This window comes from Candidatus Zixiibacteriota bacterium (genome assembly GCA_040753875.1).
GTDB lineage: Bacteria > Zixibacteria > MSB-5A5 > GN15 > FEB-12 > DATKJY01.
The window spans coordinates 115,344-173,014 of record JBFMDV010000023.1; the positions used below are offsets into that span (position 1 = coordinate 115,344).

Consider the following 57,671-nt stretch of genomic DNA (forward strand, 5'->3'; position numbering starts at 1 on the left):
GTCACCGTCCGCTATGCCGATTCGATGGTCATCAGCACGGTCTGTGCAAACCAGGAACCCAAAGAGGGGCAGGATTTCTTCCCGCTCACGGTCGAGTATCGCGAGAAATCATATGCAGCAGGGAAGATCCCGGGCGGGTTTTTCAAGCGTGAGGGACGACCGTCGGAGAAGGAGATCCTTTCGGCCCGCATTATCGACCGGCCGATCCGTCCGCTCTTTCCGGAGGACTTTCGCGGCGAGACACAGTGCATCAGCTACGTCATTTCGCACGACCAGCAAAACGACACGGACATCCTGGCGCTGATCGGCACGGGCGCCGCTATTGCCGTGTCGGATGTGCCGATTCAGATGACGATAGCCGGCGTTCGCGTGGGGCGTGTCGACGGACAGCTGGTCATAAACCCCACGATTGAGCAGCTTGAGGGGAGCACCCTGTCCATCACCATGGCCGGTTCCGCTGACAGCATTACGATGGTTGAGGGGGGAGCCCGAGAGGTCTCCGAGGAGGACATCGTGCAGGCGATTATGTTCGGTCATGATCATATCAAAATGATCGTGGCGAAGATCGAGGAACTGAAGGCGGCCTGCGGGAAGCCGAAGTTCACATACACGCCGGTGGCGGTTGATGCGACGATGGTGGCGAAGGTGAAGGAACTGGCCGGCAGCAAGTACGACGAGTTCAACCGGATCGCCGACAAAGAAACCCGTCGCAACCAGAAGAAGGAATTCCAGATGAAGGTCCTGACCGATCTGGCGGAAGCGTTTCCGGAGATGGAAGGGAAGATCAAGGGAGTCCTGGAGGAACTCGATTCGGCCTCCATGCGTGAGATGATCCTGCGCGAGAACAAGCGCATCGACGGTCGTGGACCGGACGACATTCGCGAGATCACATGCGATGTGGGTGTTCTGCCGCGCGCACACGGCTCGGCGCTGTTCACCCGCGGTCAGACACAGGCATTGGTGGCGATCACGCTCGGCACCAAGATGGATGAGCAGAAACTCGATGAGCTCGAGGGGGAATCCTCCAAGAGTTACATGCTGCACTACAACTTCCCGCCGTTCTCAACGGGCGAGACCAAGCCGATCCGCGGCACCAGCCGTCGTGAGGTCGGACACGGCGCGCTCGCCGAGCGGGCACTCGTGCCGGTGATCCCGTCCGAGGTCAGTTTCCCATACACCGTGCGCGTGGTATCCGATATTCTCGAATCCAACGGTTCGTCATCGATGGCCACCGTGTGCGGCGGTTCGCTGGCGCTCATGGATGCCGGCGTGCCGATCAAGACCGCGATAGCGGGAATTGCGATGGGACTCATCAAGGAGCAGGAGAAAGTGGTCATTCTGACGGACATTCTCGGCGACGAGGACCATTTCGGCGACATGGATTTCAAAGTGGCCGGCTCGGTTACCGGAGTCACCTCGATCCAGATGGATATCAAGATCGTCGGGCTCGATATCGAGACGATGCGCCGTGCACTGGAGAATGCCCGCAAGGCGCGGTTGTTCATTCTTGGCAAAATGAACGCCACTATCTCCAAACACCGCGACGATATTTCCAACTTTGCACCGCGCATCCTGATCCTCAAGATCAACCCGTCCAAGATCGGCGAGGTGATCGGCCCCGGCGGCAAGATCATTCGTGGCATCATCGAGGAGACCGGCGCCAAGATCGACATCACCGATGACGGCACGGTGCTGATCGCCAGTGTCGATGCGGAGGCCGGCAAGGCAGCCATGGCGCGCGTGCAGGCTATCGTTGAAGAGGCCGAGATAGGCAAGGTGTACAACGGTACGGTCCGCCGCGTGGCGGAATTCGGCGCCTTTGTCGAGATCCTGCCCGGCACCGACGGCCTTGTGCATATATCGGAACTCGATACCGCCCGCGTGCGACGCGTCGAGGATATCTGTAAGGTCGGCGACCGCATGGAGGTCAAAGTGATCAACATCGACGGTGACGGTAAGATCCGTCTCTCCCGCAAGGCCCTGCTGCAAGGGTCCAAGGAAAGGGAGAAGGTCTGACCACCATTCGGAAAGGGCGAAACATAGGGGATACCGGCGTCTTTCGGAAAACCACTCTGGCCAGCGGGCTTCGGGTGGTCACGGAAGCGCTGCCGTCGATACGTTCCGTCTCGCTGGGGGTATGGATCGATATCGGCTCACGAAATGAGAGACCGGAGGAAAACGGTCTCTCTCATTTTATCGAGCACATGTTGTTCAAGGGAACCCGGAAACGGACCGCCCGGGAATTGGCCTCGGCGCTGGAATCACTGGGTGGCTCGCTGAACGGGTTCACCTCGCGCGAGCAGACCTGCTATCACGCCCGGTTCCTGGACCGGCATCTGGACACCGCCATCGACGTGTTGTCGGACCTCACCTGCAACTCGACGTTGACGTCCGTCCACGTCAACCGGGAGAAGCAGGTAGTGCTCGAGGAGATCAAGGAATCGCTCGACAATCCGTCGGACCGGATCCACGACGTCTTCGCGCGAACCTACTGGGGGGAACATCCGCTCGGTCAGCCGATCATGGGTTCGCCGGAGAACATCCGGGGGCTGACCCGAGAGAAAGTGGTCGGTTTTCTCAAGAGAAACTACTGTGCGGGGTCGATCGTGGTCGCGGCGAGTGGCGCCATTTCGCACGACAAACTGGTAGCATTGGTCCGGAAGAAATTTCATTTCCCGAGCTGCCAGGCTGCACCCGCAGAAAGGGCAGGGCGTTCAAAGCTGCATCAGATCACTATCGAACGGACGCCGCAGAAGCAGACGCATTTCTGTCTGGGATTTGGTGCCCCGAGTTACAGTTCGCGGGACAAAATGGCGTTACTGGCTCTCAGCTCGTATCTGGGGGGCGGTATGTCATCAGTGCTATTTCAGAAAATCCGCGAGGACCGCGGGTTGGCCTATTCGGTATACACGTTCACCGATTTTTATCGCGATGCCGGTGTCTTCGGCGCATATCTTGGCACCGACAAGCGGCATTTACGAAAAGCGCTTGAGTTGATACTGGGCGAGCTGCGGCGATTGAAACGGGAGCGGCTGCCCGGGCTTCAGCTGCGGCAGTTGAAATCACAGATGCAGGGGCATCTGATTTTAGGGATGGAATCGACCACCAGCCGGATGAACCGCATCGCCCTGCAGGAGTTGATGATCGGCACGTATCAGTCACTGGGGGAGATGGTGAAGGAGATCGACGACATCAGATCGTCGAAGTTGATGGAGCTGGCGAACGAGATATTCGATGAAACCAAAGCAGCAGCGGCAGTACTTGGACCAGTCGAGGCGCGGGCGCTCCGCGGTCTTATCTGATGGCGGGCCAACTGTACGATCACAAGGGGAGACGTCGGGAGAAACGACGCTTGTTTTCCACAAGAGTGTCTCACGGTTCAGTTATAGTGTAACCAACTTCTCGCCCAGGAGAATCTTCGGCCTGCTCGACCAACTGCATCGGGCAGGTTTTTCTTTTGGCGGGCGGCATTCAGTGCCACACGCTCACAGTCTCGTTGTCTCATTTGACGATGGCTACGGACACCTGATGGACCTTCTGCCGTCGCTTATCGACCAATTCGACATACGACCGCACGTGTTTATGCCAACTGAACTTATTGGGAAGTCAAACAAATGGGATTATTCGCACTTGTTGTTTCCGTGCAAGCATCTGAACCGGGAGGAGATTCGCCGGCTCGACGAATGGGGAGTTGAATTCGGTTCACACGGACACAGACATGTCGATCTTCGCTCACTGGATGACCGGCAGCTGTTTGCTGAGCTGCGTCATTCCAAAGGGATTCTGGAAGACCTTCTGGGCAAAACGGTCACGCGGTTGAGCTATCCTTTCGGGCGAACCGACGCCAGAGTGGCCAGGATCGCACACTCGGTCGGCTTCACGCGCGGATACACCATGAAATTCCCGACGGGATCGGACTCGCATTTGTCCACCGGCCGGATCCCGATCTACGGATACGATACGTCGCTGTCCGTCAGAATGAAGCTGTCCCACGGACCGTGGAGGCAGGTTGAAGCGCTGAAGGTAGCGATCACGAACTATCTTTCCGGCGGAACAATTCTCCTGAATACCCTTCGACGACAGTCCTGACGGGCTTGTGACAGTCGTAGGGGATGTTTTGGAATCTTGCAAAACGGCAGGTGATATACTACTATTCGCGTCACTATGAGAGCGCGAGGATGTCTGTAATGGAACCATCGACCAAAACGAAACGGTACGACTTCAAGCGAATAGAAGAAAAGTGGCAGCAGCGGTGGGAGAAGGAGCAGCTCCATAAGGCCCCGGAATCCCCCGACCATGACAACAAGTTCTACATGCTGGTCATGTTCGCCTATCCGTCAGGGGATATCCATATGGGGCATTTCAGAAACTACATTATCGGTGACGCCGTGGCACGGCGACAGATGATGCTGGGAAAAGCGGTTTTGCACCCGTTCGGCTGGGATGCTTTTGGGCTGCCGGCGGAGCGGGCGGCCATACAACGCGGCATTCACCCGGAAGCATGGACTCTCGAAAACATAGCCGTCTCGCGCAAGACTCTCCAGCAGGTCGGCATCTCGTTCGACTGGTCGCGGGAGGTCAACTCCTGCCTGCCTGATTACTACAAATGGACCCAGTGGATGTTTGTTCAACTCTTCAAGAAGGGGCTGGCATACCGCAAACGCGGTTTTGTCAATTGGTGCCCCGAAGACAAGACGGTCCTGGCCAACGAACAGGTGAAGGACGGCAAATGCGAACGCTGCGGCACGGCCGTGGTCAAGAAGGATCAGATCCAATGGTATTTCAAGATTACCGCGTATGCCGACCGGTTGATCGACGACCTAGACAAACTGCCCGGGTGGCCCGACAACGTCAAGACTATGCAAAAGGAGTGGATCGGTCGCTCATATGGGCTTGAAGTGGACTTCACGATCGAGGGGACTGGGGAGAAGCTGCCGATCTTCACGACGCGGCCAGACACGATATTCGGTGTGACATTCATGGCTATTTCGCCGGAGTCGGAGATTTTGGAGCGGTTGAATCTTGCGCCCGATTACAAGCTAAAGGTGCAGGAGTATCAGCGGCTGGCCGCCGGGCGGAGCGATATCGAGCGCGCCACGGTCACTCTCGATAAGGATGGTGTCTTCACCGGCAAGTATGCCGTTAATCCGTTCAACGGGGAGAGAGTGCAGCTTTGGGTGGCCGACTATGTTCTGGCCGGGTACGGCACCGGGGTGGTCATGGCAGTGCCGGCGCATGACACGAGAGATTTCGCGTTCGCCAAGAAATACGCCATTCCAATTAAAGTGGTAATTCATCCTGACCAGCATACCGTGCTGGATGTCAATAAGATGACAGACGCATTCGTGGACTATGGCCCTATGGTCAACTCGGGCCAGTTCAATGGCCTCTCGGGAGAGGAGGCAATTGCAAAGCTGTCCGACTTTGCCGAGAGAAGCGGTATTGGGCGTCGAAAGGTGAATTACAAGCTGAAAGATTGGTCCATATCGCGCCAGCGCTACTGGGGTTGTCCCATTCCCATCATCCACTGTCCCAAGTGTGGCGAACTGCCGGTGCCCGACAGGGATCTACCGGTGATACTGCCCAGGGTCGAGAATTACATGCCCAAGGGGAGATCCCCACTGGCCGATGTCCCGGAGTTCACAAACGTGACCTGTCCGAGTTGTGGTGGCAAGGCTCAACGAGACCCGGACACCATGGATACCTTTGTCTGCTCGTCATGGTATTTCCTGCGCTACTTAGACCCGTCAAACTCCAACGAGCCGTTCGCCAGGGACAAGGCGAATCGGTGGATGCCGATCGATCTTTATGTGGGGGGAGTGACCCACGCGACCGGACACCTGCTCTATTTCCGGTTCTTTACCAAGTTCCTGAAGGATATCGGGTGGCTGACCTGTGACGAACCGTCGACCCGTTTGTTCAATCATGGCATGGTGATGGATGCTGAGGGGGAGGTCATGTCAAAGTCCAAGGGGAATGTCGTGTCACCGATCGGCTTGATGGCCGAGCGGGGCGTGGATATCACACGCCTGGCGATGTATTTCACGGCACCGTCGGAGAAAGAAGTACTCTGGAGCAACGAAGGGATCACGGGAGTCGAGAAATTCGTTCTCAACCGCATGTACCCCTCGATGTCAAAGTATCGCGGCTCCAACCCCGACTTAAAGCGATACTTTAAGCTCGACACGCTCACTGATAGCGAGCGGAACATCTACGTCAAACTAAACCAGACGGTTAAGAAGGTTTCGGAGAGTATCGACCGGCTTCAGTTTAATACTGCTATTTCCGCCCTGATGGAGTTGGTGCGCGACTACGATGCCGAGCAGATCAACAACGAGGAGCTCAACGATCAGATACTTCTCAAAGCGACGCAGTTGCTGGCACCGATGGCACCGCATCTGGCCGAGGAGCTGTGGGAACTGACCGGCTTCTGCGAGTCAATATTTCGTTCGCGGTGGCCTCAGCATGATCCCGAAGCTGTCGTGGGCGAATCTATTGAGATTGCCGTACAGGTCAACGGGAAGCTCCGTGACGCAATTGTGGTACCGAAGGACGCGACTCAGACGACCATAGAAGAAGCGGCCGAGGCGAGCCCAAAGGTGAAGTCATTCACTGCCGGTAAGCAAATACTCAAGAAGATATATGTGCCTGGGCGGCTACTGAATATCGTTGTGAGAGGGTAGGGTTCCAAGCAGATGAATACTTTGACGGGTCAGGTTATGATTCCGGTTCCGTATGTTAACATAATATATCTTATGGGACACTATCGCCTCGCTCATTGGTCTCTTTGGCCACCAAGCTCGGCCCACCCTCGCGGCCAGTTCACACCTCAACTCCGATCGGTGCGACTTGGTGGGATTATTTAGATCTGCTTGAAGCCCCAGAGGGCCAGCTTGCGGGCCTCGCGGAAGCGCAACTTGCCACCCGGAGCGCCAAGGACGACCAGCGTGAGCTTCTCCCCCGCCGGGTTTGCAACCAGCGTGGCGAGGCAATAGGCGGATTCATCGATATGCCCGGTCTTGCCGGCAAGGACGGTGAATGGCGAGTAGTTGACAAGGCGGTTGGAATTGCCAAGCCGGAGAACCCGCCGTTTGCGATTGAGCACCCGGATCTGGTAATTTTTGTCTGACGTGATTTGCGCGATCTGAGGGTATTTGTAGGCATAGTGCATGATCAACGCGACCTCATGGGCGGTCGACACGTTGCGGGCATCGAGGCCGGTCGGGTCGAAGAACACGGTGTTGCGCAGGCCGAGTCGTTGCGCCTTTTCATTCATGGCGATCACGAAGTTTTCGACCGACCCGGAGACGGCGCGCGCCAGCGCCCGGGTCGAGCGGTTGTCGGAGATCATGAGCGCCGCATGAAGCAGATCATTGAGAGTCAATTCCCAGCCGGCGGCCAGATGCGACCGTGAAGAACGATAGGCATCCTCTTTGGATATAACCTGTGTCTTGGACAGGTCGATCTTCGAGTCCAGCACGACCATCGCAGCTACCAGTTTGCTGATGGAGGCGATTGGATGCACCATATCGGCGTTCTTGGCATACAGCACCTCGCCGTTCTGGTAGTTCACGAGGATGGCGGAGCGCAGAGACAACTTGGGGCCATTGGACCGGACCTTTTCGAAGTCCAAGTCTGCAAACGGCATTTTGGAGGTCGATGGGGCTGTTGGTGCGTTCGATCCGCTGACACCGGACAATTGGCCGGCGGCAAAGAGCGCCGAAATGGCCAGCGCGATGACGACTGTTATCCCGGAGATTAAGCGGCGCATAACGTCAGAGTAATTCCTCTCAATACCTTATCCATTTCACCAGCTCGGGCAGCGTTGGGCGCTTGCCGTACATGAGAACCCCCACGCGGAAGATCTTGCCGGTCACCCAGATCATACCGGCAATCGCCAGCAGTACGAGGATAAAAGCGACAATCGCCTGCAGAATGATGCCAGAAAACAACGAATACTCGGTGAGCCCCGGTGCAAGGATTGCGACTCGTGCCATCATCATGGTCGGAGCGAAAAACGGAAACAAGGAAAGGGCGATGGACACGGTGGAATTGGGCTGTTGGATCAGATAGCCCGACAAAAAGAGCGGCATCATAACAGCTATAATAATGGGGAAATAGAAATTCTGTGCTTCTTTTTCACTGTTGATGATCGAGCCGAGTAACGCGAAGATGGTTGAATAGAGTACATAGCCCGAAGTGAGGAACAGCACGAAACAGACTACGATCACCGGATTTGAGATGATGGCGCCCACCGCCGGGGAGACCGGAATAGCGAAGGCGCCGCTGCCCAGATAGGCCGCCAGTCCCAGCACGACCCATGCCAGAACCGAGGTCATGGTGGCGCCGGCCAGGCCGATGATCTTGCCCATCATGAGCTCGAACGGTGACACCGACGATACGAGCAGCTCCATGATGCGACTGCTCTTTTCGTCCACTACCGAACGCAGCAGCGTGGCGCCGTAGGTGATAATCATGATATAGATGAGCATGATCATAATCAGCAGAGCAAACAGCTTGACTTCACTCGATACCGCCTGTCCACGAGTATCCTGTATAGGCAATTCGACCGATCGGGTGAGGTGGAGGACCGAATCCACCGGCAGGTTGACATTGGACACGGTCAGCCGTTTGGCTGAAAGAAGTTCGGATATGTGCCTCTCGAAACGGTTCACTGTCCGGGGGTTGTCCTCGTTGGTGATGAGAAGGGTGGCCGAGTCGATTACATGGGCCTGAGGCCCGAACACCAGGGCGTACTTAGCCTCTTTCCTGTTGATCACTTCTCTCAGAGAATCGAGGAGATGACCGTATGCGACCGTGTCATCGGGCGCGGATGTCAGGACGCCGGTCACGAGGTACGCCGGCACAGTCCCCTCTTTCAGCGTATACTGCTGGATCGCTTCGATGAACGGACTGGTCAACTGCAGGCCGGAATGGTCGAGGATCACCAGTTTCTCGCTGTCGCTTACTTCAGCTTTCGCGAACAATGCCGGCAGCACCATGAAGGTCACCATGATGACCGGTGTCAGCAGCAGACCTATTAAGAAGGAGCGCTTCTTCACCACTTGTGCATATTCGTACTTGCAAACCGTCCAGAATTTACCCATTTCCCACCCCGACGGACGGACGCGTGTATTCGGAAGGATCGATATTGGCCATCTTTATGAATATGCTGTAGAGCGAGGGCTCAACGAGCGCGAACCGTTTGACGCGAACCTTGCCCACCAGCGCCTGCAGGATATCATCGGGATTGCCACCTGGTGTCAGTTCGAGCTCGTAGTAGTTGTTGAAATCGTTGACTGCTGCGACCATTGGCAGCGTACGGACGAACGACGCATCCCCTTCCACCTCGATCTGGACCGCATTCTTGCCGAACGATGCTTTTACTTCGGACATACGGCCGTCGATCACCTTTTGGCCCTTGGATATCATACAGATGTAATCGCAGAGCTTTTCGGCCTGCTCCATCACGTGGGTTGAAAAGAGGATAGTGGTCCCGGATCGTTTCAGTTCGAGAATGCACTCTTTTAAGAGTTCCATGTTGAGCGGGTCGAGTCCGGAGAACATTTCATCGAGTATCAGCAGTTCCGGTTCATGCATAATGGTCGTGATGAACTGCAGTTTCTGCTGCATGCCCTTGGAGAGTTCCTCGACTTTCTTCTTGCGATAGTCGGGCAGGTTCATCCGGTCGAGCCAGGGGCCGATCTTCGGGACGACTTTCGAGGGCGGATATGCTTTCAACTCCGCCATGTACAGAATAACCTGCTCGACGGTCATTTTCTTATACAAGCCGCGTTCCTCGGGCAGGTACCCCACGCGGTCTTTGAAATGTTCGCGCAACTCCTGATTGTCGAAGTAGATATGGCCGGAATCAGGCGCAGTGATATTCATTACCATGCGGATGGTGGTGGTCTTGCCGGCGCCGTTCGGGCCGATCAGACCGTAAATGACACCCTTGGGCACAGCGAGCGAAAGGGCCTCAACAGCCACCTTGCCGCTGTATTCCTTGCGGACGTTTTCCAGTCGTAGAAACATTATAGCGTTCTCTTTCAACAGGTGAGCAAATGTCGGCGTCGCTTGGCACTGGGTCAACAAAAAACCCGCGCCGCGCATAGCCATCTGTTACGCGTCATTGCCGCAGTTTGTTTCGGCGTCCGCGGCGCTCGCTTTGCGGACGCGTTGCATGCGCACTCGTCCGCATTTCGGGCAGATCCATTTGCGCTGCTTGTGATAGGTTCGGCGGCGTTCTTTCATGCGGTGTTTGCAGCGGGGGCAGATCACGGCGGAGTCACCGCACCAGGTGAAGCACGTCGCCGAGGAGGAACTCCATCCGGCCGATCAGCGTCGACATGCGGGACATGACGGTGTAGCCGAACGTGGCACCGAAGAAGATCATCAGGAAGAAGGTCCCGGATTTGGCGGCAACGCCCAGGACCCCGCCGCGGACACGGGAAAAATAGAAGTAGGCCAGGGTGCAAACCAGGCCCACCAGGACGACAAGGCCGGATATATCGACCGAACCACCGGCTGCGAACAGCGGTGCCACTGATTCCGATACCTGTTTCATCACGCGCGGACCAAGCATGGCCGGTATGGCCACACCGGCGCCCGAGCCGATAAGGACGGCGAGCGGGATTCGCGACAGGTGACTGGTGCGAGGGTGAAAGCGGGCGAACATCAAGAGTCCCAGAGCGAATGGAGCCAACAGGTAAAAGTGGCCGCCATCACTCAACGGCTCAAGCAGGAGGTCCATCACCGAGTTCGTCCACGTGATCACCAGCACGTACCCGACTGAGACGCCCACAAGCAAATATTCGGCCATTTTATAGATGGGGTTGTCACGATAGAGAAATGTCAGGACGGCAACGGTGAGCACCGCAGCTACGAGAGTACCTGTTGTCATACCGTACCTCTCCCCTTCCGCCCAGTTCGGAAGTACAGGACATTACCAATGATCACAAGGACTATGATATAGATGTGCGATGCGGACTGCGCCAGCATGCCGCGCGCGCCTCCGCCACCCACGGCCAGAAGTCGCTCATATTCTGCGGCGCCCCGAAGACCGCCGATCAGCGAATAGAGTTGACCGGAAGAGACGTACGGGTCGAACTGAGTCATCATGACGGCGGTCATTGCCGAGCATATTCTCACACCGAATCGAGCTCCGGCGTATTCGATCCAATACGTGGGCATGTTACCGTCGGTGATAGAGATGACTGCTGCGACCTGTCGATAATCATTGACGCCTTTCATCAGGTCAAGTTGATCGTAGGGAGCGCCAAAGTAATCCTGGGGAAAGGTCTGTGAGAACGATTCGCCCATCGAGAGCATGGTGGCGATATTTTGCGGTTTGAAACCGAGATAGACATAGTCTCTGCCATATGTTCGGTCGAACTCTCTGGCAGTTTGCTCCATGAGCCGATAGCCGATGACAGTACCCTCGGCCATCAGGGCCAAACCGATTAGGCGGTGCCCCTTACGGAAGGCATGTCGAACCACGGCCTGTGCCAGCGGGCGGATCTCCGGCAACGCGGATGCTTCATGGTCAAACGAAACCACGAGCACCGAGCCGGACGGGAGTGAATCGATGTAATCGAACAGCTTGCGTGTCTCCGATGTGACAGGAATGTCGGGGCGAAAGCCTGAGAGCATAGCTACAACGACGACTACAAACAGACCAAGGAAGGACCAGTGGCGAGTGCTCAGACTAATCACCGCGATCCTCCGAGCCAGGTTCGTTCGATACCGAGCAGAACGCGAAGTGAGGTGGTCAATGAGCCGAGACCGATGCCAATCAGGATAGCGCGGCGAGCCGCCATGGAGGGATTGTTGCGCAACCAATCGGCGAGGTCGCTGAGGATGCTCGATGAGAATCCTTCGAGCGATGAACGACTGAGCAGCACGAGGAGGGCGGCGCCCAGCAGGACCGATGCCTGGAACGAGCGGGCGCGAAAGCCGCGAAATGAGGCCGAAGCCACAAAGAACGCCAGGAGGGCGAAAACGGTTGACTGCATTGGCGCCTGGACATTTTCGAACAGCCACATGAAGGGCGAGTCACCGCCGATCCCCCAAATAATGGCAACCGCTGGCATGGCGGCCATGCCGGTGAGTCCGACAACACGGAATGGAATATCGCTCCCCTGCCGGATACCTTTCAGGTGAATCCTGGCAAAACCGACAACGCCGACGAGCAGCGCAAAGGCGGCGATGATCTGCCAGTAATCGAGGGCAGTCTGATTGACGGCTTTGGCCAGGGGATGATTCGAGAAGAACAACAGGAACATGAGAACGCCGCACAGACCGCAGATCAATTGTGGCAGGCGACGATTCATTAGAATTTCCACCAGGTTGCGGAGGGAGCAAGCGCCGCCCAAATGAACGCAATCAGGAGAAAAGCGGCGATAACGACCTTGAGCAAGTCCTGGGCCCGCACCGAGGCCAGGATCGCCGGATCACCGGAGAGATAGCCTGATGCGGCGAACAGCTCTTCACCGATGAGCGTGTAGTCGCACGCGACGATAAAAAATGCGAGCTGGATGGTGGAGTCAGTGCCGGCGACCTGGATCGCACCGACACTGTTGGCGGTTTCCGCAAGAATGAGCGATTCGGCTTCGAAGGTGCCGAGCAGGAACACGGCGGCAGGTTTTCGACGAGCGATGATCCCTTCGACCGCTGCGGCATATCCGAACTGCGATGAACTGACGTAATGAGTATCTTCGTCTCGAAACCGCTCAGGGTAGCCGGCCCGGGCGGCGCTTTCACGAATCACCTCCTGAGCTACCGACATGATCACCGGGTCGTGGGTGGGATACAGCAGGCGACAATCGTAGGTGGCCGTCTTCTCCGCCACCTGGCTCAAGATATTCATTGAAGCGATGGTGGTGGGACGCTGAATATCGCCGCCCCAACCGGGTGTATAGAGAACGGGGCGGGCCATCTCCGTAGCTCGCCCGATCGCCTCTTCGACGGCCTTAAGCCCGCCAATCTCGCGGAAACGTAGATTCGTCTTGTGCCGCGAGCGCCACGTGGTGTACAAAACGACAGCCAAGGAGAGCAGGGCGAAAAGGAGAATAGGAAGCCGACTGGTGTCAAACCAGGCAGTTCCGGGGGTCAGCAGAATTGTCCAGTGGTTTGGCCACATGTGACCCAGAGTAGTTTCGTGGACCGGTGCAATCAACTAAAGATTTTTTGATTGCCCGGCCTCTTCCCTGCTATATATTGGTCCGCTTTAGGAACGATACTATGCAAAAATTACTGATTCTCATTGTAACTGCGGTCCTCACCCAATCTGTCGCGCGAGCAACGACGACTCTGGAGTGGTGGCAGTTCTGGACCGACCCTGATTCGCGCCCGACAATCCAGGCGATAGTCGACGATTTCGAGAAAGCCAATCCCGACATCAAGGTGAATATTACCGATCTCACCTGGGCCAATGGCCAGGAGAAGATTGTGATCGCGTTTGCATCCGGCACCGGCCCTGACGTGGTCGAGCTGGGGAGCGATTGGATCGCGCAGTTTGCGGCCAACGGGCAATTGGCGGATATATCGCAACGGGTCATTGCCGATAGCGGCAATTTCCAGGGCTGGGGGCTGGCCACGTACGACGGAAAGGTGTTTGGCAGGCCGTGGATTCTGGGGACACGCGTCCTGTTTGCGAACGAGGATCTGATGCGGAAGGCCGGCTACGACACTTCCTTTCTGCCGTATAACTGGCCACAATTGGAGCAGGCGGCGATCAATATCCGGCATCTCGGAAAAGACTATTATGGGTGGGGTTCAAATACGGCCGAGAAACATCGCCTGTACAAGAAGTTCCTTCCGTTCTTCTGGTCGAACGGCGCACAGTTTTTCACTGACGACAACAGGTATTCGATTATTTCATCGATGAAAGCAATTGATGCGCTCAAATTCTATAAGAAGCTGCACGATTCGGCCGGGTTTGTGGGGGACCAGAGGAGTATCGAAGATGCCTTTCTTGATGGGAAGATCGGTTTTATCATTTCCGGCGACTGGTTGCTGAAGCGCATCGAAGTCGAGAAGCGGAAGATCGATTTCAAATCGGGGCCGATACCGGGCCCAAAATATCCAGGCAAGTCGTTCCTCGGTGGCGAATTTCTGTCGATCAACCAAGCATCAAAAAACCACGATGCCGCGCTCAAGTTCATTGCCTTTGTCACATCGCCGGAGAATCAACTCCGGTTCTGTAAGGCCAACCGCTCGGCGAATCCCTCCAGTCTACTGGCGCAGCAGGATCCGTATTTCACCGGCAACCCGCATTTGCAGGCGTTCATCAAACAGATTAAGAGCGCCGAGCACCCCCCGGTCGACCCTCATTGGGTGGTGATCGAAGATGAACTGGAGAAGGCGATCGAGGACGCTCTGTTCGGATCCCGGCTCCCGGCACAGGCGCTCCGCAACGCGCAGACGAGAATCACCCAGGCACGCGCAAAGCAATGAGAGCGCATCGCGGGATCGCGCTGGCGCTGGGACTCCCCTGGCTTCTGACATTCGGCCTGTTCTGGGCATTCCCCATGGTGTACTCTCTGTTCATGGGGTTCACCGATCATCAACTGCTCGCGAAGTCGTTTCAATGGGTTGGCCTGGACAATTACCGTGCCCTGTTTCGCGATCCGGATTTCGTGAGCTCGCTCAAGAATACGTTTGTGTTCGTTCTGGGAACCATCCCATTTACCACGGTCCTATCACTGGCCATGGCACTGTTGGTTAATCGTCAGTTCCGGGGACGGGGACTGTTTCGGGCGGGATATTTCCTTCCCTCTATTACGTCACTGGTGGTGATCTCGCTCATCTTTACGAATCTCTATTCGCGGGGCGGCTATGTTGCGCTTCTGGCCCACGTGATCGGATTGACGCCACCGGAGAATGGTTTCTTGTACGATTCGGGGACGGCGCTATATGCCATCATGGCGATGGATGTGTGGATGGCGGTCGGTTACTACATGCTGATCTTTCTGGCCGGACTGAAAGCCATACCCGAAGAGCTGTATGAGGCGGCCGAAATCAACGGCGCCTCCCCCCTGCGGCAGTTCGTTTCGATTACACTGCCGATGTTACGACCGGTAACACTGTTTATAGTCGTTATCAATTCCATTAAGTCGTTTCAGATTTTCACAGAAATGTTCGTGATGACCAAAGGGAAATTCGATACTGCCACGACCGTCTACTTCATTTATGATACGGGCCTGACCACGCAGTTCAAGTTCGGGTATGCGTCGGCCGCAGCCTACGCGCTGTTTGCGATCATCGGTCTTTTTTCGCTGGCGCAGTTCATTCTGTTTCGACGCCGACAGGAGTACTCATGGTAAGACCTGTCTCACTCCCGGCGAATGCTCTCCGGTATTCATTGCTGGGCGGTCTATTGGTCGTCATGGTGTTTCCGCTGGTCTGGATGTTTCGGGTGGCGTTCCTGCAGCCCGGAGATAGCCTTTCGTTCGGGTCATTGTTCGGCGGCGGATTCACTTTCGGTAATTTTGCGGACCTGTTTGTGCAGACCAACATGGGACGGTATCTCTTCAATTCAGCACTGGTTGGCATTCTGGTCACCCTAGGGAACCTGGTATTCTGTTTCATGACCGGCTACACGCTGGCGAGGTACCGCACACTGACGAACAAGGCGTTGTTTGTAACCGTGATCCTGATACTCATGATCCCGGCGCATGTTACCATCATTCCGCTCTATGTGCTGTGTGTGAAAGCCCGCTTGTTCGACAGCTACGGGGCGCTTATTCTGCCCTGGCTGGTGAATCCGATCGGCATATTCCTGGTGAAGCAGTACGTGGAATCAGTACCGCCCGCCATGGAAGAGGCGGCGCGAGTCGACGGAGCGGGTGAGTTCCGTATCCTGTTTGCAGTCGTTATGCCGGTCTGTCGGCCTGCCCTGGCGGTTCTGGCAATCCAGATTTTCTTCACCAACTGGAACTCGTTCTTTTTCCCGTATATCCTCACGTCTCGGGAGGAACTGCGGACGCTTCCGGTCGGGCTGGCGCTTTTCCAGGGGCACCAGGCGGTCGACTGGCAGCATCTTATGGCGGGGTCCGCACTGGCGGTGCTGCCGGTTTTGGCACTGTTTATTCTGCTGCAGCGAAGGATCGTGTCCGGGATTACGGCGGGCGCCATCAAACAATAACCGTTGGGGCGAACGGACCCTATTTTTTCAATTGACCTGAATATGGACTATAGGCGTATAATACTGGAAACCAAAACAGTGAGGTTTTGATGAAAAGAATGCTTGGAGCCGTTCTGTTCAGCGTCCTCTTTTTGGGCGCCTGTGGGGCTAAGAAGGACTATGTCGACAAGCAGGTGGCTGATGCCGAGGCGCGATCCAATGCCCGCATGGCCCAATTGTCGTCGCAGTCCGATTCGACAGCGGCCGAGGTGGTGCGGCTGGGGCAGTTGTCCCAGGAGCTTTCCCGCAAGACCGATCTTGCACTCAACCAGGCCAGTGGATTCGAGAATTACGAAATCGTCTGGCAGGGAGAGATCACCTTTGGATTTGACCGGTACGATCTGGATGGCGTGGCGCAGCAGATCCTTGATGACGCCGGCGCCAAATTGAACGCAACCAGTCACTCGATCATCGAGATCGCCGGGCACACCGACGCCACCGGCCCGTCCACGTATAACTACACGCTGGGGGAACGTCGGGCCAGCGCGGCCAAGAGGTACCTGGCTGACAGATATGGAGTGGGTCTGTATCGCATGTTCATCATCTCGTACGGCAAGGACAAACTGGTATCGTTGCCGGATCAGAGACAAGGGAACGCCAAAAATCGACGGGTAGTGCTGAAAGTTTGGGCGCCGAAGCAGATCGCGGCACAATAAATCAGGTCACTTGAATTCGAAGTTGAGCCCGGCGGTCTCGAAACGGGCCCTCACGGCAATCGTATCAGGATAGGCTGACGCAGTTTCAGAGAGGGTGAAAGGGTATATCCCTCCAAGCCCTCTCTTGCTGTTGCGATCGGTGTCGACGAATCCCGAGAGCATGTATTTGCCGGCGGGCAGGTCCAGTCGGAAAGTCCGATCCGTGCTCGTCTGCCTGTATTGCTGATTTGTGCCGACGCTGGCAAAGGTTAAGAAAACCGGACTAAGTCTGCGATCCGGCAGGTCGATTGTGAGTTCACCAGAGACGGTGCCCAGAGAATCCTCATTCAGAGTCGAGAACGTATATGTTTTGAGCGTGTCCCCCATCCGGTTGCCGGCCAGATCGACAATTTCGAATTCGGTGATGTCAAGCCGGTAGTTCGCTCCCGCGATCAATTCTTCGGGCAATAGTGTGAGGTGAAAGGGATCGTTCCAACGCCTGTGGACCGGTACGGGGTTGGCCTTCCCCTCCCAGAAGGCGAAAGTTTGTGGGGTGAATTTCATGGTGTCCAGAGGCTCAGAGAAAGTCATCGTGAGATCAAAATCACGTGTGAAAACTGCGGCGGCACCAGGCTGCACCCCCGTCACGGCGGGTGCCGCTTTATCGGGCAGGGCACGGACGACAAGGCTATCCCATACCAACGGCGGTTTTTGCAGATCGTATTGAAGTTCGACCCGGTAGGTGGAATCCGGCAGATTGGCGCAATATGCGGTGAGTTGAGCCGATTCTTTAAGCTCGGATTCAAGGATCCCCTGGGCCGCATAAACAGCCAGTGTATCGTTGAGGGTTTTGAACTGCAGGCCGGAGGGAGCAAGTTTGAGGTCGGACATGGGGATACTCCGCGATAGACGGAGCCGGATCAGCCGGTCAGTCGTCGCAGTCGCTGAGATAATCTCCGGTTTGGTCGTATCCCATGATGTCAGGCTAAGGGACAGATCCGGGTAGTTTCGTTCTTCCAATTGGATACGACGGTCCGGCATGGCGAACATCTCCGAGACGGGTCGGAACCGTCCATTGTTGTCCTTGTCGACGAAGGCGATCAGTCGGAATTCCCGTTTCGGCAAATACCCAAGTGAGAAAGCGCCTTTCGAATTGGTGGCGGTCATGTATGCGGGATGAAGTGAGTCGATCACCGAAGAATCAGTTGCGGTATCGAGAGGGTATAGCGCCACGCTGACACCGGACTTTGGCTTGTTGTCGAGATAGACGACTCCGGATATAGCGCCGGAGTCGAGCGTCTCGCCGGTAGAGAACGCAAGGGCGATGGCGCTGTCCAGCTTGTTCCCCCGCAGGTCCATGACAGCTGAGCCGAGTGAGACAATATATGTTTGGTTCGCCGAGAGAGAATCCTCGAACAGCACTTCGACTCGGTCGGCGTGCCATTTCACTTTTGGTTCTTTACCCGGTCGGGGAGATACGAACACGGCCGTACCAATGGCAGGTTTCTGAACTTTCTCGGAGAACAACAGCGTGACAGTGATGATGCGCGGGACATTGAGTGCCCCATTCGCCGGCGATGAACTCAGAAGCGATGGGCCGGCTTTGTCTGCTTCTCCGCCCGGCGGCGGCTGGACCTCGGCGCATGCGAGCAGCATTGCCGCTACCACTGCAAACGACAACCGGAGCCCGGAGCACAAACTCACTTCGCGAGTTTCTCCTTGATGGCGTCATTCGTCGGGGTCAGGTCGAGCGCCTTGCGCCACCATTTGTGGGCCGTGGCCCGGTCCCCTCTGGCGTTGTAGGTATCGCCGACATGCTCGAAAACGACGGCGTCTTCGGTGCTCTCGGCTGCGCGAGTGAGGTATTCGAGTGCCTTGTCGAAATCACCGAGGCGGTAATAGACCCACCCATAACTGTCGAGAAAAGCGCCGTTCGTGGAGTCAATGGCGAGTGCACGACCAATGAGTTCCCTGGCGTAATCGAGCCTTTGATTTCGGTCGGCGAGCATGTAGCCGAGATAATTCAGGGCCTGACTATGGTCCGGGGCCTTGGAGATAAGTTTTTCGAACACGGCCACGGAGCTGTCGAACTGTCCGTATCGCTCGTACGCGGCGCCGAGCGCGAAGAAAACACGAACGGCGTTGTTTTCATCGCGCATGTGGTTCAATCCTGCCTGATAGGTAGCGATCTCGTGGTTGGTATCGTTGAGCTGCCGATACGCGAATCCGAGGTTTAGCCAGCTTTCCGAAAGCGTGTCGGCCAGGTCAGTCAGGGTAGTGAATTCACTTTTGGCGCGTGTGTAGTCGTGCTCTCTGAGCGCTATGGTGCCGAGGTAGTAGTGGTTGCTGGCGTTGCGTTCGCCGCCTGAAACGAGATATGAGAAGAGGGAATCCGATTCCTTGAGCGAGTCCAGTCCGAAATAGATAACGGCAAGGCGTCGTACGCCCACTCGATCAAGCGGCGCCAATTCGACAACCTTCTGTGCGTAGGGCAAAGCCAGCCGGAGCGAGTCCATGCTCAGATAAAGCGAAATCAGTTGACGATTGAGGAGTACATTGTCGCCGTCGACGCGAAGTCCCGCCAGGTAGTACGACGCGGCTGAATCCGTGCGGTGCATGAGATCGTAAATGTCTCCCAGCCCGGCATAGGCCAAAACGTTGGCAGCGCTGCGGTCAAGCTCCAACGATCTCTGAAACGCCTCTTTGGCGCCATCGAGGTTTCCTCGCTGTGCCCGCAGCTTCCCAAGTTCGTTCCACAACCTGCTGTTGGCTTCAGGCGAGCGTTGCGCCAGCAATTCCATCGCCCACATCATCGAATCGGGATCATTCCGCTGCTGGTACGAGTTGGCGAGGTATCCGAGAGCGGTGGCATTGGCTGAGTCGAGTTGGAGGAGCTTCAGGTAGGTGCTGCGGGCAGCGTTATCGTCCCCCATGGCGCGATAGCACGCGGCGCTGAGAAGGTACACGTTGACCGTGCGCGGCACCAGGCGCGACAGTGCTTCCAGCGCCAGTGTCGGCTGCTGCATGCCGTAATATGTTTCAGCCAGTGCAAAGCCGATCTCGTAGGAATCCGGATAATACTGCAGCGCTCGAAGGAAACTCCGCGATGCCTGCACCGGGTCCCCCATGCCTTCAAGCAGCAGACCATCGATATAATAGTCGTAGGCTCGCGGGTCCATCATGTCGTGAGGCAGCCGCAAGGGCAAAGCGACGGGGGGTCTCCGGAAGTGGCCCGAATCGGGTTTTGCATCGCCGGCGATGACCCTGACCGACGCAATGGGCACGAGAATCAGAACGGCAAAAAGCGCCACACGGTGGAGTGTTTGAACGGGCCGATACTTTTGACATCGACTGGGCGACATAAATTGATACTTCCGCATCGCGATATAAGCTCTTGCTGGGGAGAATGTTACGGTCAGTCCCTGACTATTTTCAGGAACCGCCTCTTCCCTGCCTTTATTATAACCGAATCGGACCGGCCGAGTTCAGTGGCCAGCAGTAACTCGTGATTTGGATCGGTGATCCGCTGATCGGCCACACTGACACCACCCCCTTCGATGAGACGTCTCCCCTCGCTGTTCGTCTTGGTTAGTCCGGTCTTAGTCAGCAGGTGGACCAGTAGAAGTCGGTCCCCGTCGAGACCCATAGATGCCAACTGACTTTGCGACACTTGCTGGATATCATCGGGAAGCTGCTTTTGAGAGAACACGCGTTCAAACTCTTCGCGGGCCTTCCTACCCGCTCCCGGCGGGTGATACATATCGACAAGAGTCTCGCCGAGTTCCTTCTTGATAGTCATCGGGTTGACATCGGTGCGACCGAGTTGCGCCTTGATCTCGGCGAGCCGGTCATCGGAAACCTCGGTCACCAGCAGGAAATAGTCGTAGATGAGACTGTCGGGAATTGACATGACTTTGCCGAATATCTCCTTCGGTGATTCATCGACTCCGATATAGTTCCCCAGCGATTTGGACATCCTGCGCTCGCCGTCGAGCCCAAGGAGAACGGGCAGCGTGAGAATGCACTGGGGCGCGACGCCGTACGCTTCCTGTATGGCTCGCCCGCACAGGAGATTGAACTTCTGTTCAGTGGCCCCCAGCTCCACATCGGCTTTGATCGCCACCGAATCATACGCCTGCATGAGCGGATAGAACAGTTCGTGCAGAGATATGGGGACATTGGCCTTGAACCGTTTGGTGAAGTCGTCACGTTCGAGCAACCGAGCAACCGTGTAATGCGTGGCCAAGTGCATGACGTCCAAAAACTCCATTTTCTTAAACCAGTCGCCGTTGAACCGGATTTCGGTTCGGGAGCGGTCCAGTATCTTGAAGAACTGCGCTTCATATGTCTCGGCGTTTTTCATGATTTCGTCGTACGTTAGTTGCGGGCGGGTGGCCGATCGACCGGACGGATCCCCGACCATGGCGGTGTAATCGCCGACAATCAACACGATCTGGTGCCCAAGGTCCTGGAACTGCTTAAGCTTTCGGATCCCGATGGTGTGGCCGAGGTGAATGTCGGGGGCAGTTGGATCAAACCCCTGTTTGACCCGAAGGGGGCGGTTCTCACTAATGGAGGTCGCGAGTTTGGCGCGAAACTCGTCCTCGGGCAGAAGGTCGACGGCGCCACGAGCGATGAGTTTCCACTGGCGTTCCAGTTCACGACGAATGCCCGGATCGATGTTGTCCACGGTCTGGCGGTTCTCCTCAATTCAACTTTGGGTTCTCTATCGGCATATAATAGCCGATGTTGATTGATAGCGAAAGTGCCGAGAAAAAGCAATCCCGGAAAGCGGCGCCTGCTTTTTCCTTGACTATGATGTACAAGGGTCGGTAAATAGAAATCATGGCATGGTTCAATACGGACAATCAACCGCTCTCCAAGGATGGTCGGAGATGGCGGACCTCACTGGTCACGCTGATCGGGTTGATCGCCATCCTGGTGGTTCTCATCGGCGTGCGAACGTACCGGGTCTATCAGTCCGAGCTGCCGTCTTTTGAGCAACTCCATAATATCGAACCGAGTCTGGCCACGCGGGTGTATGACCGCAACGGCGTTCTCCTGAAGGAGTTCTACAGCGAAAACCGGGCATTGACGCCATTCAGTGAGATCCCGCGCCCGCTTATCGACATGCTGATGGCGACTGAGGACCAGGAGTTCTACAGCCACTGGGGAATCAACTTCCGTCGGGCATTGATCGTAGCCGCAACAAATCTTCTGCATCTTGAGCTTAAGGCGGGCGCCTCGACCATCACCCAGCAGTTGTCGCGTATGCTGTTTCTGACACAGAAGAAGACATTCGAGCGAAAGATCAAGGAAGCGCTGACCGCCATCAAACTGGAGCGCACGTATTCCAAGGATGAGATACTCGAAATGTATCTCAACCAGTATTACTTCAGCCGTGGCGCTTACGGTATAGCGGCGGCATCTCACCTGTTTTTCAACAAGCGACCGCGTGAACTGAGTCTCGACGAGTGCGCCATTCTGATCGGCATGTTGAAGGGGCCTAATATCAATTCACCGGTCAATAATCCCGAAAAGGCTTTCAAGGCCCGCAACCGAGTTCTGTATAGTTATTACGAGTGGGGTGGTATCAGCGAACCGCAGTATGATTCCTTGAAGGAACTCGCTGTCAGAGTGACGCCGCCATCGGAGCGCGAGGGGATCGCTCCCTATTTTACGGAGTGGATCCGGCAGCATCTGCTCGAGAAGTACGGCGAGTCGGTTCTGTACTCGGGGGGTCTCCGAGTCTACACCTCACTTGATGCGAGTCTCCAGCGGGTCGCCGAAGAGGCAGTGAACCGGAAAATTGATTCCCTGCGGTCCCAAACGATCAAACAACACGGCTCCCGTAGTCCCGATTACACGTATTACCTGCCGGACACTCTGGACAGTTTTGGGCGTCCCATTCGGGTCTCCAAGCTGGTTCAAGGCGCGTTCGTGGCGATAGACAATGCAACAGGTGACGTGTTGTCGATGGTGGGGGGGCGCTCGTTTGAGGAGTCCGAGTTCAACCGGGCTGTGCAGGCGCTCCGTCAGCCGGGATCATCGTTCAAGCCGTTCGTGTACACGGCCTGTATCGACAACGGTTACAAGACAACGGACATTGTCGACGACAACCCCCTGGTTCTGGATATTCCCGGCTCCAAGCAATGGCGGCCGCACAATTTCGACGATCAGTTCCTTGGTCCGATAACGATCAGGGACGCGTTGCGGCTATCGCGAAATCTGGCCACCATACGGTTGTTGTTGAAGGTGACGCCTGACCAGGCGATCTTCTATGCGCGCAAAATGGGGATAACGACGCCGCTACCCGCGGTGCCGTCGCTTGCCATCGGGGTCGGCGAAGTACGTCTTGTTGAATTGGTTTCCGCGCTCTCGACCTTCCCGGACAAAGGAATACATATTCCTTACCGGTCGATCCACAGGATCGTGGATCGATACGGCAAGGTCCTTGAGGACAATTCGGCAGTGCGAAAAGAAGAGGTGCTGTCGGCGCAGACGGCATTCCTGATGGTTGACATCATGCGGTCCGTGGTGGATGCCGGTACCGGCCAGCGGGCGCGATGGATGGGGTTCACGCGACCGGCCGGCGGCAAGACCGGAACCTCGGACAATTTCTGCGACAACTGGTTTGTCGGCTACACGCCCCAGATCACGGCGGGCGTGTGGGTCGGGTTCGACGACAAGACATCTCTCGGTGGCGGCGAGGATGGCGCTCGCAACGCCGTGCCGGTCTGGACAGAATATATGCTCAAGGCGCACGACTCGCTGCCGGTGGAAGATTTCGAAGAACCGGAGGGGATTGTCCATCTCGATGTATGCACGGAGTCCGGTGAGTTGGCTACCGATCGCTGTCGAAACGTGCGCACCGATGTGTTCGCCGAGGGTAACCAGCCGACAGTCGCCTGTCATCTTCATCCGTCGCGAGGCATGTACCGTCTTTCGGATCGCTACCGGCGGGCACGTCAGGCCGACAGCCTGAACGAGCGCGGCCACTTCTAAACTCTGTGCCCCCCCTCAGTCTGCGACCCAATTTGACCGTCCAGGTGCGGGGAGCACTGCGCATTCCGATCCGCCAACATTCGCAAGACCATTCAAGTCCTGAGCGAGTGCTGGTGCACTTGACACCTGGTCTGACACCGGTTATGTTCTCGGCCGCAGTTCTCTTTTTGTCGCCGGAGTGGTGAAATTGGTAGACGCAGGGGACTCAAAATCCCCCGGTAGCAATACCATGTCGGTTCGATTCCGACCTCCGGCATACAATTCTCCTCGCACGTCTTCCGGTATCCCGTTCCTGTGGTGTGTGCTTGCTGTCCATGCGTCTTGCACCGAACAGAACCCGGGCGTATATTGACATAACCAGATTTGGCGAATAAGACACGGAAGACGCCGTATGCCCAGACAACAGGGTCCATCAGTCCTTCTGACATATCCCTCCATGTTTTACTATCCGGAGTCGATGCATAGCGATGAGGTGAAAGCATCGCAACTGGTGCTGGCATCATATCTGGCGCAGTTCTTCCCCGTCGAATATATGGATCTCGAAGTCAGCATCGGTCGCCCGACCAGCGCCGTACAGATCAAGCGGTTCGAGCGGCGTGTTCATGAGATTCTCCAGCGAGATTTTGATGTCCTCGCGATCTCATGCTGGACGAGTTTATGCTATAAAGCTGCGATGTCTGTGGCTCGCATCGCGCGAGAGTTGCATCCCGACCGCTTAATCGTGGTCGGCGGATATCATCCGACTGCTCGACCGGATGATTTCGTGACAGCCGACAATCTGTTTGACTACGTGGTGCGCGGCGAAGGGGAACTGGCGCTGCGTGATATCGTGCAATCGTTCTCCACACAGGGACGCCCAGCGGCAACAACGACGGTCATCGGTCCGACCGTGTACCCCGAACAGTTCCCTGCCGTCGACTGGGACATTATCGACGGTTTGATGAAAACCGAAGTCCCCGGGCAGATGAACACACTCACTATTTACCTTTCGCGCGGCTGTCCTTTCGAATGCTCCTTCTGTATGGAGAGCCTCAAAGATCATTGCTGGCGCCCGCTCTCCCCTTCAGTTGCAGTCACACAGATTCGAGAGGTTATCAGGCGCTATAATCCGGCAGCAGTCGGCCTGGGTGATGCCTGTTTTGGAGTTCGACCGGAATGGCGCAAAGAATTTCTCAGTCGCCTTGCCGATCTGCATCCGACATGTTACATCCTCTTTGAAACCCGTCCTGAGTTTCTGGACCACGACGACATTGAGGTGCTGTCGGGACTGAAAGCCGAAGTGCAGTTTGGTGTTGAGAGTTGTTCTCCGATGATGCTACGAATCATGAACAAGAGCAAGCAACCGGAGAAGTTTCTCGATAAGTTCCGCCAGGTGAGTCACCTCCTGTCGGAGCGTGAGGTGGTGCACGGAGCCAATTTGATCTTCAACCATCCCGGCGAGACACAGCGGACTCTGGAGGAAACGTTTGACTTCGTGGATGCCGAACTTGACCGCGGGCCATCATCGCTGATCTGGACATGTCATGGTTACATGCATTTTCCGGGGAGTGCAGTCGACCGTGAGCAGGCATATTTCCAAAAGGAGTGCGGTACTCAGTTCCTCTGCGGAGACTGGTGGTACAAAGATGAAGATCCGTTCGTCAGCAGCCGCCAGGTCATTCCCTCGAGTGATTTGTCCGGGGAGCGGGTCAGCTTGTGGCGAGAGATGTTCCAGGAGCGTGATGCCCGACTTCGCGACGCGCTCATTCCAGAGGCGTTTCGGATGGCGGCCGCTACATTATATTCGAACTGGATGAATGACCCCAGATACACTGCTCCCCAGGTCGCATCGTTTTCGAACCCGGTCGGGTCGGAAAACATTACTGGGTTCCCCTCGGCATAGCTGTACGGCGAGGCGCAGGAGAGGATCGGGTCAGGTGCCAGGAACCGGCCGATATCTCTATCGTAATATCTCGGCCCAAAGTCGAGCTGTCGCGTCTTATCTAACTCCTTGCCAATGAACCGACGATTTGGCACGTTCAACTCAGTGAGCGAGTAGTGCCCACCATATGGATAATACTCTCAGAATTCAGTGGACATTTCCACGAATCCAAATTCAGCTCATGCGACGTGATTAACTCAACGAATGGTCAGTGTTTCCGAGTGCGCTATGCAACTTCAGCACATTGAAACAGTCATTCGAAAAAGCGTCTGTTGTCAGGCCCGGCCAGAGTTTGATCATAGTGAACTATTGTCTATTCGCTGTCCTCGCTTCTTTGACTGTCGACTTCTCGTCGAAAACTCGTGTCGTCAGGTGGCCATGCGACACGAACCTTGACTTTGGGATGGGCGCGACGGTATTCTCTCAGAGCATCCATGAACCGGGTGCTGTAAGAGAGTTTGGTGTCACCATTCGGATATACAACAACGCTCAGTGAAATCCCTTGCAGTGTGTCCAAGAACATGAACGCGGCTATATTTCTGTCTTTCCCCTCCATCTGCTTAACGGGTTCCGGCAGAAGGCACGGATCGTAGCCAATCTCTCGCGCCGTCCGTGGATCCCGAACTTCATCCATGGCAATCTGGAACACTAATTCGTCCGATAACGGTTCTCTTTGACAGCATGCCGTCAAGCACAGTAGACATAAGCATCCAAAGGTGAAGTGTTGTCCCTTGCTCATCATCGTCCCCCGTTCCAATTCACCGAGCGCCCTCCGTCAAAAGTCACCCGATAAGGAGTTCCTGGGGTATTACGACCTACCGTCGTCAATTGCTCCCAAGGGAAGCCACGTGATGCCGCATTGAAATCATAGTAATTGTCCCTCGCGGTAATGGTACCCTCGAAAGAAACAGACGTTTCGTCGACTGTGAGAGTTCCATCCAGTTCTAACCTCACATCTCCAAATGCAAGATATGTATCGTAGTCACCATGGCCCTTTGGGCTGAATCCCATTTCCGCATGGAACGCATACACTCCGTTATCGTAATTCGAGGCTGCTTCTTTAAATGCCTCGAAGTCTGTTGGTTCGACGTTGCCCGCGCCGAGCTGTTTGAATGGGACCGACAGGTCTTTTCCTCCACCTACTAAGTAATGTAAGAACGCTTGCACGGCACTGATGCGCGACTCTGCACTCTTGAGAGGTTTGAATCCCATAGCTTCATCTGTTACGGACGCATAAACTGCACCGTAGTATCGAGCCTTGTCGATTGTCTGTCTTGGAACATGTCCGACGTCCCAACCGCCGATTTCTAACCATGCGTCTGTCAGTTCGCCGTCCTCATACTTGCTGTACAAATAGCCCATCGATTGGCCACAATCGTTCACGTTGACAGAAGACAAATCATCAGTGGCGTAATGAGGAATTCCAGACCGTATTTCAGTTGCCATGTAGATTTGCTCCAATTCCGCTTGAAAGGCTAAGTCCTCCTCAATTCCACCTCCAAGCGGACTGTCATAGATCGAATAGCGCCACCAGGCTTTCTTCTCGTATTCCGCTGCCCAGGCAGCATCGTATTCGAACCCGGTCGGGTCGGAAAACATTACTGGGTTCCCCTCGGCATAGCTGTACGGCGACGCACTGGACAGAATCGGGTCCGGTGCCAGGAACCGGCCGATATCTCTATCGTAGTATCTCGGCTCAAAGTCAAGCTGCCGCGTCTTGTCCAATTCCTTGCCAATAAACCGCCGGTTCGGCACGTTCGACCCTGTCAGGGAGTAGAATCCGCCTTACGGGTAATACTCCCACATCGCACAAGCCGGTATCCCGGTCGTTTGTTCATAACTTGGCACTGTCGGCGGAACCTTGTTTGACGAAGTAGTACTCATCGTCGTACATTTCGAGAGCAATTATGACCTTGCCGCTGTACTTGCCACATTGAAATCTCATCGAAAAACCAGGACCAACTTCATGACCGTACTGCATAGGCCGTCTGTATCGAAAGGTAGGCACGGCGAACCGGCACGCACCTCCCGTGTCCAGTTCAAACCTCCAATTTCCTGAGTCGTAGTACTTTGTGCCTTCGTGACTAAACTCGTGCATATACGAACCATCTGTATCTATGTATAACCACTGGTAAGGTGGCTTATTCGTCACAAATGTACCAACAATCTCATGTTGTTCGACTGGGCTGACCTGTGGACCGGGGGCGATGTTGCATGCCAATGCCATGACTACAACAACACAGCAGCTATTGATCAGCCATCTCACCGAAATATTGGTTCTGTCCATTTGAAGTGTTCCCTTATTGTTCCACCGGGAGTCGGGATCCCGGTCATTCGATTATAACTCGGTAGAGATGGTATCCCAATGAGAGTGTTGTAGCGGGTAAATGATGTCATACTGGTTTCATTGTAGACGTCGAACTCAAGCGAATTGCCATCATCCGTTGGGGTTATCGTAACAGAATAACTTCCCACGAAATGCCACGTTAGGTTCTGCATCGCAGTAGCCTCAAGAAACTCGTCACCTTCAAATTGAAGGCCGTCAAAATCGCCTGGGATATATTCTCTCTTCAGCAATGTGGTACCTTTCGGGATCGAAATGCCGTCACCAAACTCGTCATAGTATTCCTTGCGCGCGTTTCGGACTCCCTTTGTGGTTTGTATCTGTCGCGTGTTGGGTGACTTCTCATTGAAATGCCATTCCGAAGGTCCTACTCCAGTGACCCACGATGAGGTCATCCCCATAACCGTAACATGAATTGTCGCCACATCCAACAGAAATTGAGACGCTTCCGCGATCAACTTACCTCCGCTAAAAACTGCTATGCGAGTAATATCGAGTATCTCCCCTGTTTCATGGTCTTTCGTGCCTTCGACTCGCACATCAAATTCTACGTCACCAGAGAAATTCACATTCTCAGAGGATATATCGTTTGTTCCATAGATCGGAATTCCAGACCGTATCTCGGCTGCTAAATACGTTTGTTCCAATTGCGCCTCAAAGGCTAAGTCCTCCTCAATTGAACTTCTAGGCGGACTGTCATAGATCGAATAGCGCCACCAGGCTTTCTTTTCGTATTCCGCTGCCCAGGCAGCATCGTATTCGAACCCGGTCGGGTCGGAAAACATTACTGGGTTCCCCTCGGCATAGCTGTACGGCGACGCACTGGACAGAATCGGGTCCGGTGCCAGGAACCGGCCGATATCCTTGTCGTAGTATCTCGGCCCGAAGTCGAGCTGTCGCGTCTTATCCAACTCCTTGCCAATAAACCGCCGGTTCGGCACGTTCGACCCGGTCAGCGAGTAATGCCCACCATACGGATAATACTCCAACAGGGAAGTTCCCGGATTCCCAGTAGCCTGCACGACCGATCTCACTGTTCCAAGGTAATCGGTCACCAGCACGTCCAGTGAGTCCACGGCCAGTGTGTAGTCACGCCTGGCGAGATGACGTCCCAGACCATAGATGTTCACCTGACTCACAGAGACAGGATTGTCCAGTTCAACCACGACCTGCCCGCCGGACCAGATGTAATATCGAACTTCCTCGCGGTTTTGCCAATACCCACCTCCGCCAGGGCCGCTGAGACTTTCCACCTGGCTGTCACCGATCGAAAGAGCGGACTCGCCGCCCGGCACCAGCCCCTCAATCCCACCACCGCCTGTATCCGGGGGGATATACACCTGATACCGGTAAATCTGCTTCACTTTCTCGCCACTGGAATTATACAGATTTATCACCGAATCCGGTCCGTCGCCGCCGGAGTAGGACGGAAGCTCGAACAGAACGGTCGTCAGGAGGTTGCGATGATCGTATCGGTACTGGGTCCGACGGTTCCAGTTAATTTGATCCCAGGCTGCGTATTTTGTCACAGAGGTCACACGTCCCCGGGCGTCGTATTGGTTCACCAGGAATGAATCATAATACACGGATCCGTGGTAGTATTTGATCTCCGCGTCCTGGTTCTTCCCTTGACTCAGAAGGTACCGCACCGAATCAACTCCAACAGCCGTCCTCTTAGAGAAGTTGTTGCTGACGTCGTAGTCATAACCCAAACTGCGATCGGGTGCAGCGCCATTCGGGTCCTGCAAATCGGCCCCGACCAATCGGCCACGGTAATCGTGGGTGTAGTCCCGAACGATCCCGTAGGTAGTTGGAGCACCGGTCGTGTCGATGTCTGTCTCGGTGTCCAGACGCCCGAACGAGTCGAACTGATAGGATCGGCAGAACATGCGCCCCCATGAGGTCCAGTTGCGCACTTCATTCGCCCTGCCCAGATCGTCATAGCTGTAACGGGTTTTCAGGCTATTCTTGAAGTCAATGCTCTTGACCGCGCCCCATGGCTCGTACAGAATCTTGCCCGTGTCGATGATGTCCGAGACCCCCTTCAATTGGCCGGTTTGGTAATAAGAATAGTCTGTATAGGTTCCGTTGGGATAGGTGACCCGCTTGAGGGCATCGTTGGCATAGTAGGTAAAGCTCAGCTTCTTGGAGGCAGACAAACCCTTCACCCAAGTGGTTTTCAGGCCGATACGACCACGAGCATCGTAATAGAGGTAGGTGTAGCCGGAAGAATCGACCACTTCGGTCATGCGTCCCTTGCAGTACCCAAGACCTCCCGTAGTATCGGCGGCGATGCTTGGAGTCGAATAGGAGTCGTACCTATAAGTCGCCCACACGGTCTTGGGGTCAGAAGCCCCGGGGTAACCGCGATCGTTCACCCTTGTTGTGTCGGGATTGCTCAAAGTGCCCTCTTCCAACAACCGGTTGTCGCTGTCATACTTGAAATAAGTACACGTCGTTTCGATGTTGCGCCTGACAAATCGAATCCTGCCACCCTTGTTGTACCAGGTTTGCGTCGTGCCGACATCCGGATCAGATTTCAGAATCTGCCGAGCCCAGTGGTCGTAGGTATAGGTGCGCGTGAGACCCTTGAAATCCGTAGCCGCCAGGACATTCCCAAACGGGTCATAGACCGCAGTAGAAGTGTCGATCGCCACGAACCCGGTGCCCACTGTACTGTCTCCGAGGTAGCTGTACACACTGTTTCCGAAGAAGTCGGTTATTACCCGCGTCTTCTGCCCGCGAGTGTTCCGGCGATCGGTCGTGAAGTAATCAACGAAATTGATCGAATCCCAAAGACCAGTTGGGTACGATGCCTTATATCGTCGAAATCGCACGTCGTACGCAAAATCCGTCCAGACTGCGGTATCCGTTTGCAATCGGGCGCGGCTCGTCCTCGTCAGATCACCCCGTGAATTGTACACGACGGAATCCACGATGGAGAGTGTATCGTTCACGCGAAGTACGCTTTTCCTCGGGCGCAAGTACTGGTCCGCCAACGTCATCGACGTGATGGTGTCGGTACTGTCAATCCTCGTCCACAGCGTTATCGTATCCTTGAGGCCGTAGAGCTTCATTGTTGAAAAGGAACTCTCAAGTGGAAGGCGGACGACCGAATCTCTGCCGATGTGATCGTAGAAGTAGTGAGTAGCGGCCCCGTTCAGATCGGTCACCGACTGCAATAGTCCATTGGAGAAGTATTCGCGTGTCTCCACTGCTGGGTGACTGGCATCCACCAGCGAGGAATCTACGGTCTTCCAGAGAAAGCCATTGCTGTCATATTCATAGTACAGGGTATCATCGGTCGGACTGATCACGGCCGACAACAGCCCCAGAGGATTGTCGTATCGGTACTTAGTCGTCAATCGCTCGTTTGGCGATGCAGCCGTGTACGTGGTGATTTCACTCACCTGGTAGTGCTTGGTCGGGTCATTCACGTACTCCGTGTATACGGCAAAGACGCTGTCTCGGTTCTTTACCGTGTGCTTGGTGCGCTTGGTGAGCGTGAGATTCCATGCAGGAATGTACTCCCACTCTTCAACGCTGTCCTTGACAAACGGAATTGTATCCACATTGTCCGGCAAGCAGCTATCGCATGGTTGGCACGGCAGTTTCCATGGACAGAGGTAGTAGTACGGTAACCAAGTGCTTTCCCAGTCGGGACCGAAAAGTTGTATGGACCTCGGCGCAGTTATGGACAACAGCTGCACATTGGGGTGCAGGGAATCGTTGAGGATCAATGTCGATCTGAGGTTCTTTTCAGAAGTTGGAACCATCGGATAGAGGAACTCACGCTTGTAATAGCCGACTCCCTCGTGTGCAAACGCAACAAGCGATGCAAAAACGGCCGTCGTATCGACGGTAAAGCTTGAATCAATGATCGAGTTATACGTCGCACTATCCCACTCATAGAACCAGGTCGAGTCGTCGAGTCTTCCAATGCGTGAAGCCGGAGAGAAACCACGAGTATCATAGAAACTGGTTCCGAAATCGTAACCTGTGCAGATCGTATCCTTACCGAGAATAGACTGCCGCTGAAACAGGGCGCTTGGCAACATACCCGCGGCTTCTTGTCGTGAACCACGGTTGGCGGCCCACTCACGGTTATCCTCATAAAAGAAGAAGTACTCTCTTATTCCACCATCGGGATAGAAAACTGTCGTCCTGGAAGCGACGTTCGGAATCGCTGCACCGTCGTCATTGAGATTGTCGAGAATGCTGCGATATTGAAATTCCACGGTCCCTTCGTCAGAATACCTGTGCCACACTGCTTGGTGTCCCCGGTAGTGGAACCCCATTTCCGTGTCCCATCCTCCACCATTGGGGTCTAAGTAGATTGCGCGATTGATGCGCCTGTAGTCATACGTAGCGACAGCTCCTGCGATACCTGTGTACTTATTCAAGAGGTACAGGGCGCCAAACGTATCGAGGCATTGGGTATAGAGGCTGTCCCAATCAGGTCAGGTTTGGTAGAAGTACGCCTTGGAATAGTCAAACGACTCCTGATCTCCACTTGCAAAAGTCACAGATCGTAGATTGCAGCTCTTGGAACCTGCGGGGTAGAATCCATACCGCACCCGAATCGTGTCTCCCGATGCACTCAAATAATTCAGCTGCCGTAAGCGGTACGTGGTATCAGGCGGTGGCGTTCCGACCGGCAGAACTGTAGAACCGCTCACAGTACCGTATCTGAACAGTACCTCCAATCCAATGGGGCTGATCACCCTGTCAATCCATGCGGTTGTGCCAAGGTATTGAACGCGGAGCGTATCCCCGAAACGGTTTGCAATCTTGGTAAGAAGCTTTCTCTGCCCAACAATGTGATCGAAGATCCACTTGGTGCCGTCCGTCAAGAGGAGAGTGTCGGGCAGGGAACTGCTCGGACCATGCCCCGTGAAGAGAGCAAGTGAACGTGTCTTCTTTCGGTAATCCGTGTTGGTCAGTGAATCAAGATTCTTGATGAATGACTCTCTCGAACCGTCCCCGTGAACCAAGAAGTCCGTGAAACGGTGGTACACCGGGTTTCGCCGGTCATCGTGGATCAGATACGGGTAGCCGATGGTCCAACCCTGACCCAAGTACGCGAATCGGTCTGGGTTCGACAACTTAACGTAATCACTGTATTGCCCAGCGTCGGTGTAAGCAGAGTCTCGGTAGATGCTGGTTGAGTAATGACGAGCTATGACGACATCCAGGCCTCGCCTGCCTGGCAGGGTGACATCTACATGGTCAATGGTCAACTCACCGTTGTAGTAATTGATGTTGTCGCCCAGGCGACAGGGGTAACTCGTCTCAGAGGCGGCAGAAAGAGGTCCCGGCGTGGCCAGGATGCCGAGCGTAATCGACAGAGCGCCAGCCACGAATGCGAACGCGCGTGTTTTGTTACCCATGACTCCCTCCAAGAAGTCTGACGTTTATGAAATATTTACCTCACCACTTATACTAAGGACGAAGCTGCCCAGCACGTTGTCAAGCTAAAACATCGTTAGGTTTGTCCGTGCTGGCGTTTGGGTAAGGTCTATCTGTACCGGCTGGAGGGTTCTGCCAGACGAAGAAGATGATGCTGTTGAAGTAGCGACACGCTACGTAGTAGCGTCGAATGATTCGGTGACTTGCAGTCGTGTGCGGGCCGGCACTGAAACGGCCGGCTCGCCGCGACTCTTCTTCGACCACTTCACGCGGAAGCGGCACGGTCAGGTATCATTGGGGGGCAATCACGCGCGGGGCGTTGTTTAGTGCGTGGCTACTGGCACCTTCCGGTTGACCACGACCGCCTGATGCTCAAACCTTCGACCTACGAAAAAGAACGCCACACCTACGGCCGCAATAAGGAGTGTCATCACGGCGAAATAACTTCCCGGAGTCATTTGCGTGTAAAGGCGCGCAAAAAGGCCAGCCAGAAGATTGCCGAGGAACGTCACGAACAACCAGATACCAGTGATCATCGATTTCATCTGCGCCGGCGCTTCCTCGAAGGCCATCTGCAACCCGATAACAGAGATGCACAGTTCCCCCATCGTGACCAGCACGTATGCGCCTGCCTCCCACAGGATCGATATCCTCGATGAGGCCGCATAGTACCCGGCCACAGTCATCACCGCCATGCACGCGGTCACCAATACGAAGCCGATCATCATCTTCCTGGGCGAGGAGAGTTTGGCGCCATTCCTTTCGTCGAGGCGGGTCCACAACCAGGCGAACAGTGGAGTCATTACGACGATGAGTATGGGATTCAGCCCTTGAATGGCATCCGGCGCAATGCGTCCAAATGGCGTGTCAAGGCTCAGATAATCGCGTGCGAACAGAGTCCAGGTGGAGTATGACTGATCGAAGATCGACCAGAAGAACACAATGAGAACGAACAGGCCGGACAACCGCAACAACGTGGTGCGCTCGTCATAACGCTGTTCGGGAGTCTTTGGGATTCGGGCGGCCGCTCGAACATCCTCTTTGGGGTAGTATTTCTTGCCGATGTAGAATATCCCCAATGACACGACCATAAGAATTGTCGGTGCCATGAACGCGGCCGCGTAACCGTAATGGTTGCGAATGAATGGAAGGGTGGTCATCGTGGACGCCGCACCGATGTTTATGGCCATGTAGAACCAGGAAAAGGCGCGGGACATCAGATGTTCCTTCCCCTCCTTCTGGTACATCAGGCCCATGAGGGTGCTTATGTTGGGCTTGATGGAACCGGACCCACCGGCCAACAGGGCCAGGGCGGTGAACAACCCAACCTCAGTGGTGAATGTGCCGAGGACAATATGGCCGAAGATATACGGGATGGCGAAATAGATGATGGTACGGAATTTCCCGAGCCAGCGGTCGGCGACGTAGCCCCCTGCAATCGGCAGGATATAGCACGAGGCAGTGAAGAACGAGGCGACAGTCGCGCTGTTGGCATCAGTGAAGCCCAGCTTGTCGACCATATAGAGCACGAGGAGCCCTTTCATTCCGTAGAAGCTGGCGCGTTCGGCAAGCTCGCCCCAGAAGATAAACCAGAACCCGCGTGGGTGTTTGTTGTGATCGGTCCGCATTCGGTCGTCCTCCTCAGGTGTGCATATATGGTATCGATCTCGCCTCGGCAGGCTGTGACTCCCAATAATACGACATAACCAGTGCTTCGTGCAACCTGAATAGCGGGGTCGGCCAGACCGCATTTGCGAGCGAACGATTCTTATTGACAACAGCAGTCCATTTTTGTAGGATGGGGTGCAGACATCATTGACAGTCATCAAACGGCGGCGTGTGGCGTGACCGGCTGAACCGGTGCACTCGTTCAATGTCGCTGCAATCAGGGCAGCTAGCACAAGCACAATACTCGGCTGACCGAGTAATACTTCGAATCAGACAGGGGCAGTTGCATAAAGGAGGCGATCTATGAAAGTGAAAGACTATCTGGACGGCGATGTGGTGACTATCGAGCTCAGTGGCAGAATACTCCCGTGCGACGAGCTGACATCGTTTCACGGCCGCATTCATTACTACCTCAACTTGAACAAGAAGCGGTACGTGATCGACCTGAAGGGTGTAGATTGGATGAGCTCGGCCGGTCTTGGCGCGTTGATAACGGCGTATACATCGGTCACGAAAGCCGAAGGCAAACTGATTCTGACCAACATTACCAATATTCAGAATCTGCTGAATATCACTCAGCTGGTGCGGGTGTTTGAGATCAGGGACTCGAAGCCCGAAGCCATGGAGGCGGTCAAACGCTGAGCATCGCACACGGAACGCCTTTGATCTTATAGCCCGTATTTCTCTATAAAGCCGACTGTTTACGTCATGCCTGTGGGTTCGCAGCCCGCTGCGAAACTTGCCCAGCTCAGAGTTTGCTGGTCCCCTCCTTCCTGTTATTTCGCCACAGCCGGGGCAGGTTTCAACATGACTATGGCATTCTTCTCGCTCGCTTCGGCCAGCAGCAACTGCCTTAAGGCGGGCCACTCCGATGACGAAACCTGCGTTTTGACAAGCTGCAGTTCACGAATCACGACCAATCGACCATCGCGAATCTCCGCCATTACAGAGAACTGACCCGCGGCATTCTCGACGCGCATGGGAGTCGGATAATGGACAACCTGAACCGACGTTGTATCTATTGACAGCATAACGCGCTGCATCACCGGGGACGAAAGGTGCACGGTTGATTGGCGTTCCGGTTGATATACGAGAAGATCGTGCGGCAAATGATCAAAGACGCCGTCTTTCGGGCGTCCAATCGATATGACGGTCCGTGCGAAATCGTCCGGTTCTGGTTTGGGGAGTTCGACCATGAAGCCCACCGACACAGCTTCCGGTTCGAAGCGGCCTGGGTTATATTCAGTTACAGTTGTTCCCTTTAGCACGCTTGCAGCAAGACCACCCAGATAGGTCTTGGCCTCTGATTCCAAGCCGGACATCTGGCTGAACGGACACATTTCTCCATCCGCTGCCAGCATCCCTTTACCGACAAATTTGGCCTTCTCTTTGTCGTAGCTCAGATCAACGCGGACAGCGTAACGAGCTGGACTCTCCCCCATTCGATGTGGTGCACTGTCCGTGTCGGGATTCCAAAGCGTGCGGCCTGCCAAGCCCATGTCCCCGTACGATATCGTACCATCGTTGGGGTGGTATACGGCTCGAAAGATATTATCCTCAATCAGCAAGTCTATTCCCTCAAAGGGCGCCAATGACGGAACGTCGGAATCGATTGGCGTGGTCCCCTTGCTCACAAACAATGGATGCGTAGAAACACCCACTCGCCTGAAGAGCGCGGATGCCAGGACGGCGCGGTCGAGGCGGTGACCGTAGGCTGAATTGTAGACCTGGTCAGCTGTCCTTGCTGCAGACCACCAGTAGGATTCCGGATAGTTGACATAGGTTACCCTGTCATTCACGAATCTGGCTATGGACATCACCCTCTCACCGAACGTTCGGGACAAGTGAATGAGAGAATCCGCGGCCTTGATTAGCAATGGATCGTTGATGCCGGCGGATTGAAAAGGATGCTGAACGAACGCTCCCAGATCAGTCCAGCTACTCCACACTGTCCAGGCGACGTGCGGCAGTTCCGCAGCCTGGTCGACCGTATGTGGCAGCGGACTGGCCGATGATGGGCCCATCTCCCATCGAACGATTTCCATCCCGTTCTCTTGGTCAATTCTGCGGACGGGTGGCGGCACATCAGCGGAAACGGCCAGATGCAATTTCGTGCCGCGAGGCACCGCGAGTTCCAGCCAGCATCGCACTGCGGGATCATCGCGCTGAAACTGGAATACGCCGTCTATCGATCTGCGGTATGGCGCTTTGTCGTCTATGCGGTAGGCCAGTTCCAGTATACAGGGAACCTCCACCCCGTTGTGCAAGAGCATCATCTCGCGCATACCGGCGTAATCGACGGCATGTTCGAGTGCAAACGGAAGCGTCTCGACGATTCCGGTGGAATCGGTTGGCCACCACCGATTGTCCCGCCAGGTGCGGAGAGCCAACGGCGTGAAGGTGCAATGCTCTTGATCGAACGGGATGCGGTTATCGGCATAGAGATCGCCGGCCACATTTGAATTGACCAGCAGAATACGATGCACCAGTGTGGACATCCGGCCGTCGTGCGACCATGTCACTGATCTGCCCTCGGACAATATGACAGCGTCGGCCTTGGCGGTGTCAATGGTGCGGATAGCGATGGCCAGCTGTGCCGCGATGTCAATCCGACCATCGTATGATTCCTGAGCAGTGCCTGCGGAAGTCATCAAGGTCACCACGAAACCGAGGCGTGCAATTTGAAGGGGTAAACGTCTCATCTCGTCCCTCCTTTCTCGGCTCGATAAATGGTCGCGGCGTAGGCCTTCGTTTCTTTGAGCGCCTTGCGAAAGCCAGTATAGCCGCCAGGCGGTATCTGCCGTCGTCGAATCTCTACTCTCTGAGTGACGAGCAGTTCCTGCCCTTTCATCTCGGCCGAACCATGGAACGCGGCATAGGTCTCATCGACAGTGCTGCCGTTCTTGGGCGTGTTGACCTTGTAACCGGGCGGAAGAGTAATGAATTCGCGACCGTCAAGAAGTTGTGTTGTATACAGGAAGACATCGTCGTTTCGTTTTTCCGGCCATTCACCAGTTACCGGGCTCAACAGCGTGGGGCTATTGGTGGTCACTTGCATCAGCGGGCTCTTGAATTCGAGGGCGCTGTCCACTCGCCGGGCGTAATCCAGAACACGAAAACTGATTTTCCACCACATGGATTTCTTGAAGTCAAGTGGGTTCCCATGTTGGTATCCCAGAAGTTCGACTCGATCGTCGATCGGCCGAAGGAGTTTGGCAAGAGCAAGGTTCATTTCGGACTTTCGTGTGTTTACCAGCATGCGGCGAAGACGGCTGTCCATAGCCCCATCGGAATCGACAGACAGCTCTCCCTCCAGCGTCCCATCCGCAAGGATCTTCGCCTTGCTCGTGACCCGCATCGGGGATTCCTCCGGCGCGCTATAGCGAATGCGGTTGAGTCGTTCGCCGGTTGCCGAGCCGACCAGATAATGCTGTTCGGATTCGTATTTGCTCCAGATGTCTTTGTAATCCGGCACCCAGGTCGGGTCATACATTTCGTAGCTGCCATCTGGTTTGTGGAGCGCAACCACACAGTGGTTGAACTGGTCCGCAGGAACATCGTCGATCCGGCTCCCGGCCATAGTCATAGCCGGATTTGCCTCAAGACCGGCCGCGCGCATCATGGTTACCAGCATGCCCGCAATATCCTTGCAGACGCCGCTTCTCTGCTCGAATATCATATCCCCGGGATGAAGTGTGAATCCTTCCCCTTTGCCCATTGTCTGACCACTGTAGCGGATATTCTGCGCTACCCAGTGTACGAGCTCGAACGCTTTCTGTTCGTCGGTCCCTCGGCTTACTCCGGCGTTCGTGAGTATCTCAGTCACTTTCTCACGAATAGGCTCTGTCGCGGCAAACTGCCCGTTGTTGACCTCGAAAAACCACCGGCTCTTCGCCTCCCAGCTTTCGACCGTGGCCAGAACCACCTTGGTCAGAATGTCGGGGTCGTCAGGGTGTGACCGTTCCGGTTTCCAGGCGGGCATATCTTTGGCCCACCATATATAGAAGGTGGTATCAGCGGAGTAGCTGGTGCTGCTGTACATCGGACCATTGTATACCTGTGAATGAAGCCGCTTCCGTGATGGCAAGGCAAGTTGGTACCTTTTCTCGACTATCGGGACGGTAGCTTCAAACAACACGATGTCGAAATATTCGCCGCGCATCGGCGGGATGTACCGTTCGTCCTCCATCGGCACACCCGGCTGGTCCAACAAGGCGTACGAGTATCCCTTTCGAAACGAGCGCACTTCTATGCCGTCTCCGACGTGCAATCGCGGCAACTGCAGCAGCTCGATCCGATTCCCCCAGTAGATCATGCTCTGCGGTGCCGGAAGGTCCCTGACACCATCGACTGAAACTGAAATTACCGTGTCACCACGAATGACAGAGACGCTCTTCACGTCGACATGACTGCTGAGTGGCTCATACCCCCAATTCAGGACAGCAAGATTGCGACACCCTTCCTCGGTGAGTACTTTGTACAGGACATAACTGTCGGTGTATGCTATGCCGACGTCACTCACCCGGTTAACAGTCGAGTCGAGCACGAATATGTACGGGGCGCCTTCGAATTCCTTCGCAGTTCCAGCTCGCTTGACGCGTTCAAAGACCGTCAGTGGCGGAGTGTAGCCTGGTGGGAGTGTTGGTTCGCTTTCGCCTCGTCCAGGCAACAGGAGTGCCAACACCATTGCCTGCATGCACCACTTTTTCACCATCCCATACCTCCAAGAGCTATGTCGATCGTACGACCTGTTCGTATTTACCGACTTGGATAATAAGCAATTGCGCAGCGCTCGGCAGTAAAATCTATTCAGTTCCGGCGGACAGATACTCAATCGAGTCGGACACTGCTCCAAGGTTGCCTGACCCTATGTATCTGCCTGGTGAGCACAAGAAAACATGTGCAAGATTGTCGGTTATGACGTATCTTATAGTGTCCGCCGCACAGACGTGCATCATTGGTCCGACATCGGCGCTCATTGCGAGTACAGTTCTCCTAAGGAGGTCCGCCATGAAAACGTTTATCATGATGAGCCGCCTCTGTCCGCATGGTCCCAGCCTGGTAGAGGTAGCCGCGCGAGTGAAAAATGGCGAGAAGGTTGGTCGCGCCTGGGTGGATCAGGTTAAGCAGCTCTGTCCTGAAGCGAAGTTCGTCGCCCATTTCGCTCTCCTCGGACCGTATGACTTCATGGACATTTATGAAGCGCCGGACGAGCAGGTAGCGGCCAAGGTTGCGATGATCGGCAGCGCCCGCGGAGCTTTCCAGGTAGAGACCTGGATGGCGTTGGCTGATGCCAGGCTGGTTGAACTTGCCCGAGAAGTCCACGGCGCGGCAAAAGCTGAGTAGCCTGGCTCAGATGTCGGCTGCCGGATGTCAAACTAAAGGGCCGGTTGCCTGGTGCTACCGGCCCTTGGTTACAGTTGTCGGGAGTTCCGTACTGTGCGCCGAAGCTACTCTTTCGCTGTCAGGACAAAATCGATGTGCTCGACCGATTGGGCGGTCTCCCCTGCATTGACCTGAAACTGGATCGACTCCGGCTTCGAGCGGTAACCGAATTTTTCGAGTTGCCCCGGATCGATATACGCGCGATACATGCCAGGAATCAGCCCCAGATAATAGTACTCGCCGTTGTTGAACGTTGGTATCTCGGTGACAATATCTTTGGACACATTGAGGACCTTGATCCTGATGCCGCCGACGCCGTACAGGCCGTCGGTAGTCTGGCGCTGTACCAGCCCGCTGATATCCGATGCCACCAGGACCGGCACGTCAACCGATGTGACAACATTCGGCGTGGTTGAGACCTTAAAATTCTCATAGGAAGGCTTGAGCATGGGGTTGTCAAGGCTGTTGGGATCCACCTGGATCACATATTCGTCGTAAGCTCGAAGGCCGTCGTAGAAAAACAGCCGTTTGTCGCCGACCGGCCGTCCGCCCGCGCCATTGACCTTTGCTTTCATCCCAGGCAAAAACTCTTCACCGTCGTTCAGGGAGCCGTCATTGTTCTTGTCGACAAACGGCCGGACGACCGCTGAGCCGAAGCCGACCGCACTGCGGCGGTCGAGACGGATCGTACTGCTGACCCGGTCGTAGCGGATGGAACCGCGCTGCACCTGACTCATGGACGTCTGCCGGTCCGACCGGAGAAATCTCGACGCGAAATAAGCGATCTGATTGAAGAAATTGACGTTCACCATGATGGAGTTGCTCTTGGCGAGCGGATACCGCTCATACGCTATGGAGAGTTGGGCGGTCCGGAACATGCGACGAGTCAGATATACGCCGTACTGGGTAACCAGTTTCTGGTCGTGTGCGTAGTCCATGCGAAATTGCGGGCGGAACCAGTTGGCGATCTCAGCCGAGACGAGCACCTGGCTGCCCGCGGTGTGCAGCTTCCTCGTCTCATACGTTGAGACTTTATACTTGCCCGTGTAGTTGATATAGAGCGGCGCCATGGTAGTATTGAAACCGAAGTTCATCGAAGTGCTGGAGAATCCGAGGAATTTGTCGAGCGCCACATAGTACCGCAGGCCAATATACTTCTGTCGCAGGCGAAGCGGCACGGACGTAGAGAAGGTGATGTTCTGTTGTTGATTGAGAGCGTTGCGGAACGAATTCCGTTCGAATCTGGTGACGTTCACGTTGGCGTTGACGAATGACGGCATGGAATAGTTGAGTCCAAGCTGCGCCTGGTAGTTGGGAGAGAACGACCCGTTGGCGGTCAGATTGCGAAATATCTGGCAGGTGGCTTCGCCGGCCACCAATGGGGTTTCACCGTACTTGTCGGCGACAGGCAGGTCGGCGCCGGCCCCTACCGTAAGGAATCGCGTAACACCGTAATAGCCGGCGGCCTGCGTGTACGTGCTTTTCCCCTTGAGCATCCGGCCAGAACCGGCACCAACGCTATACTCGGCCGTGTTTTTCGGAACAAGGTTGTACGGTACGCGGATGAACTGCTCTTCGGTTCGTATCTCTCCGTTGGGGCCGAACTTCTTCAAGGTCACGAGCGACGCGCCGTACATGATATCCAGGTTGAATGAATAGTCACCATGCTCATCGACAGTAGCGAAATCGACGAGTCGACTGTCGACATACAACTCCACCTCCCACCCCGGCTGCAAATGACCCGAGAGGGTGATGGTCTGGAAATAGGTGCGTTGTATCTGCGGTCGGTTGGTCAGCAACCCACCCTCGAGGCTGCGAGAAAGTGGACCGCCGATGAACACGTCACCGAGCTCCGCTTGTGTGAGATACGGATTGTCCCCAACATAATAATGCCAACGGTAGCCGAACTGGTCCGGCTGGACACCGGTAACGGTATTGCCGCTGCCGGTGAGGGTGAGGTCTCCCCCCATGACCATGGAGCCCAGTGTCAGGTCAAAATACTGCCCATTCCCCCCAAGCGGGTTGGCCGAAAGAACCCAGTCCGCCGCGCCGCCTGAGAAATACTCATGCCTCGGTGGAACGACCCGGATATTTTTTAACTCGGCCGTTTCTGTCTGGAGCTTCTCCCTCGCTTGTTTGCGCTTCAACTTCTGGTACGCCGGAAAGGAGTCGTTCAGAGGGACGAGCACCCGCAGGGCAGCGAAGTCGAACGTCAGATTGAGTCCGAAAATGGTTTCGAAGACGTCGATCCGCAGATAGAATTCGTGCTCCGTCCTGACAAAATCCGATGCCATAAGGGGTAGGTCACGGCCATGAATCTTCGCCGTGTGCGCCACGAAATCCAGTTCGTAGGTGACATTGGTGGACAAGAAGAAGCCGGCGGCTTTTCCGGCACTGAAGTCGGTCTTGATATTCAGGTCGAGCAGGTCGAACAGTTCGGTCAGCGGAAGATACACGGTTCGGCCATCAAACCGAACCAGCAGATCGCGCGACACGAGTCGCGGTACGTCGAAATTGACGACAATTTCCTCGTACGATGCCGATTGGGCAGAAGCATTGCCCGGACTTATGGTCAGGAAAATGAGGGCTGCCCAAAGAGCAGCTGACCTGATCACTCCGGCTATGATGTCTGGTCGCACGGCCATGTGCTTACCCTGAATCACCTGTGAACGTCAGAAAGCGAGACTTCCCGTCTCGCCCATTACACTGACAGCTGCGCTATTCGACAGCCATCGAATACGTGACTTTGTTGCCGGGTATAAGGTCCTCGGGCGCAATGTCGGACCGTCCGTCGGTCGTAATGGACACTTCGACCTGATATGGCCCGCTGGCTGTCACGTTTTGAAGCGGCAGCTCCATGCGTCGCTTCAAATCACGATACACCGCCAAGTCAGTCTGCTGACGCCCCAGTTCTTTCTTGTTCATGTCGAGCAGGCGGCAACTCAACATGCCGACATACGAGACATTTCCCTTATTGCTCAGGTCGACGATAACAACTACCGAGGTGTCATTACGATAAGCTTCGGCGGAGGCCAGTTCGATCTTCGATGTGAGATTCCCCGTCCGGTACTTCACCATGATGGCGGTCTGCATGATCATGTTGAGTTTGGTACTGATGGTCCCTTCTTCGGCCGGGGCCGGGATACTGGTTTCCCCTTCCTGTGTTCGCACCACGATGCGGGCCCAATATTCGCCGTCGGCCAGCCCCTTTGGAGGCGTGGCGACCAGGCGAACCACCTGGGTGCCGTTCGGGGGAATGACCACTTTGCGCGGAAACGCTTTGATCCACTCGACCGCTGAGCGCGGGTCCACCACACCGGAATCCTGCAGTGTGATGTACACGTTGCCGGCGGTATCAGATATGGGGAGCCCATAGCTGAATCGAATGGTTACTTCCTTGGGGATATTCGTGGGATTCTGGATGTCCATACGGCCGGTACGGCTTTTGTCCGACATGAAAATGACGGTCGGCGCTACCAACACACCGGCAACGAGGTTTGACGCGGCTATGGTCGACAAAGCCGCGCCCAAAAACAGACCCCACCGGAAACGGCTGGTTTTCAGCGGTGGGGTGATATGTGCCTTTTTCATGGCCTCTCATCCTATGTGTTATATCTGCCTGTGGTGCTTCTCCGCGCCGGGCATCCTGCCCAACTGACTGGAGACCGCACTGCCGGCGCTTTCGTTGGCCGGCGTTCACTTACTGATCAAGAGCCTGTATACGAAACGGTCAACACGATATCGGCGGAATACGCACCCGCGGTCTGGTTTACCGAAGGAAACACCTGGCCACCGAGGAAAATCGCAGCGGAACCGCCACCGCCGATCCTGGTCGCAGTCGGAAACGCGTGCGGGTTAATGTTGTCCCAACCACCGGCTCCCGGCGTAGTCGGGTCGACGTTAGCTGTCGAATCGACAGTGGCATCGGTCGTGCTGAATGAGACCACCATCCTGTCGTTGCCCACGCCGCCCTGGAGGTATTCCGGCAGCTGCATGTAGATCGAGATCTGGGCATCGGCGGCGCCAGCGATAGTGAAGACACCAGCCTGGGCGACGTTATTCGCGACGGTCTTGGAGATCCCCTGGTACACGTTGCCAAACGCCAGCGCGTTGGTCGCCGTGACTGTCAGGGCCGCCAAAAGCGTTGCTGTGGCCGAGCCGTTCGCGACGTCCTGGGCCTGAACCGACATCGGTCCCGCCAGTAGCGCGACGGCGATCACTGCAATGAGCAGAGTGCGAATCTGCTTGAAAGAGAACGTGTGCATTCTCGTCTCCTTGGACTCTATGGGGACTCCGCCCCTCTTTCCGTGAATATTCTTCATGACCTAATATCCCGGTGGTGTAGCGCTTTTCTCAGCTTCCGGTGTAGGCCACGGTCAGGACGACATCGGCGCTATAAGCGCCCGCCGTCTGGTTGACCGATGGAATGACCTTACCGCCAAGGTAGATGTCGGTGTTGCCGCCGGAACCAATCACAGCCGCAGCCGGAAAAGCGTGCGGATTGATGTTCTGCCAGCCGCGTCCAGCCACCATGCCGGTCGGCGCATTGGCGCCGGTCGAATCGACGGATGCATCGGTGGTGCTGAACGAGATCACCATCCGGTCGTTGCTGACGCCGCCCTGCAGATATTCCGGGAGTTGCATGTAAATGGAGATCACGCTGCTGGCCTGGCCGCTGACGCGGAACACTCCGGCTGCGGCGTTGTTGTTCGCGATCGTCTTGGCAATTCCCTGATAGACGTTGCCGAAGTCGAGGGCCGCGGTGGAGGTCACAGTCAGGGTCGCGTAAACCGTCGCGGTCGCGGATCCCACGGCAACGTCCTGTGACATAGCTCCGGAGGGCAACAACCACGCCGCAGCTATCAGAACGGCGGCCAGCGTCCGTGCCATCCCAAGCCTTCCGAGAGTGTTTCTCATATCTGGCTTTTCTCCCATGTTCAGTCTTTATGCAAAATATGTGTCTTCGCCTTAGCGCTTCTGTTCAGTTGTTTAATCGGTACACAGTGCAGATTCTTTACACTGTTTCAGGAAAAAACGGCAAATTGCCATTTCGGGGGATATGTGAGGGAAATGCTCCGGACTAATTCGCTCGTGATGAGAGTCGGGTGAACAGCCCAGTTGTGCAGGCAGCAGAAAGCCGCCGGAAGCGGCGGCTAAGCATCAATAATACAATGACTTACGTGTCAGCCTGGAATCAGGTGCCGGTATAGGCGACGCTGCAAATGATATCCCCGGCGTAGTTGCCCGCACTCTGGTTGACTGATGGAGTCACCCGTCCGCCGAGATAGATTCTGGTCGCACCGCCCGCTCCGATACGGAGGGTTATGGGAAGGTTGCGGGGGTTCTGGTCAGCCCAGCCATCGGCAGGTGCGAAAGTGGCAGGCGTGACGGTGGTGGAATCGACGTTGGCATCGGTGTTCGAGAACGCAATGTTAAGTCGGTCGGAGCCGTTAGGTAGAGCCAGATAGTCGGGCAGTGTAAGGTAGACTGAAAGCCCGGCACTGGGAACGCCGGCAATGCCGAATATTCCCGACGAGTCATCATCGTTCTTCACCATAGACTTCGCGATCCCCTGGAACACGTTGCCAAACTGGAGATTCTGAATAGCAGTGACAGAGAGACCGGCAAGAACAGTGGCCGTGGCCAGTCCATTGGCAACATCCTGACTATGGGTCAGTTCTGCCTGAAAACCGATGGCCAGGACAGCGACAAGCACAAGGATGCGGCTCATGGATCTGCGTTCCTGTAGAGGCTTCACGTGTCTCCCTCCTTCATTTCCGGGACCGGCTTAAGCTGTGCATCGCGAGTATCATCTACCCGGGAGAATCGACAGAAATCAGCGCACAAAGACTGAAAATGGACAATTCCAGCCGCTGTCACCAAACGTTTGAAGGTGAATTGAACAATGAAACAAAAAGTGCAAGGTCAGTTGCCGGTATACTCGACTTTGACCTGTATGATGCCGGAGTAGTTGCCCGGTTTTTGACCAATATTCGGCACGATCGTCCCTCCCAGCCAGATGGTCAAACCGTTCAGCCCAAGACGATAGGTGATCGGTTGCCACGGATTCAGATCATCGTAACCGGGAGTCGATTGGTTGGGCGTGGCGCTGGAATCCATAGCGCAGTCCGTATTGCCAAAAATTACGTGCATGTTGAAGCCGCCCTGATTGATGTAGGTCGGCAAAAATAAGAACGTAATCAGTACTTCAGAACCGGCCGTACCAGACACGTGGTATTCGGCCGCCGCACCGGCGGTCGCCTTATCGATTACCTTGGGGACGCCAGGAAACAGATTCCCGAATCGGAGAGGGGCTACCTCGGAAATGGTCTGTGCAGCAGACATCCCGCCAACAACACATATCAACATCACAGCCAGGAGGATATTCGAGTATGTCATGATTCGCGTAGACATGTGTGCCGTTCAGGAAATGGAATTGAGCTATCCGAGTCAACAATTAACTGAATCGGATGATACTGGCGGCAGGTGCCTTCACGAAGCTTGAAAACGGCCGGCTAATTCTCGGTGCCGATCAGTGTCATGACTATGGTGGCGTCAGGACCGGCTGCAGATTGCAGTGCGGCAGCGAGGGAATATACAGCGGCCAGGTCACCCTCCTCCGCTCCAAGATCAGGCAACGGGGTCACCTCCCGGGGTGAATTGTTGTCGACCGACAAAGTCAAACACAGCCCTCCCGGTCGCGGCTGGAGGAGAATCATACCCGGCGGCGCGCCGGTAGCTGAAACGGTAGGTCCGCCGTTCAGAATCCCGAGCGGGCGGATAACCGATGCTGATACCTGAATGGATGACGATACCGATCTACCTTGCGCTCTGCCGTCAGAGGCGAAGACCATCACAAGGCTGAACAACAAACAGAACGAGCTAAGAGTACGCTGCCAAGACACGACGGTATCCGATGTACGTTAGTAGGTACATCACGAAGATACCGCAAATTCCGTTTCTGTCAATCGGGAAACGGACCTCGAATCTGTCTCAGCGCATGTGTCAATTCATCAGTTGCCGGTATACGCGACGGTCAACATGATGTCCGCGGCATAGTCCCCGCCGGTCTGTGAAACCCTGGGAAGCACAGTTCCGCCGATCCAGACCCACATTTGACCACCGGCGGCCAATCGCAAAACCGAGGGCCCATTGGGATTGAGTATGCCGCTTGGCGATGCCTGCCCGCCTCCGGAGCCATCATCGTACGAGGCATCGGTGGCACTGAAGGTTACTCTCATGGCCGAGAGCGTGTCAGCGGTGCGAAGCGAATCCGGCAGAGAAAACGCGATAGACAACTCTGCCGATGGGGAACCGTTGATTGTCCACTCACCGGCAAAACCGACTGTCGCTTTGTCCACCGATTTATTGATGCCCGGGGTTACGGTGCCAAAAAGCAGATTATTGGTTCCCAGCACGCTCAAGCTGGAAACCACCGTAGCCAGTGCTTGAATAGTAGCCCGTTCCTGAGCCACTGCCGCAGACGACGGGATCAGGCTAAGACCAACTGACAGACTTAACGTCAGGAATTTCCATCGAGATCTCACAGTGTTCACCTCACCCAGAAGGTTTCAGATCTTGTCTGAAACAGTGCTTGAGCAAGGCCAATGCCGCAAGTTCAGGTGCACTGTATGAGCTGAATTCGCATAGACTTGCGATTCGTCGAGCCCTATCAAACGTGAATCAAGAGCGGACCCGGCATGGTCTGCATCCCTCTATATCGTTGCAGCAGGTGGACTGGTAATCAATGCTCCGGCGTCGAGACTGACCGGAACCGTCGCTAAAGGATCGTGGGGTTTCGCCGACACATTCAATGTGACCTGTTCAGAAATCGAACAGTCTGCAAGATTATGAGAGACAAGTACTCGGGCGCTGATCACGTGGCTGCTAAGGCTCTCTTCCTCAGCATACTGATTTTGTACGGCTCGGCGGCAGCACAGAACATGGTCTGGTCTGCCAGCTACGGCGGCACTTACAATGAGGGCGGGTACGCCTGCCTGAGTCTACCTGATAGCGGTTATGTTGCGGTCGGCTCAACATTCTCGTTCGGCTCGGGAGATTATGATGTCTACCTGTTGAGGCTGGACTCGCTCGGCAATATCCTCTGGAGTCGCACCTACGGCGGACCCGCATCCGATATGGGACATGATATCCAAACGACTCCCGACGGTGGCTTCATAATTGTGGGCACTACCAGTTCCTATGGGGCCGGTGGTGCCGATCTGTGTTTGTGGCGGACCGACTCTGCAGGTCAGCTTCAATGGACCAGGACCTTTGGCGGTGCACAAACCGACGAGGGCTGGTCGATCCGAGCAACGTATGATCGCGGCTTTGTCGTGTGCGGCAGCACCAGCTCAAGTGGTGCCGGGTATGCGGATCTGTTTGTGATCAAGGTGGATTCATTGGGCAACAGCGACTGGGCGCAAACATTTGGGGGATCCGGAGGCGAGTCCGGGTACGCCATCCGCCAGACACGAGACTCAGGGTACGTTGCGGTCGGCGCAACCGGCTCGTTTGGCGAGGGGTACAGCAGCATATACGCGGTCCGAGTCTCCCCTATGGGTGATTCTCTTTGGGCGAAGACCTACGGTGGGGCAAGGGCCGATGTCGGTTATTCAGTTGAGGTCACGCCCGACGGTGGCTTTGTGTTGGTCGGGGTAACAGCTTCGTATGGACTCGGGTACTATGATGCGTACCTGGTCCGAACCGATGCCGACGGCACCCAGCTCTGGGATAAAACGTACGGCGGAGCGAGAGACGACTACGGCTATTCGGTCAGCATTACCCCGGACGGTTTTCTACTCGCGGGCACCACCGAGTCATCAGGAGCGGGAGCCTCCGACGTATTCGTAGTGAAAGCCGACCCGGTCGGAACTCAAGTTTGGAGCCACACGTACGGCGGAAACAAGGCCGACTATTGCCGCACGATTCTCAAGAATCGTCTGTCGCAATTCGTTGCGGTCGGCAGTACATACTCGTACGGTGTGGGCGGTTCAGACCTCTACATGGTAGCTCTCATGGCTGATGGACAAACGCCGGTGGACGACTGGTCAGGCTCATTACCCGAGGGATTCGACCTGACCCAGAACTATCCCAATCCGTTCAACGCCACCACCCGGATTGAGTTCAGCGTGGGATTTCGCACCAATGTGCGGTTAACCCTTTACAATATTCTGGGTCAGGAAGTCCGGACCTGGCTTATCCCCCGTGCAACAGAAGGCAGCTCAAGTATCGATTGGGATGGTACGGATGCGACGGGGAGGCCGGTGGCGACGGGTGTCTATCTCTATCGAATCGAAGCCGGCCCATTTGTGCAATCGCGCAAGATGGTCCTGCTTAAGTGAAATTCCCGATTCATTCACTATCTGCATATTCGCCTACACTTCCGTACCTTCGATTTCAATGGCTTGACAACCGCACTGGGATCGTTACTGTGAAGTCATGGCTGTTCGCCCAATTCTACAACTTGGCAATCCACTGCTTTGGCGAGTGTCTGAGCCGGTGACGGATATTTCGTCTCTGGATCTGCCAGCTCTCATAAACGACCTTCAAAACACGCTTGCGGATTTCCGCAGTCGCTTTGGCTTTGGCCGGGGCGTTGCAGCACCACAGATAGGAATCCTGAAACGGGTGATATATGTACGCATTCACCCCGAAGGATTCACCGGACCGCTTATCAATCCGAGAATCGTGTGGCACAGCGAGAGCACCATTGAACTCTGGGATGACTGCTTCAGTTTTCCCGGGTTGCTTGTGAAGGTGAGCCGAGCCGCCACCATACGCGTGATGTACGAAGACCCGGCAGGCACCAGTTGCTCGATCGATGCCAAGGGAGAACTCTCTGAATTGCTGCAGCACGAGATCGATCATCTCGATGGGATTCTTGCGACCGACCGCGCGCTCTCGCCGCGTTCGTTTATGATGCGGACAGAACGGGAAATCGCCCGGCCCGGCCAGTGATTTTTTCAGAGGGCAAAGTTGACCTGCATTCTGTAACATTCGCACGTTCCGTTCGTATTACCTCTACAGCCTCCTCATGATGCCATGATCTCGTCCTACCGAACTGCGGAGATGACGAGGCCGCTTTGTAACGGAAATGTCCTTGATTACTGCCTGTTTCGGCTTCGTTCGGCGGCCTTTTGGCTTGACACAATGGTCAACAACGACGATATTGGCATCGAAGGTCAGTGGCGCGGACTTTCGGATACTGCCGAAAGGGCTGAACTTTCCGCTGATGTCTCCCGATACCTCACTTATATACGGCACATAAGGTGTGCAGATCGACGAATACAGGTTCACAGCAACATACCCAGCATGGGACTGGAGAAGCACTATGAAACAAAGGTTAATGGTGGTACTGCTGACCGGCTGCTTGATAGCGGGACTGGTAGCAGCCAGCATCGTTGAAGCCGTGGCCGGGCAACCGAAAACGGGCGACGCCTCGGCTATGAATGCCAAGGGGTTGAGGCTCGACGCGATTCCTTCACACAAAATTGAGGGAGGCCCGATCACGTTACCGGTAGGCCTTCCGCTGGAGCAGGTGCCGAAGGCAGACGCAGAAGCTGCGAAGCAACTGGCTCCCCACCAGGGTGGCGAAAACATCGCTTCAGCTACGGTGATCCCCAGCATGCCATACAGCGACACCGGCCACACGACCGGCTACCTGAACGATTACCAGGAAGACGTCTGCCGTGGGGCGGGGATTTCTACGCAGCCGGATGTCGTGTATTCATACACGCCGTCCAGCGCCGAACTGGTGACAATCGACCTATGCGCTTCCTCGTACAATACGAATGTCTGGGTGTATCGGACGACGGCGGATACGCTGGTCGGCTGCAACCGATTCAATTCCACCCTCTGTGTCGGGCTTCGTTCGGCCATGGCTGACGTACGCATGGAGGCAGGCATCACGTATTACATCGTAGTCGATGGAGACCATATTGCACCCGGCTCGGGAGACTATTCGATGTCGTGCACGGCTGTTCCCGCGCCACCGATGGTTCCGGCGCAGACTATTCACCCGACACTCGGTGATGCCGGAAACGGCAGCCTCATGCTTGGGTACGAGGAGAAACTCCAGAATGACACCACGCTGGTGTGGGCCGGCTCCGGCGATGACGGCATGACTTTTCCGACCGCGGGCGCCTTTACCGCTACCGGATACCCCACCTATCCGGCGATCGATTTCTGGGGCCACGACTCGATTTTCTACGGGACTGAAGTCGGCCCGACTCAGGAGAGCGGCGGCGGCAGGGTGTACCTGACCGAGATCCCCAACGCCACGAACGGTACGATCTGGTCTCAGTCGTACTGGAACTGGAACACGTACGGATGGAACACTGCTCGTGCCGCCGACGTCGCTTGCGATACGTCGGGCGAATTCAACCAGCGTCCCGGCGAGTATGCCTTCGGCATCGTCTCCTGGGTTGCCAATACCACATACCCCACGCCAGATCTGCTCGCGGCGCCTCATATTCTTTACGAAATAGACACAACTATTGCCGGTTACGCCACGATCAGTTGGTATTCAGTGAGCGGTTGCAAGACTACCGCCGTAGATATCGACAAGGTCACCACGCTGTTATACGCGGTGTACGACCGGCTAAACGACACAACCAATTTGTGGGAACTGCTTATTAGACGCGACCTGTTCTCTAATTTCAACGACGAGACACAAAGCGGCATGGTGATGTATGAAATGGGAGTGGACACCAGCGTTACCAACCCTGCAGTAGCCGCACACGGCGGACAGATCGCAATTGTTACGGAACTTGGGACCACGGCTGCGCCGAATGACCATGATATTATCTGCTGGCACCACACCGGAAGCTTTTACGATAGCCTCGAAACCAGTATTGTGGCTGCGACGGCGGCTGACGAGCGGTACCCGCGCATTTCACATGTGGGAGGTAATAAATTCGCCTGCACGTACATTTCCGGTAACCAGCTCTATCTTTCGACGAGTTGCGACGGCGGAGCAACCTGGAGCATGCCGGCGGTTGTCAGCGGCGCCGATATTGTCGTGCCTGAATACCATGCATCCGATATAGGCGAACAAGGACAGAAGGTGATCTGGGAATACTACTCCAACCTGCCGACCGACAGCGCCATCAGCCTGCACTTTGCCGAGACGAACATTGCATTCGACACCGACGGTGATTGCGTAGATGACCCGTCCGACAACTGCCCTGCCATGGCGAATCCCTTACAAGAGGATGGGGATGCCGACGGTGTCGGCGATCTGTGCGACAACTGCCCAGTGGACCCGAATCCAAATCAGGCCGACACCGATCAGGATGGGATCGGTGACGTTTGCGATGGCTGCTGCCTGGTGCTAACGGGCAATGTCGACGGTGACACCGGTGACCTGGTCGACATTTCCGACCTCTCGGCCATGGTGGACTACCTGTTCTTCAGTGGCTCTATTTCAAGCTGCTTCGAGGAAAACGATGTCGATAAATCGGCGAGCGTAGACATTTCCGACTTGTCGGTCTTAGTGGATTTTCTGTTCTTCTCAGGGGCACTGCCGACCTGTCCGTGATGTTGACTTAGGATAAAAGGGACCGCAGATCCCTCAGATTGGCTGGCTGCTCCCAAACGGGGCAGCCAGCTTTTGTTTTTTGGCCCAAGGGTTTAGCGGCTTTTGGGACGGGAGGTCAGAGATCAGATGAGTGCCAACCAACGCGTACGGAGCCGGTGATGTGTCGCCCGCCCAGCCCATTTCCGGCCACGCCGAGCAGGCTTGGCCGGGGCCAAAAAAAACTCAGCAAATACTTGACAGTTGAAGCAGTTTATGACATTATACCGGCGAGGACAATTGGGACACAAAGCTCAGCCGGATAACGATCGTGGACCCGTCGGCGAAACAGGCTGCGCGAAGTTGTGTACCCGTTAGTTAAATATGGGAGGTTACGTTCGGGCGAAGACGGGAGTCGCGAAGTCGACACGAAATAGCGCAGGTGAGCAGGATTCACGTATGGGGGAATTTGCCTAGGATGCCTATCGACCCACACCCCCTGAAGCGCTGAGATCGCACGAATAAGATTGACTGAGCAGTAGACAATAGCTAAATATCCCCTCACGAGGGCGCAACCCACGTGATATGATGAAGGGGCTGGCGGAGTGTTTACCACTCACCTCCTTACTTGTTATCCCTCCCTCCCCCCGAGTAAGGCAGGCGCCAGCCCCGCCTTTTTATCTTCGAGATCCTGATTCCGATTTCACCCAACGTGCGTGAAATTCCAGGCGCATTGCTTTCGACGGCGAGGGAGAAATTGCTTCGCATAATTCACGATAGTCCGGAATTTCACAAGCCGGATGCTAACCGCTACGGGCGGGTCCCCGGGTTCATATCATACGATGAGGCGCTGGGGAACTCATCTCCCCTTCCGGCATCTCATACGGTCCGGCACTAAATCTCAAACGCAGACTGTTTGGGTCCCTGCACGACCTTTTACTGGCATCTCATCGGAAGAGGCCGTATACTTAGACTGTCTAACGGGCAGCGATACAGTAAGCAGGCTGTGACACCAAAGCAACGAACAGACAGGGGACTTCGACAACCTTCTTCCGCCGGTCATCCCGGTATGAGCAGGTTTCTCATCGGCACGCTTCTACTCCTCGGTGCATTAACAGCGTCGGGACTGCTGACGGCAAGACATATCTGGGCCCTGGCGGTCGCTGGGTGCGGTTCTGATGGTGGCTGCGACTGGGCTGTCAGAGGACCGTACAGCAAGGTCCTCGGTGTACCAGTTGCACATCTTGGGTTGGCCTACTTTGCGGCTATCCTGTACTTGTGGTTCGATCGACGCCGCATGGATGCCGGCGGTGTAGTTCGGTGGGTGGCACGGGGAGGCGTAGCTGTCTCACTGGCCTTCATCGGGATCATGTTTCTCGCCGGCCGCTGGTGCCCGTGGTGCCTGGTTGTGCATGCGGCGAATGTGGGGTGGTGGCTCCTGATAGAGATTGGCGAGCGGGGACGTGATTCGGCACGTCCGACATCACGCCTGGCGATGGGGCTGGCGGCACTTCTTTTCGCGCTCACCATTGCCACAACTCAGGCTCTGTATTTCAGAGAACAGATGGCATCGCAATCAGCGGCTCATCGTGCGGCGCTTGAGTCAATCGCACGGATGAGCCAGCCTCTCTCCCAGACTCCAGTTGATTCGGTAGATCGTCCGGCTGCTGTGGTCACCGACACGACCACAAGTCACCAAACAACCAAGACCGCAAATCGATTCGGGGGCAGGTTCTGGCTGGGGAGCACAAATCCGACAGTGAGGTTGGTAATTTTCAATGACTATCAATGCGAACTCTGTTTTCAAGTGGAGCAACAGATCAAGCAACTTCTCGCCAGTCGAAAGAACCTGGCCCTCTCGGTCAAGCAATGGCCGTTTGACGCCGATTGCAATCCGAACATTCTGACAGAGAGTCCACATAAAGGTGCCTGCAAGGCGTCGCGAGCGGCTGAAGCGGCGGGACTGTTGGGGGGCGAGCAGGCATTCTGGAAAATGCACTTCTGGCTGGTGGAGCATGGCGGGCAGTTTACCGATGCGGCTCTCGATCAGCAGGTGAAGTGGCTCGGCCTCGACCCGGCGCGGTTCCGCGAATCCATGCGCGGCAGGGTTGTCGACAGTCTCTTGCAGGGTGACATTTCCGAAGGGATGGCGTATGGCCTGAAATGGACGCCGATGGTGTTCGTCAACGGCTATGAAGTACAAGGTTGGAATTCCGCGGGTGCACTGCCGGCGGCAATCGACCGCGCGACACAACTGGCGCTGCAAAGCCCACGCTCCAAAGATCGACCAGTGCCGGCTGCCGAGATGCAGCTGCGAGCCTGGCAAGGCCAGCGCGTTCAATCCATCCCTGTCACCAGCGATGACCACACGCGGGGTCCGGCTTCAGCCCCAGCAACGGTAATTGTCTTTGGAGATCTCACCTGTAATTTCCATGCAACCGCCCGGCAGATACTGGCGCAGGCAATCGGTGACTCGTCGCAGGTCCGGATCGTATTCAAGGACTTCCCGCTCGACGGCCGCTGCAATGATCTGGTGACCCGCGAAATCAACCCGAACGGCTGTCTCGCATCGAAGCTCGCTCACGCCACAGGGCTGGTGGCGGGCGAAGACGCATACTGGCGTGCCTATCAATGGATTGTGGACAATCGCGCAACCATTACTTCAGCATCGGTAACCCAACTCGCCACTTTCCTCGGCGTTGCTCAGCTCGATCTGGAGACGGCACTTTCTGACCCGAGAATCGAGGCCCGCATCGCCCGGAATGTCGAGTTGGCCAAGAAGCTGGGTGTCGACAGCTCCCCCACCATCTTTGTCAACGGTCGCAAAGCAGCCGGCTGGCAGACACCCGGCCTGCTTGACAAAGTCCTGTCGGCTGCAATCAACCGCTAATTCGAGACATTTCGATTTTGTCAGGGTCCTGTTAGTTTTTATACTTGACAAACACGGTCCATTATCTATACATTAGCCCGTAAATACTCACACCCGACCTCATTACTTGAGTCATTTCGCCGGGTTGTGCTCCTGAATTCGAGAAGTCCGAACGCAAAAACATTTACCAAACGTACGCCGAGAACCTAAAACACTAACTACTCGCTGAGCTCAAGGAGGGTTCATGCAAAAGTTTAAGTTGCTGTGGAGCGTTCTATGGCTCGCTCTACTCGTGCTCTTTTGTCCGGTTCCGGGCCGGGCAATAACGCACAACGTCAGCATTGTCGATTTTAGCTACACTCCGCCGTTAACCCAGGTGAATTGGGGAGACACGGTCAAATGGACCAACATGGGGGCGTTCGCACACACCGTCACCAGCGATCCCTCCTCCGCAAAAAGCTTCAGCTCCGGCACGTTATTGCCAGGGCAATCATTCTTCGACGTCTTCGTATCGGTCGATGGGATGGGGCCATTCCCGTATCATTGTGACTTTCACATTGACATGAAAGACACCATTATCGTCCGGCCCGGACAGCCGCCCACCGGGGCGTGCTGCCAGCAAGGGGCCGCCGGTCCTTTCTGTTCGCAATTGACGGCCTCCGAGTGCCAGGCTGCAGGCGGCACCTATTTTGGTGACAATGTGCCCTGTTCCCAAGTGAACTGCACGCCGCCGCAGGGAGCCTGTTGCCGTCCCGGCGCACTCTGTTTCATTACCACTGCTTCCCAGTGTCAGGCCGCTGGCGGCACGTATCAAGGGGATGGAACCACCTGTACCCCTGACCCATGCAACCAGCCAGTAGACGGTGCCTGCTGCATTCCGGGTGCCGGTTGCCAGATAATGCCGCAGACGCAGTGTATTGCCAGCGGTGGTAGCTGGTACGGACCTGGCACAACGTGCACACCAGACCCTTGTTCGCCTCCAATCGGTGCGTGCTGCCTGCCCGATGGCACCTGTGCGCAGATGAGCGAACTTGACTGTATTTACAAGAATGGTGCCTGGCAAGGGCCAGGTACTAACTGCGCGACGATCGTCTGCCACCCACCGGTTCGGGGCGCGTGCTGTCTGCCCACCGGCGGATGTGTCATGTTGACACAGGCCGACTGTCTGCAGCAGGGAGGCCAGTACAAAGGGGACGGCGTGCTGTGCAGTCCGCTAATCTGCTTCGATTCGACGGGCGCATGCTGTCTGCCAACGGGTGCCTGTGTGCAGACCACCGCAGATAAGTGTAAAGATGCCAATGGCATCTATTTCGGTAACGGCGTGCCTTGCAGCCCGACACTCTGTCCGGGTGGTGGCAATGAGGTCGGCGCCTGCTGTCTACCGGATGGCACCTGCGTACCGAACCTGCTGCCGTCCGAATGTAAGTATATGCATGGTCTGTTCCTTGGTGTCGGGACAACGTGTGCCGGCGTCGTCTGTCAGCCGCCTCAGGAAGGGGCGTGTTGTCTGCCGAACGGCACGTGCATCCAGACTTTCAAGGACAGCTGCCGGGTGTACCATGGGACATTCTATGGCCCCGGCTCGCCGTGCACGCCGACCCTCTGTCCGCCTCCTCAGAGTGGGGCATGTTGCTTGCCTGACGGTACCTGTATCAACACCACGCCCAAGGGGTGCAAGCTTCGTCACGGGCACTGGCTCGGGTTTGGCACCAACTGTGCGACGGTCGATTGT

At 55.6% G+C, this 57,671-nt stretch carries 42 protein-coding genes, 1 tRNA gene and 1 pseudogene (2 of these 44 cut by a window edge); 18 read left to right on the top strand and 26 right to left on the bottom strand.

Annotation, left to right across the window (positions count from 1 at the left end):
• The 4 genes from pnp to leuS all read left to right on the top strand — a co-directional run.
• On the top strand, positions 1 to 2,016 hold the 3' portion of the coding sequence (gene pnp / locus AB1644_08050; protein ID MEW6050995.1) for a polyribonucleotide nucleotidyltransferase. 84 nt of this gene lie to the left of the window's left edge; only the last 2,016 of its 2,100 coding nucleotides appear in the window; its start codon lies beyond the left edge, outside the window; the stop codon is at positions 2,014 to 2,016.
• Positions 2,017 to 2,090: 74 nt separating this feature from the next.
• Entirely contained in the window at positions 2,091 to 3,302 is a 1,212-nt protein-coding gene (locus AB1644_08055) for a pitrilysin family protein (GenBank protein MEW6050996.1), read from the top strand.
• On the top strand, positions 3,235 to 4,089 hold the full coding sequence (locus AB1644_08060; protein ID MEW6050997.1) for a polysaccharide deacetylase family protein: 855 nt from the start codon (positions 3,235 to 3,237) through the stop codon (positions 4,087 to 4,089). The genes AB1644_08055 and AB1644_08060 overlap by 68 nt, the downstream gene beginning before the upstream one ends.
• A gap of 98 nt (positions 4,090 to 4,187) precedes the next feature.
• Positions 4,188 to 6,683, top strand: coding sequence for a leucine--tRNA ligase (gene leuS, locus AB1644_08065; GenBank protein MEW6050998.1), 2,496 nt, complete (start codon positions 4,188 to 4,190; stop codon positions 6,681 to 6,683).
• A 179-nt stretch (positions 6,684 to 6,862) separates the two neighbouring features.
• Here leuS and AB1644_08070 read toward each other — a convergent pair whose 3' ends face one another.
• The 7 genes from AB1644_08070 to AB1644_08100 all read right to left on the bottom strand — a co-directional run bounded on the left by AB1644_08070 (position 6,863) and on the right by AB1644_08100 (position 13,141).
• On the bottom strand, positions 6,863 to 7,771 hold the full coding sequence (locus AB1644_08070) for a serine hydrolase (GenBank protein MEW6050999.1): 909 nt from the start codon (positions 7,769 to 7,771) through the stop codon (positions 6,863 to 6,865).
• A gap of 19 nt (positions 7,772 to 7,790) precedes the next feature.
• Positions 7,791 to 9,107: an ABC transporter permease gene (locus tag AB1644_08075; GenBank protein ID MEW6051000.1), complete on the bottom strand. Its 1,317-nt coding sequence runs from the start codon at positions 9,105 to 9,107 to the stop codon at positions 7,791 to 7,793.
• On the bottom strand, positions 9,100 to 10,035 hold the full coding sequence (locus tag AB1644_08080; protein MEW6051001.1) for an ATP-binding cassette domain-containing protein: 936 nt from the start codon (positions 10,033 to 10,035) through the stop codon (positions 9,100 to 9,102). The genes AB1644_08075 and AB1644_08080 overlap by 8 nt, the downstream gene beginning before the upstream one ends.
• 253 nt (positions 10,036 to 10,288) lie before the next feature.
• Positions 10,289 to 10,903: a hypothetical protein gene (locus AB1644_08085; protein MEW6051002.1), complete on the bottom strand. Its 615-nt coding sequence runs from the start codon at positions 10,901 to 10,903 to the stop codon at positions 10,289 to 10,291.
• Positions 10,900 to 11,715 (bottom strand): hypothetical protein, encoded by an 816-nt coding sequence (locus AB1644_08090; GenBank protein ID MEW6051003.1) that lies wholly within the window; start codon positions 11,713 to 11,715, stop codon positions 10,900 to 10,902. The genes AB1644_08085 and AB1644_08090 overlap by 4 nt, the downstream gene beginning before the upstream one ends.
• Positions 11,712 to 12,332 carry a hypothetical protein gene (locus AB1644_08095; GenBank protein ID MEW6051004.1) on the bottom strand — a complete coding sequence of 207 codons (621 nt, stop codon included), beginning with the start codon at positions 12,330 to 12,332 and terminating at the stop codon, positions 11,712 to 11,714. Before AB1644_08095 ends, AB1644_08090 begins: the two co-directional genes overlap by 4 nt.
• Positions 12,332 to 13,141 carry a DUF6754 domain-containing protein gene (locus AB1644_08100; protein MEW6051005.1) on the bottom strand — a complete coding sequence of 270 codons (810 nt, stop codon included), beginning with the start codon at positions 13,139 to 13,141 and terminating at the stop codon, positions 12,332 to 12,334. The genes AB1644_08095 and AB1644_08100 overlap by 1 nt, the downstream gene beginning before the upstream one ends.
• Before the next feature lie 101 nt (positions 13,142 to 13,242).
• On the opposite strand from AB1644_08100, the gene AB1644_08105 reads away from it, so the two are divergent.
• From AB1644_08105 to AB1644_08120, 4 genes are all read left to right on the top strand, one after another.
• A complete protein-coding gene (locus AB1644_08105) occupies positions 13,243 to 14,457 on the top strand; it encodes an extracellular solute-binding protein (protein ID MEW6051006.1) in 1,215 nt (404 codons plus the stop codon).
• Complete coding sequence (locus tag AB1644_08110) at positions 14,454 to 15,326, top strand: sugar ABC transporter permease (GenBank protein ID MEW6051007.1); 873 nt, start codon at positions 14,454 to 14,456, stop codon at positions 15,324 to 15,326. Before AB1644_08105 ends, AB1644_08110 begins: the two co-directional genes overlap by 4 nt.
• Positions 15,320 to 16,147 (top strand): carbohydrate ABC transporter permease, encoded by an 828-nt coding sequence (locus AB1644_08115; protein ID MEW6051008.1) that lies wholly within the window; start codon positions 15,320 to 15,322, stop codon positions 16,145 to 16,147. The genes AB1644_08110 and AB1644_08115 overlap by 7 nt, the downstream gene beginning before the upstream one ends.
• An 89-nt stretch (positions 16,148 to 16,236) precedes the next feature.
• The gene (locus AB1644_08120; protein ID MEW6051009.1) at positions 16,237 to 16,842 is read left to right on the top strand and encodes an OmpA family protein; all 606 of its coding nucleotides are present in this window, start codon (positions 16,237 to 16,239) and stop codon (positions 16,840 to 16,842) included.
• A gap of 6 nt (positions 16,843 to 16,848) precedes the next feature.
• On the opposite strand, the gene AB1644_08125 is transcribed toward AB1644_08120, so the two are convergent.
• The 3 genes from AB1644_08125 to tyrS form a co-directional block, all read right to left on the bottom strand.
• Complete coding sequence (locus tag AB1644_08125) at positions 16,849 to 18,525, bottom strand: Ig-like domain-containing protein (protein MEW6051010.1); 1,677 nt, start codon at positions 18,523 to 18,525, stop codon at positions 16,849 to 16,851.
• Positions 18,522 to 20,003: a tetratricopeptide repeat protein gene (locus AB1644_08130; protein MEW6051011.1), complete on the bottom strand. Its 1,482-nt coding sequence runs from the start codon at positions 20,001 to 20,003 to the stop codon at positions 18,522 to 18,524. Before AB1644_08130 ends, AB1644_08125 begins: the two co-directional genes overlap by 4 nt.
• A 233-nt stretch (positions 20,004 to 20,236) precedes the next feature.
• The gene (gene tyrS / locus AB1644_08135) at positions 20,237 to 21,511 is read right to left on the bottom strand and encodes a tyrosine--tRNA ligase (protein ID MEW6051012.1); all 1,275 of its coding nucleotides are present in this window, start codon (positions 21,509 to 21,511) and stop codon (positions 20,237 to 20,239) included.
• Between the two features lie 155 nt (positions 21,512 to 21,666).
• Here tyrS and AB1644_08140 point away from each other — a divergent pair, with 155 nt between their 5' ends.
• The 3 genes from AB1644_08140 to AB1644_08150 all read left to right on the top strand — a co-directional run bounded on the left by AB1644_08140 (position 21,667) and on the right by AB1644_08150 (position 25,708).
• Positions 21,667 to 23,826, top strand: a complete 2,160-nt coding sequence (locus AB1644_08140; GenBank protein MEW6051013.1) for a PBP1A family penicillin-binding protein — start codon at positions 21,667 to 21,669, stop codon at positions 23,824 to 23,826.
• 172 nt (positions 23,827 to 23,998) lie between these two features.
• Positions 23,999 to 24,082, top strand: a tRNA-Leu gene (locus AB1644_08145).
• A 135-nt stretch (positions 24,083 to 24,217) separates the two neighbouring features.
• The gene (locus AB1644_08150; GenBank protein MEW6051014.1) at positions 24,218 to 25,708 is read left to right on the top strand and encodes a radical SAM protein; all 1,491 of its coding nucleotides are present in this window, start codon (positions 24,218 to 24,220) and stop codon (positions 25,706 to 25,708) included.
• Between the two features lie 17 nt (positions 25,709 to 25,725).
• On the opposite strand, the pseudogene AB1644_08155 reads toward AB1644_08150, so the two are convergent.
• The 6 genes and pseudogenes from AB1644_08155 to AB1644_08180 form a co-directional block, all read right to left on the bottom strand.
• A pseudogene (locus AB1644_08155) lies at positions 25,726 to 25,842 on the bottom strand (RHS repeat-associated core domain-containing protein).
• A 218-nt stretch (positions 25,843 to 26,060) separates the two neighbouring features.
• Positions 26,061 to 26,381, bottom strand: coding sequence for a hypothetical protein (locus AB1644_08160; protein ID MEW6051015.1), 321 nt, complete (start codon positions 26,379 to 26,381; stop codon positions 26,061 to 26,063).
• Between the two features lie 104 nt (positions 26,382 to 26,485).
• A complete protein-coding gene (locus tag AB1644_08165) occupies positions 26,486 to 27,502 on the bottom strand; it encodes a lipid II-degrading bacteriocin (protein ID MEW6051016.1) in 1,017 nt (338 codons plus the stop codon).
• A gap of 507 nt (positions 27,503 to 28,009) precedes the next feature.
• Entirely contained in the window at positions 28,010 to 32,329 is a 4,320-nt protein-coding gene (locus AB1644_08170) for an RHS repeat-associated core domain-containing protein (GenBank protein ID MEW6051017.1), read from the bottom strand.
• A 222-nt stretch (positions 32,330 to 32,551) separates the two neighbouring features.
• Positions 32,552 to 33,481 carry a hypothetical protein gene (locus tag AB1644_08175; GenBank protein MEW6051018.1) on the bottom strand — a complete coding sequence of 310 codons (930 nt, stop codon included), beginning with the start codon at positions 33,479 to 33,481 and terminating at the stop codon, positions 32,552 to 32,554.
• 342 nt (positions 33,482 to 33,823) lie between these two features.
• Complete coding sequence (locus AB1644_08180; GenBank protein MEW6051019.1) at positions 33,824 to 35,128, bottom strand: oligopeptide:H+ symporter; 1,305 nt, start codon at positions 35,126 to 35,128, stop codon at positions 33,824 to 33,826.
• A 343-nt stretch (positions 35,129 to 35,471) separates the two neighbouring features.
• Here AB1644_08180 and AB1644_08185 point away from each other — a divergent pair, with 343 nt between their 5' ends.
• Positions 35,472 to 35,810 carry an STAS domain-containing protein gene (locus AB1644_08185; protein MEW6051020.1) on the top strand — a complete coding sequence of 113 codons (339 nt, stop codon included), beginning with the start codon at positions 35,472 to 35,474 and terminating at the stop codon, positions 35,808 to 35,810.
• A gap of 134 nt (positions 35,811 to 35,944) precedes the next feature.
• On the opposite strand, the gene AB1644_08190 is transcribed toward AB1644_08185, so the two are convergent.
• Entirely contained in the window at positions 35,945 to 37,870 is a 1,926-nt protein-coding gene (locus AB1644_08190) for a DUF3857 domain-containing protein (protein ID MEW6051021.1), read from the bottom strand.
• Positions 37,867 to 39,882: a DUF3857 domain-containing transglutaminase family protein gene (locus AB1644_08195; protein MEW6051022.1), complete on the bottom strand. Its 2,016-nt coding sequence runs from the start codon at positions 39,880 to 39,882 to the stop codon at positions 37,867 to 37,869. The genes AB1644_08190 and AB1644_08195 overlap by 4 nt, the downstream gene beginning before the upstream one ends.
• A gap of 296 nt (positions 39,883 to 40,178) precedes the next feature.
• On the opposite strand from AB1644_08195, the gene AB1644_08200 reads away from it, so the two are divergent.
• Positions 40,179 to 40,514 carry a GYD domain-containing protein gene (locus AB1644_08200; GenBank protein ID MEW6051023.1) on the top strand — a complete coding sequence of 112 codons (336 nt, stop codon included), beginning with the start codon at positions 40,179 to 40,181 and terminating at the stop codon, positions 40,512 to 40,514.
• Positions 40,515 to 40,618: 104 nt separating this feature from the next.
• Here AB1644_08200 and AB1644_08205 read toward each other — a convergent pair whose 3' ends face one another.
• The 8 genes from AB1644_08205 to AB1644_08240 form a co-directional block, all read right to left on the bottom strand.
• The gene (locus AB1644_08205; protein ID MEW6051024.1) at positions 40,619 to 43,198 is read right to left on the bottom strand and encodes a hypothetical protein; all 2,580 of its coding nucleotides are present in this window, start codon (positions 43,196 to 43,198) and stop codon (positions 40,619 to 40,621) included.
• A gap of 73 nt (positions 43,199 to 43,271) precedes the next feature.
• On the bottom strand, positions 43,272 to 44,144 hold the full coding sequence (locus tag AB1644_08210; GenBank protein ID MEW6051025.1) for a hypothetical protein: 873 nt from the start codon (positions 44,142 to 44,144) through the stop codon (positions 43,272 to 43,274).
• Positions 44,145 to 44,260: 116 nt separating this feature from the next.
• Positions 44,261 to 44,818, bottom strand: a complete 558-nt coding sequence (locus AB1644_08215; protein ID MEW6051026.1) for a hypothetical protein — start codon at positions 44,816 to 44,818, stop codon at positions 44,261 to 44,263.
• 88 nt (positions 44,819 to 44,906) lie between these two features.
• The gene (locus tag AB1644_08220; protein ID MEW6051027.1) at positions 44,907 to 45,470 is read right to left on the bottom strand and encodes a hypothetical protein; all 564 of its coding nucleotides are present in this window, start codon (positions 45,468 to 45,470) and stop codon (positions 44,907 to 44,909) included.
• A gap of 277 nt (positions 45,471 to 45,747) precedes the next feature.
• Complete coding sequence (locus tag AB1644_08225; protein MEW6051028.1) at positions 45,748 to 46,284, bottom strand: hypothetical protein; 537 nt, start codon at positions 46,282 to 46,284, stop codon at positions 45,748 to 45,750.
• Positions 46,285 to 46,478: 194 nt separating this feature from the next.
• On the bottom strand, positions 46,479 to 46,967 hold the full coding sequence (locus tag AB1644_08230) for a DUF4402 domain-containing protein (GenBank protein MEW6051029.1): 489 nt from the start codon (positions 46,965 to 46,967) through the stop codon (positions 46,479 to 46,481).
• Between the two features lie 101 nt (positions 46,968 to 47,068).
• On the bottom strand, positions 47,069 to 47,458 hold the full coding sequence (locus AB1644_08235; protein MEW6051030.1) for a hypothetical protein: 390 nt from the start codon (positions 47,456 to 47,458) through the stop codon (positions 47,069 to 47,071).
• 108 nt (positions 47,459 to 47,566) lie between these two features.
• Positions 47,567 to 48,100 (bottom strand): hypothetical protein, encoded by a 534-nt coding sequence (locus AB1644_08240; GenBank protein MEW6051031.1) that lies wholly within the window; start codon positions 48,098 to 48,100, stop codon positions 47,567 to 47,569.
• 303 nt (positions 48,101 to 48,403) lie between these two features.
• Between AB1644_08240 and AB1644_08245 the strand changes: the two genes are divergently transcribed.
• From AB1644_08245 to AB1644_08265, 5 genes are all read left to right on the top strand, one after another.
• Positions 48,404 to 49,897 carry a T9SS type A sorting domain-containing protein gene (locus AB1644_08245; GenBank protein MEW6051032.1) on the top strand — a complete coding sequence of 498 codons (1,494 nt, stop codon included), beginning with the start codon at positions 48,404 to 48,406 and terminating at the stop codon, positions 49,895 to 49,897.
• A gap of 97 nt (positions 49,898 to 49,994) precedes the next feature.
• The gene (locus AB1644_08250) at positions 49,995 to 50,513 is read left to right on the top strand and encodes a peptide deformylase (protein MEW6051033.1); all 519 of its coding nucleotides are present in this window, start codon (positions 49,995 to 49,997) and stop codon (positions 50,511 to 50,513) included.
• A 373-nt stretch (positions 50,514 to 50,886) separates the two neighbouring features.
• Positions 50,887 to 53,094, top strand: coding sequence for a thrombospondin type 3 repeat-containing protein (locus AB1644_08255; protein ID MEW6051034.1), 2,208 nt, complete (start codon positions 50,887 to 50,889; stop codon positions 53,092 to 53,094).
• A 1,045-nt stretch (positions 53,095 to 54,139) separates the two neighbouring features.
• The gene (locus tag AB1644_08260; protein MEW6051035.1) at positions 54,140 to 55,960 is read left to right on the top strand and encodes a thioredoxin domain-containing protein; all 1,821 of its coding nucleotides are present in this window, start codon (positions 54,140 to 54,142) and stop codon (positions 55,958 to 55,960) included.
• Between the two features lie 223 nt (positions 55,961 to 56,183).
• Positions 56,184 to 57,671, top strand: the 5' portion of a protein-coding gene (locus AB1644_08265) for a hypothetical protein (GenBank protein MEW6051036.1). It continues 741 nt past the right edge of the window; only the first 1,488 of its 2,229 coding nucleotides appear in the window; its start codon is at positions 56,184 to 56,186; its stop codon lies off the right edge, out of view.

Bases quoted from the DNA above. Each gene is read 5' to 3' on its own strand.
- AB1644_08095 (MEW6051004.1), bottom strand. From the start codon at position 12,332: ATGAATCGTCGCCTGCCACAATTGATCTGCGGTCTGTGCGGCGTTCTC.
- AB1644_08210 (MEW6051025.1), bottom strand. From the start codon at position 44,144: ATGAAAAAGGCACATATCACCCCACCGCTGAAAACCAGCCGTTTCCGG.
- AB1644_08215 (MEW6051026.1), bottom strand. From the start codon at position 44,818: ATGCACACGTTCTCTTTCAAGCAGATTCGCACTCTGCTCATTGCAGTG.
- AB1644_08230 (MEW6051029.1), bottom strand. From the start codon at position 46,967: ATGTCTACGCGAATCATGACATACTCGAATATCCTCCTGGCTGTGATG.
- AB1644_08080 (MEW6051001.1), bottom strand. From the start codon at position 10,035: ATGTTTCTACGACTGGAAAACGTCCGCAAGGAATACAGCGGCAAGGTG.
- AB1644_08245 (MEW6051032.1), top strand. From the start codon at position 48,404: ATGAGAGACAAGTACTCGGGCGCTGATCACGTGGCTGCTAAGGCTCTC.
- AB1644_08070 (MEW6050999.1), bottom strand. From the start codon at position 7,771: ATGCGCCGCTTAATCTCCGGGATAACAGTCGTCATCGCGCTGGCCATT.
- AB1644_08175 (MEW6051018.1), bottom strand. From the start codon at position 33,481: ATGGGTAACAAAACACGCGCGTTCGCATTCGTGGCTGGCGCTCTGTCG.
- AB1644_08105 (MEW6051006.1), top strand. From the start codon at position 13,243: ATGCAAAAATTACTGATTCTCATTGTAACTGCGGTCCTCACCCAATCT.
- AB1644_08220 (MEW6051027.1), bottom strand. From the start codon at position 45,470: ATGAGAAACACTCTCGGAAGGCTTGGGATGGCACGGACGCTGGCCGCC.
- leuS (MEW6050998.1), top strand. From the start codon at position 4,188: ATGGAACCATCGACCAAAACGAAACGGTACGACTTCAAGCGAATAGAA.
- AB1644_08260 (MEW6051035.1), top strand. From the start codon at position 54,140: ATGAGCAGGTTTCTCATCGGCACGCTTCTACTCCTCGGTGCATTAACA.
- AB1644_08100 (MEW6051005.1), bottom strand. From the start codon at position 13,141: ATGTGGCCAAACCACTGGACAATTCTGCTGACCCCCGGAACTGCCTGG.
- AB1644_08195 (MEW6051022.1), bottom strand. From the start codon at position 39,882: ATGGTGAAAAAGTGGTGCATGCAGGCAATGGTGTTGGCACTCCTGTTG.
- AB1644_08185 (MEW6051020.1), top strand. From the start codon at position 35,472: ATGAAAGTGAAAGACTATCTGGACGGCGATGTGGTGACTATCGAGCTC.
- AB1644_08060 (MEW6050997.1), top strand. From the start codon at position 3,235: ATGAAACCAAAGCAGCAGCGGCAGTACTTGGACCAGTCGAGGCGCGGG.
- AB1644_08160 (MEW6051015.1), bottom strand. From the start codon at position 26,381: ATGGATGAAGTTCGGGATCCACGGACGGCGCGAGAGATTGGCTACGAT.
- AB1644_08225 (MEW6051028.1), bottom strand. From the start codon at position 46,284: ATGAGCCGCATCCTTGTGCTTGTCGCTGTCCTGGCCATCGGTTTTCAG.
- AB1644_08110 (MEW6051007.1), top strand. From the start codon at position 14,454: ATGAGAGCGCATCGCGGGATCGCGCTGGCGCTGGGACTCCCCTGGCTT.
- AB1644_08180 (MEW6051019.1), bottom strand. From the start codon at position 35,128: ATGCGGACCGATCACAACAAACACCCACGCGGGTTCTGGTTTATCTTC.
- AB1644_08115 (MEW6051008.1), top strand. From the start codon at position 15,320: ATGGTAAGACCTGTCTCACTCCCGGCGAATGCTCTCCGGTATTCATTG.
- AB1644_08075 (MEW6051000.1), bottom strand. From the start codon at position 9,107: ATGGGTAAATTCTGGACGGTTTGCAAGTACGAATATGCACAAGTGGTG.
- AB1644_08150 (MEW6051014.1), top strand. From the start codon at position 24,218: ATGCCCAGACAACAGGGTCCATCAGTCCTTCTGACATATCCCTCCATG.
- AB1644_08205 (MEW6051024.1), bottom strand. From the start codon at position 43,198: ATGGCCGTGCGACCAGACATCATAGCCGGAGTGATCAGGTCAGCTGCT.
- AB1644_08085 (MEW6051002.1), bottom strand. From the start codon at position 10,903: ATGACAACAGGTACTCTCGTAGCTGCGGTGCTCACCGTTGCCGTCCTG.
- AB1644_08120 (MEW6051009.1), top strand. From the start codon at position 16,237: ATGAAAAGAATGCTTGGAGCCGTTCTGTTCAGCGTCCTCTTTTTGGGC.
- AB1644_08255 (MEW6051034.1), top strand. From the start codon at position 50,887: ATGAAACAAAGGTTAATGGTGGTACTGCTGACCGGCTGCTTGATAGCG.
- AB1644_08190 (MEW6051021.1), bottom strand. From the start codon at position 37,870: ATGAGACGTTTACCCCTTCAAATTGCACGCCTCGGTTTCGTGGTGACC.
- AB1644_08130 (MEW6051011.1), bottom strand. From the start codon at position 20,003: ATGATGGACCCGCGAGCCTACGACTATTATATCGATGGTCTGCTGCTT.
- AB1644_08250 (MEW6051033.1), top strand. From the start codon at position 49,995: ATGGCTGTTCGCCCAATTCTACAACTTGGCAATCCACTGCTTTGGCGA.
- AB1644_08200 (MEW6051023.1), top strand. From the start codon at position 40,179: ATGAAAACGTTTATCATGATGAGCCGCCTCTGTCCGCATGGTCCCAGC.
- AB1644_08140 (MEW6051013.1), top strand. From the start codon at position 21,667: ATGGCATGGTTCAATACGGACAATCAACCGCTCTCCAAGGATGGTCGG.